Source organism: Martelella lutilitoris (genome assembly GCF_016598595.1).
In the GTDB taxonomy this organism is placed as follows: domain Bacteria; phylum Pseudomonadota; class Alphaproteobacteria; order Rhizobiales; family Rhizobiaceae; genus Martelella; species Martelella lutilitoris_A.
Genome location: NZ_CP066786.1, coordinates 4082437 through 4140107, shown reverse-complemented (window position 1 = coordinate 4140107; position 57671 = coordinate 4082437). Strand labels below are relative to the sequence as shown.

At 61.3% G+C, this 57671-nt stretch carries 49 protein-coding genes and 1 pseudogene (1 of these 50 running past the window's edge); 29 read left to right on the top strand and 21 right to left on the bottom strand.

Features of this window, described 5'->3' with window-relative positions; translation table 11 throughout:
• Window positions 1-125 (top strand): annotated as a pseudogene (locus JET14_RS19535) (SDR family oxidoreductase); its annotated part reaches 140 nt to the left of the window's first position; the annotation flags it as partial.
• A 407-nt stretch (window positions 126-532) separates the two neighbouring features.
• A complete protein-coding gene (locus JET14_RS19530; RefSeq protein WP_200335775.1) occupies window positions 533-2008 on the top strand; it encodes a protein adenylyltransferase SelO in 1476 nt (491 codons plus the stop codon).
• A 411-nt stretch (window positions 2009-2419) separates the two neighbouring features.
• Here the strand turns inward: JET14_RS19530 and JET14_RS19525 are convergent, their stop codons facing one another.
• The 3 genes from JET14_RS19525 to JET14_RS19515 form a co-directional block, all read right to left on the bottom strand.
• A complete protein-coding gene (locus JET14_RS19525) occupies window positions 2420-3220 on the bottom strand; it encodes an ATP-binding cassette domain-containing protein (protein ID WP_200335774.1) in 801 nt (266 codons plus the stop codon).
• On the bottom strand, window positions 3196-4269 hold the full coding sequence (locus tag JET14_RS19520; RefSeq protein ID WP_200335773.1) for an ABC transporter permease: 1074 nt from the start codon (window positions 4267-4269) through the stop codon (window positions 3196-3198). Before JET14_RS19520 ends, JET14_RS19525 begins: the two co-directional genes overlap by 25 nt.
• A gap of 118 nt (window positions 4270-4387) precedes the next feature.
• Window positions 4388-5422 carry a sugar ABC transporter substrate-binding protein gene (locus tag JET14_RS19515; protein ID WP_200335772.1) on the bottom strand — a complete coding sequence of 345 codons (1035 nt, stop codon included), beginning with the start codon at window positions 5420-5422 and terminating at the stop codon, window positions 4388-4390.
• A 289-nt stretch (window positions 5423-5711) separates the two neighbouring features.
• Here JET14_RS19515 and JET14_RS19510 point away from each other — a divergent pair, with 289 nt between their 5' ends.
• Window positions 5712-6827: an ROK family transcriptional regulator gene (locus JET14_RS19510; RefSeq protein ID WP_246750386.1), complete on the top strand. Its 1116-nt coding sequence runs from the start codon at window positions 5712-5714 to the stop codon at window positions 6825-6827.
• 98 nt (window positions 6828-6925) lie between these two features.
• On the opposite strand, the gene JET14_RS19505 is transcribed toward JET14_RS19510, so the two are convergent.
• The gene (locus tag JET14_RS19505; RefSeq protein WP_200335768.1) at window positions 6926-8026 is read right to left on the bottom strand and encodes a LacI family DNA-binding transcriptional regulator; all 1101 of its coding nucleotides are present in this window, start codon (window positions 8024-8026) and stop codon (window positions 6926-6928) included.
• A gap of 268 nt (window positions 8027-8294) precedes the next feature.
• On the opposite strand from JET14_RS19505, the gene JET14_RS19500 reads away from it, so the two are divergent.
• The 18 genes from JET14_RS19500 (at window position 8295) to JET14_RS19415 (ending at window position 30341) form a co-directional block, all read left to right on the top strand.
• On the top strand, window positions 8295-9587 hold the full coding sequence (locus JET14_RS19500) for a glycoside hydrolase family 88 protein (protein ID WP_200335766.1): 1293 nt from the start codon (window positions 8295-8297) through the stop codon (window positions 9585-9587).
• Window positions 9584-10618: a TRAP transporter substrate-binding protein DctP gene (gene dctP, locus JET14_RS19495; RefSeq protein WP_200335765.1), complete on the top strand. Its 1035-nt coding sequence runs from the start codon at window positions 9584-9586 to the stop codon at window positions 10616-10618. The genes JET14_RS19500 and dctP overlap by 4 nt, the downstream gene beginning before the upstream one ends.
• A gap of 214 nt (window positions 10619-10832) precedes the next feature.
• Window positions 10833-12752: a TRAP transporter large permease subunit gene (locus JET14_RS19490; protein WP_200335764.1), complete on the top strand. Its 1920-nt coding sequence runs from the start codon at window positions 10833-10835 to the stop codon at window positions 12750-12752.
• 82 nt (window positions 12753-12834) lie between these two features.
• Window positions 12835-14658: a DUF2264 domain-containing protein gene (locus tag JET14_RS19485; protein WP_200335763.1), complete on the top strand. Its 1824-nt coding sequence runs from the start codon at window positions 12835-12837 to the stop codon at window positions 14656-14658.
• 145 nt (window positions 14659-14803) lie between these two features.
• Entirely contained in the window at window positions 14804-15829 is a 1026-nt protein-coding gene (locus JET14_RS19480) for a substrate-binding domain-containing protein (protein WP_200335762.1), read from the top strand.
• Window positions 15830-15974: 145 nt separating this feature from the next.
• The gene (locus tag JET14_RS19475) at window positions 15975-17252 is read left to right on the top strand and encodes an ABC transporter substrate-binding protein (RefSeq protein ID WP_200335757.1); all 1278 of its coding nucleotides are present in this window, start codon (window positions 15975-15977) and stop codon (window positions 17250-17252) included.
• Window positions 17253-17348: 96 nt separating this feature from the next.
• Complete coding sequence (locus tag JET14_RS19470; protein ID WP_024709199.1) at window positions 17349-18329, top strand: carbohydrate ABC transporter permease; 981 nt, start codon at window positions 17349-17351, stop codon at window positions 18327-18329.
• Entirely contained in the window at window positions 18326-19159 is an 834-nt protein-coding gene (locus JET14_RS19465) for a carbohydrate ABC transporter permease (RefSeq protein WP_200335756.1), read from the top strand. Before JET14_RS19470 ends, JET14_RS19465 begins: the two co-directional genes overlap by 4 nt.
• A gap of 12 nt (window positions 19160-19171) precedes the next feature.
• Window positions 19172-20200, top strand: a complete 1029-nt coding sequence (locus JET14_RS19460) for an ABC transporter ATP-binding protein (protein WP_200335755.1) — start codon at window positions 19172-19174, stop codon at window positions 20198-20200.
• Between the two features lie 57 nt (window positions 20201-20257).
• A complete protein-coding gene (locus JET14_RS19455) occupies window positions 20258-21043 on the top strand; it encodes a ThuA domain-containing protein (protein ID WP_200335754.1) in 786 nt (261 codons plus the stop codon).
• Between the two features lie 256 nt (window positions 21044-21299).
• Complete coding sequence (locus JET14_RS19450; RefSeq protein WP_246750384.1) at window positions 21300-22400, top strand: Gfo/Idh/MocA family protein; 1101 nt, start codon at window positions 21300-21302, stop codon at window positions 22398-22400.
• 345 nt (window positions 22401-22745) lie between these two features.
• Entirely contained in the window at window positions 22746-23798 is a 1053-nt protein-coding gene (locus tag JET14_RS19445) for a LacI family DNA-binding transcriptional regulator (protein WP_200335753.1), read from the top strand.
• Window positions 23799-23809: 11 nt separating this feature from the next.
• Complete coding sequence (locus tag JET14_RS19440) at window positions 23810-24820, top strand: ABC transporter substrate-binding protein (RefSeq protein ID WP_432443092.1); 1011 nt, start codon at window positions 23810-23812, stop codon at window positions 24818-24820.
• 194 nt (window positions 24821-25014) lie between these two features.
• Window positions 25015-25842, top strand: coding sequence for an ABC transporter permease (locus JET14_RS19435; protein ID WP_200335751.1), 828 nt, complete (start codon window positions 25015-25017; stop codon window positions 25840-25842).
• The gene (locus JET14_RS19430; RefSeq protein WP_200335750.1) at window positions 25839-26618 is read left to right on the top strand and encodes an ABC transporter permease; all 780 of its coding nucleotides are present in this window, start codon (window positions 25839-25841) and stop codon (window positions 26616-26618) included. The genes JET14_RS19435 and JET14_RS19430 overlap by 4 nt, the downstream gene beginning before the upstream one ends.
• Entirely contained in the window at window positions 26611-27633 is a 1023-nt protein-coding gene (locus JET14_RS19425) for an ABC transporter ATP-binding protein (protein WP_200335749.1), read from the top strand. The genes JET14_RS19430 and JET14_RS19425 overlap by 8 nt, the downstream gene beginning before the upstream one ends.
• 9 nt (window positions 27634-27642) lie before the next feature.
• Window positions 27643-28578, top strand: a complete 936-nt coding sequence (locus JET14_RS19420; RefSeq protein WP_200335747.1) for a nucleoside hydrolase — start codon at window positions 27643-27645, stop codon at window positions 28576-28578.
• Window positions 28575-30341 (top strand): adenine deaminase, encoded by a 1767-nt coding sequence (locus JET14_RS19415; protein WP_200335745.1) that lies wholly within the window; start codon window positions 28575-28577, stop codon window positions 30339-30341. Before JET14_RS19420 ends, JET14_RS19415 begins: the two co-directional genes overlap by 4 nt.
• On the opposite strand, the gene JET14_RS19410 is transcribed toward JET14_RS19415, so the two are convergent.
• The 8 genes from JET14_RS19410 to JET14_RS19375 form a co-directional block, all read right to left on the bottom strand.
• Window positions 30338-31495 (bottom strand): M20 aminoacylase family protein, encoded by a 1158-nt coding sequence (locus JET14_RS19410; RefSeq protein ID WP_200338175.1) that lies wholly within the window; start codon window positions 31493-31495, stop codon window positions 30338-30340. The two genes, JET14_RS19415 and JET14_RS19410, sit on opposite strands and share 4 nt — an antisense overlap.
• 277 nt (window positions 31496-31772) lie before the next feature.
• Window positions 31773-32657, bottom strand: a complete 885-nt coding sequence (locus tag JET14_RS19405; protein ID WP_200335743.1) for an NAD(P)-dependent oxidoreductase — start codon at window positions 32655-32657, stop codon at window positions 31773-31775.
• A gap of 84 nt (window positions 32658-32741) precedes the next feature.
• On the bottom strand, window positions 32742-33380 hold the full coding sequence (locus tag JET14_RS19400; RefSeq protein ID WP_200335741.1) for a dihydroxyacetone kinase subunit L: 639 nt from the start codon (window positions 33378-33380) through the stop codon (window positions 32742-32744).
• A gap of 11 nt (window positions 33381-33391) precedes the next feature.
• The gene (locus tag JET14_RS19395) at window positions 33392-34390 is read right to left on the bottom strand and encodes a dihydroxyacetone kinase subunit DhaK (RefSeq protein ID WP_200335739.1); all 999 of its coding nucleotides are present in this window, start codon (window positions 34388-34390) and stop codon (window positions 33392-33394) included.
• Between the two features lie 28 nt (window positions 34391-34418).
• Window positions 34419-35456, bottom strand: a complete 1038-nt coding sequence (locus JET14_RS19390) for an ABC transporter permease (protein WP_200335737.1) — start codon at window positions 35454-35456, stop codon at window positions 34419-34421.
• On the bottom strand, window positions 35453-36997 hold the full coding sequence (locus JET14_RS19385; RefSeq protein ID WP_200335735.1) for a sugar ABC transporter ATP-binding protein: 1545 nt from the start codon (window positions 36995-36997) through the stop codon (window positions 35453-35455). Before JET14_RS19385 ends, JET14_RS19390 begins: the two co-directional genes overlap by 4 nt.
• Before the next feature lie 103 nt (window positions 36998-37100).
• On the bottom strand, window positions 37101-38075 hold the full coding sequence (locus tag JET14_RS19380) for a substrate-binding domain-containing protein (RefSeq protein WP_371260704.1): 975 nt from the start codon (window positions 38073-38075) through the stop codon (window positions 37101-37103).
• A 191-nt stretch (window positions 38076-38266) separates the two neighbouring features.
• On the bottom strand, window positions 38267-39253 hold the full coding sequence (locus JET14_RS19375) for an ABC transporter permease (protein WP_200335733.1): 987 nt from the start codon (window positions 39251-39253) through the stop codon (window positions 38267-38269).
• Between the two features lie 207 nt (window positions 39254-39460).
• Between JET14_RS19375 and JET14_RS19370 the strand changes: the two genes are divergently transcribed.
• Window positions 39461-40489 carry a LacI family DNA-binding transcriptional regulator gene (locus JET14_RS19370; protein WP_036238347.1) on the top strand — a complete coding sequence of 343 codons (1029 nt, stop codon included), beginning with the start codon at window positions 39461-39463 and terminating at the stop codon, window positions 40487-40489.
• A 381-nt stretch (window positions 40490-40870) separates the two neighbouring features.
• Here the strand turns inward: JET14_RS19370 and JET14_RS19365 are convergent, their stop codons facing one another.
• From JET14_RS19365 to JET14_RS19355, 3 genes are all read right to left on the bottom strand, one after another.
• Window positions 40871-41032, bottom strand: a complete 162-nt coding sequence (locus tag JET14_RS19365; RefSeq protein ID WP_200335731.1) for a hypothetical protein — start codon at window positions 41030-41032, stop codon at window positions 40871-40873.
• A gap of 141 nt (window positions 41033-41173) precedes the next feature.
• On the bottom strand, window positions 41174-41647 hold the full coding sequence (locus JET14_RS19360; RefSeq protein WP_200335723.1) for a hypothetical protein: 474 nt from the start codon (window positions 41645-41647) through the stop codon (window positions 41174-41176).
• Between the two features lie 172 nt (window positions 41648-41819).
• Entirely contained in the window at window positions 41820-43475 is a 1656-nt protein-coding gene (locus JET14_RS19355) for a glutaredoxin domain-containing protein (RefSeq protein ID WP_200335721.1), read from the bottom strand.
• A 105-nt stretch (window positions 43476-43580) separates the two neighbouring features.
• Between JET14_RS19355 and JET14_RS19350 the strand changes: the two genes are divergently transcribed.
• The 4 genes from JET14_RS19350 (at window position 43581) to JET14_RS19335 (ending at window position 47469) form a co-directional block, all read left to right on the top strand.
• Complete coding sequence (locus JET14_RS19350) at window positions 43581-44546, top strand: LysR family transcriptional regulator (RefSeq protein ID WP_200335720.1); 966 nt, start codon at window positions 43581-43583, stop codon at window positions 44544-44546.
• A 401-nt stretch (window positions 44547-44947) separates the two neighbouring features.
• Window positions 44948-45544: a TetR/AcrR family transcriptional regulator gene (locus tag JET14_RS19345; RefSeq protein ID WP_200335719.1), complete on the top strand. Its 597-nt coding sequence runs from the start codon at window positions 44948-44950 to the stop codon at window positions 45542-45544.
• Window positions 45545-45557: 13 nt separating this feature from the next.
• On the top strand, window positions 45558-46859 hold the full coding sequence (locus JET14_RS19340) for an alpha-amylase family glycosyl hydrolase (protein WP_200335718.1): 1302 nt from the start codon (window positions 45558-45560) through the stop codon (window positions 46857-46859).
• A 70-nt stretch (window positions 46860-46929) separates the two neighbouring features.
• Window positions 46930-47469 carry a hypothetical protein gene (locus tag JET14_RS19335; RefSeq protein ID WP_200335717.1) on the top strand — a complete coding sequence of 180 codons (540 nt, stop codon included), beginning with the start codon at window positions 46930-46932 and terminating at the stop codon, window positions 47467-47469.
• 21 nt (window positions 47470-47490) lie between these two features.
• On the opposite strand, the gene JET14_RS19330 is transcribed toward JET14_RS19335, so the two are convergent.
• On the bottom strand, window positions 47491-48678 hold the full coding sequence (locus tag JET14_RS19330; RefSeq protein ID WP_200335715.1) for a helix-turn-helix domain-containing protein: 1188 nt from the start codon (window positions 48676-48678) through the stop codon (window positions 47491-47493).
• 277 nt (window positions 48679-48955) lie between these two features.
• Here JET14_RS19330 and JET14_RS19325 point away from each other — a divergent pair, with 277 nt between their 5' ends.
• Both JET14_RS19325 and JET14_RS19320 read left to right on the top strand, forming a co-directional pair.
• On the top strand, window positions 48956-49516 hold the full coding sequence (locus tag JET14_RS19325; RefSeq protein ID WP_200335713.1) for a phosphatase PAP2 family protein: 561 nt from the start codon (window positions 48956-48958) through the stop codon (window positions 49514-49516).
• Window positions 49513-50034 (top strand): DUF6653 family protein, encoded by a 522-nt coding sequence (locus JET14_RS19320; RefSeq protein ID WP_200335704.1) that lies wholly within the window; start codon window positions 49513-49515, stop codon window positions 50032-50034. Before JET14_RS19325 ends, JET14_RS19320 begins: the two co-directional genes overlap by 4 nt.
• Window positions 50035-50120: 86 nt before the next feature.
• Here JET14_RS19320 and JET14_RS19315 read toward each other — a convergent pair whose 3' ends face one another.
• Window positions 50121-51443, bottom strand: a complete 1323-nt coding sequence (locus JET14_RS19315) for a TRAP transporter large permease (RefSeq protein WP_200335702.1) — start codon at window positions 51441-51443, stop codon at window positions 50121-50123.
• A 1-nt stretch (window position 51444) separates the two neighbouring features.
• Window positions 51445-51948, bottom strand: a complete 504-nt coding sequence (locus JET14_RS19310; protein WP_200335699.1) for a TRAP transporter small permease — start codon at window positions 51946-51948, stop codon at window positions 51445-51447.
• 176 nt (window positions 51949-52124) lie between these two features.
• Here JET14_RS19310 and JET14_RS19305 point away from each other — a divergent pair, with 176 nt between their 5' ends.
• Window positions 52125-53156, top strand: a complete 1032-nt coding sequence (locus JET14_RS19305) for a LacI family DNA-binding transcriptional regulator (RefSeq protein WP_200335698.1) — start codon at window positions 52125-52127, stop codon at window positions 53154-53156.
• Between the two features lie 59 nt (window positions 53157-53215).
• Here the strand turns inward: JET14_RS19305 and JET14_RS19300 are convergent, their stop codons facing one another.
• From JET14_RS19300 to JET14_RS19290, 3 genes are read right to left on the bottom strand one after another with little or no spacing between them, the layout of a single operon-like run.
• A complete protein-coding gene (locus JET14_RS19300) occupies window positions 53216-55711 on the bottom strand; it encodes a hypothetical protein (protein WP_246750383.1) in 2496 nt (831 codons plus the stop codon).
• Window positions 55711-56547, bottom strand: a complete 837-nt coding sequence (kduI, locus tag JET14_RS19295; RefSeq protein WP_200335696.1) for a 5-dehydro-4-deoxy-D-glucuronate isomerase — start codon at window positions 56545-56547, stop codon at window positions 55711-55713. The genes JET14_RS19300 and kduI overlap by 1 nt, the downstream gene beginning before the upstream one ends.
• Window positions 56547-57638, bottom strand: coding sequence for a glycoside hydrolase family 88/105 protein (locus tag JET14_RS19290; protein ID WP_200335695.1), 1092 nt, complete (start codon window positions 57636-57638; stop codon window positions 56547-56549). Before JET14_RS19290 ends, kduI begins: the two co-directional genes overlap by 1 nt.
• Window positions 57639-57671: the final 33 nt, after the last annotated feature.

The following is a 57671-nucleotide window of genomic DNA, read 5'->3' as shown; positions in this document are numbered from 1 at the left end:
GATGAAGCGGATAGCCCAGCCGGAAGAAATCGCGCAGGCCGCGTTGTTTTTTGGCGGGGCCTGCATCGAGCTTCGTGACAGGTTCCGCGCTATTCGCGGACGGCGGAAATTCGGCGGTGAAATAGGCGGTATCTTTCACCGCGGTCGTTTGGGCTGAACGGCTCGAACGACCGATCCGGGTAGAAAGCGGTTCCAAGCCCATGAAGCATGAATGGCCGCTCAGCTCATTATCTGAGTTCAAACCCGCCAGTCCGGAAAGCTCCCCCGTTTCTGCCGGTCCGGAAGGCCGCCCGTTTCGGTCGTTCAAGCGCGTTCTCGATTTCCCTGAAAGCTGCCGATCCGCGCAGGTCGCTGCAGTGTCTATCCTGTCCCGACCGGATGGAACTGCTACTTCCATGCCTATGTAAAATGTCAGACAGAGACGTTTCCGGTCAGGCATTGCTCTGGAAATCCGGCATCGGCAACGCCAACTATGTACAGAATGATCGAGAGCCAGCGGCCGAGCGGTACGACGGAAGCGACGCGCTAAAAGATGACGGTAGATTTCGACTTCGACAACAGCTACGCGCGTCTCGGCGCCGCCTTCCACCGGCCAACCGTGCCGTCGCCCGTCGCCGCGCCGCGTCTCCTGAAGCTGAACCGGCCACTCGCCGAGGAACTCGGGCTCGACGCAGATATGTTGGACAATGGTGAAGGGACTGAAGTCTTAGCCGGCAACCGGCTCCCAGCAGGCGCCGAGCCGCTCGCGGCCGCTTACGCCGGACATCAATTCGGAAACTTCGTGCCGCAACTCGGCGATGGGCGCGCCATCCTCCTCGGCGAGGCCGTCGACCGACAGGGTCGGCGTCGCGACATTCAACTGAAGGGGGCCGGCCCCACCATCTTCTCGCGCAGCGGCGACGGACGGGCAGCGCTCGGCCCGGTCCTGCGCGAGTATCTCGTCAGCGAGGCCATGGCCGCGCTCGGAATCCCAACCACGCGGGCGCTGGCCGCGGTCGCGACGGGAGAGCGGGTCTACCGGGAAACGGCCCTGCCGGGCGCGGTCCTGACACGGGTCGCCTCCAGCCATATCCGCGTCGGCACGTTTCAGTTCTTCGCGGCACGGGGCGACAACGAAGCGGTTCGAAAACTCGCCGACCATGTGATCGACAGGCATTACCCCGAGGCCGCAGGCGCTTCCAATCCCTACCGCGCTCTTCTCCAGGGCGTCTGCACCCGCCAGGCGGAACTCGTCGCGCGCTGGATGCAGATCGGCTTCGTGCACGGCGTCATGAACACCGACAATATGTCGATCGCCGGGGAAACGATCGACTACGGCCCGTGCGCCTTCCTCGACGCCTACGATCCCGCGACCGTCTTTTCCTCGATCGACCGGAACGGGCGTTACGCCTACGCCAACCAGGCCCGCATTGCGCACTGGAACCTCGCCCGTCTGGCAGAATGTCTGCTTCCGCATCTCGATCCGGACGAAAACAAAGCCATTGAAGCCGCGCAGGAGGTCCTCTCCGGCTTTGCGGACGCGTTCAACACCGCTTATGTCGACGGCTTTCGCGCGAAGATCGGTTTGCAGACACCGCAAAAGGAAGACGCCGCGTTGATCGAGGATCTTCTTGGTCGCATGGCACGGCAGAAGGCGGACTTCACCCTGACCTTCCGCAATCTCGGCAAAGCGGCGGAAAGCGAGCAGGCCGACGGGGCGGTGCGCGGTCTCTTTGCTGATCCAACCGCCTACGACGACTGGGCGGCGCGCTGGCGTCAGCGCCTCGAGGCCGAACCGGGAGAGCCGGGTGAACGTCGCGCTGCGATGGATGCGGTGAACCCGGCGATCATTCCGCGCAACCACCTCGTCGAGGAAGCGCTTGCCGCCGCGATGGCCGGCGACCTGGCACCCTTCGAACGCTTGAACGAAGCGCTGGCCACGCCCTTCGAGGATCAGGCGGCGTTCGCCGATTATGCCGGCCTTCCGCCGGTGCCCGAGACGGCCTACCGTACCTTCTGCGGCACGTAAACGCGTGGCCTGCGAGCGACGCAATCCTATTCGGCGGACCGGGGATCGGCTCTTTCAATGGAGCCACCGCATCTCGCTTCACATCGGGCGTCATCATTTCTTTGAAGCCACACCCTTCAGGGTCGCTTTGTCCAACATGGCCTCCGCGAGCAACCTCTCCAGCCGGGCATTCTCACCCTCGAACGCCTTGAGCTTGCGGGCTCAGGCCACCGAATATGATCATTGCGGCGAGCGGCATCATGCCGCCGACCGGACATCGGCTGGGGGCGGAATCTGTGCCGGGCAGGTCGGGACTTTCGCCGAAAGAGCTTCGCTTCGATAATGGAGAGCATTTCCGGCCCGCAAGGGATCACCGGAAATGACCTCTGGCTACACGCATGGCCGGACAACTGTGCCCGAGAGCCCATCAGGTCAGGAGGCTTCTGCCACTTCCGGCGGTTCCCTGGCGCCGGTCATGAAGGCGACGGCATCGGACATGGTGTGGTCCTTCGGGTTGATGACGCAGAGCCGCCGGCCGAGGCGATGGACATGGATGCGATCGGCCACCTCGAAGACATGCGGCATGTTGTGCGAGATCAGGATGATCGGAATACCGCGCGACCGGACGTCGAGGATCAGCTCCAGCACCCGGCGGGATTCCTTGACGCCGAGCGCGGCCGTCGGTTCGTCAAGAATGATGACCTTGGAGCCGAAAGCCGCAGCCCGCGCCACCGCCACGCCCTGTCTCTGTCCACCCGAAAGCGTTTCCACCGCCTGATTGATGTTCTGAATGGTCATCAGACCGAGATCGTTCAGCTTTTCGCGGGCGACCCGTTCCATCTCCGGGCGGTCGAGCTGGCGGAAGACCTTGCCCATGAAGCCGGATTTGCGCAATTCGCGCCCCATGAACATATTGTCGGCAATCGACAGCGCCGGCGACATGGCAAGTGTCTGGTAGACCGTCTCGATACCGGCTTCGCGGGCATCGTTCGGCGAGGTGAATTTGAGGCGTCGCCCATCCATGTGGATCTCGCCGGAGTCCGGAAGCACGGCGCCGGAGATCGCCTTGATCAGCGTCGACTTGCCTGCACCGTTGTCGCCGATCACCGCCAGGATTTCCCCCGGCATGAGGTCGAAATCGCAATGATCGAGCGCCGTCACCTTGCCGTAGCGCTTGACGAGGTTGCGTGCCTTCAGAAGCGGTTCGGTCATAGTGATACCTTTCTGATCCATTGATCGAGGGCCACGGCGGCGATGATCAGCAGGCCGATCAGGAGATAGGTCCACTGGGCGTCCGCCCCCATGAGCCTGAGGCCCAGCGTGAAGACGCCGACGATCAGCGCGCCGAACAGCGTGCCAAGAACCGAGCCGCGCCCGCCGAAGAGTGAAATGCCGCCGATCACCACGGCGGTGATGGATTCGATATTGCTCAGCTGGCCCGAAGTCGGCGAAACCGAGCCGATCCGCCCGATCAGGGCCCAGCCTGCGAAGGCGCAGATCAGGCCGGACAGGACATAGACCGAAATCAGCGTGCGCCTGACGTTGACGCCGGCGAGTTCCGCGGCTTCGGGATCGTCGCCGACGGCGTAGACATGGCGGCCCCAGGCCGTCTGACGCAGGACATAGGCAAGCACCATCACCAGCACGATCATGAAGATCACGCCATAGGTGAAGACCGCCCCGCCCAGTGAGATCTTGTTGCCGAAGAATTGCAGAAGCGGGGCGTTGGCCTCGATCTCCTGTGCCCTTATGGTCTCGTTGGCCGAATAGAGAAAATTCGTCGCCAGCGCGATCTGCCACATGCCGAGCGTGACGATGAAGGGCGGCAGCTTGACGCGGGCGACCAGGAACCCGTTGATGAACCCGACGGCTGCGCCGCAGGCAAGTCCGCAGACAATCGCCACGCTGGGCGGAAGACCGTAGCGAAATGTGAATTGTCCCATGATAACGGAACTCAGAACCATGATCGCGCCGACGGAAAGATCGATTCCCGCCGTCAGGATGACGAGACTTTGCGCCGCCGCGACAATGCCGATGATCTGGACCTGCTGCAGGATCAGTGTCAGCGCGAAAGGCGAGAAGAATTTCGAGCCCAGCAGTGCACCAAAGACCGCGATCGACAGCAAGAGCACGATCAGCGGCACCAGTGCCGGCGTCTTGTGCAGGGCATGCTGGATCTTGTCGATCAGCCACTCCGGTTCCTGCGCGAATTCAGCGACCTTCGCGGGGCTTTGCGCCAGCGAGGATTCGTAGTCATCCCGCCGTGCCGTCGGTTCCTGCATGTTTCTCACTCCCGAATGTCTCCAGGCACGCAAACCGGACGCTCCGGCCCGCCAGCCTGGCTATCGAAAAACGGGGAGGCCGGTTTGCGGCCTCTCCCAAGGGGTAGAAGAATAGGGATCAACCCCAGCAGAGCTTCATGCCCTCTTCGGCGGAGATCGACTCCACGCCGTCAACCGGGTGATCGGTCACCAGGGTGACGCCGGTATCGTAGAAATTCTTGCCCTCGGTCAGCATCGGCTTGGTTCCGTCGGCGGCAAACGCCGCGATCGCCTCAATGCCTTTCGAGGCCATCAGCAGCGGATATTGCTGCGACGTGGCGCCGATGACCCCGTCGGCGACGTTCTGGACACCGGGGCAACCGCCATCGACAGAGACGATCATGACGTCGTTTTCCCGGCCGATGGATTTCAGCGCCTGATAGGCACCGGCCGCAGCCGGCTCGTTGATCGTGTAGACGACGTTGATCATCGGGTCCTTGGCGAGCAGGTTTTCCATGGCGCGCTGTCCGCCCTCTTCATTGCCGGCCGTGACATCGTTGCCGACGATGCGCGGATCGGTCTCGTCTCCCCAGCGATTGGGGTCGCCCAGATCGATGCCGAAACCCTGCAGGAAGCCCTGGTCGCGCATGACATCGACGGAGGGCTGGCTGACGCCGAGATCGAGCATGGCGATCCGGGCATTGGCGGCCTCGTCGCCGAGCCTTGCGGCAGCCCAGGCGCCGATCAGTTCACCGGCCTTGAAATTGTCGGTGGCGAACGTCGCGTCGGCAGCGTCGATCGGTTCCAGCGAGGTATCGAGCGCGATGACGAGGATGCCGGCATTGCGGGCCTGCTCGACCGAGGGGACAATCGCCGAACTGTCGGACGGCGTGATCAGTATGCCCTTGGCACCGTCGGCAATGCAGGTTTCGACAGCCTGAACCTGGGTTTCATGGTCTCCGTCGATCTTGCCCGCAAAGGTTTTCAGGTCGATTCCGAGTTCCTTGGCCTTGGCGACAGCGCCCTCCTTCATCTTGACGAAGAAGGGATTGGTATCCGTCTTGGTGATCAGGCAGGCCGAGGTGTCGGCTGCCTGCGCGTTCCCGGCAAGAACCGCGACGCCCAGCGCGGTCGCGCAGCAAAGGGCTTTCGCACGCGAAGTGTTGAATAGCATGAAATGTCTCCTCCGTTGACCGTCAGGCTCTCCCAAGCCTGCGTGTGCTGCGGCAAGCGCCGCGATGTCCATAGGAAGCACGATGGAGATGCCCTTTGTCAAGATATTAAATCACTCCGATTTATTTATTGCGTTCAATTTACAATCCGCAGAATATATTGCACCAAGGGCGGAGGATGGAGCTTGAAACGTGACGACGCATTTATCCGGAGACGGTCAGGGAAATAAGAACCTGACGACTTCAAGAGGATCGAACCAATCGGGTGTGCGCGCCCATAATGAACGGCTGGTGTTGTCCACGATCCGCCGCAACGGCCCGCTGGCCAAGGCCGAGATTGCGCGCAGGACCGGGCTTTCGATCCAGACAAGCGCCGTAATCGTGCGTTCCCTGGAGCAGGAAGGCCTTTTGAAACGTGGCGAGCCGGTGCGCGGCCGAATCGGCCAACCATCGGTTCCGATGGGGCTGGCTCCAGATGGCGCCTTCTTCTTCGGCCTCAAAATCGGACGCCGATCGGCCGATATCGTCCTGCTCAATTTCATCGGCGATGTTCTGGACAGCGCCCATCTCGTCTACGACTATCCGCGTCTCGACGATATGATGGCTTTCGTCCTGCCGGCGATTGCCGGAATGCGGGCCACCGTCCCGCAGGAGCGTCTGGCCGGCCTCGGCATTGCCATACCGTTCCGCATCTGGGACTGGGCGCGTATCGCCGGCGCCCCGGCCGGCCGGATGGATGAGTGGCGTACCCGCGACATCCGCGCGGAGCTGGAGGCCAGTCTCGGGTTGCCGGTCTACCTGCAAAATGACGCCTCGGCGGCCTGTGGCGCGGAACTGGCCTTCGGCAAGGGACAGCGCCCGCAAGATTTCCTGCATTTCTTCATCGGCTATTTCATTGGCGGCGGTCTGGTGCTCGACAACCGGCTATACACCGGTCGTTCCGGCAATGCGGCAGCCTTAGGCTCCCTGCCGATCGCGCAGGCGGATGGCTCGTATCGTCAACTGGCGGACACGGCTTCGCTCTGCCTGCTGGAGCGGGCGATGGCCTTGGCCGGGCAATCTAGTGAATGCCTTTGGGGGCCGCCGGATGACTGGGTGGTCGAAGCCAGCCTGCTGGAGCCGTGGCTGGACGAGACCTGCAGGAGCCTGGCCGTTGCTATCATAGCCTCCTGCTGCGTCGTCGATGTCGGAACCGTGCTGATCGATGGCTGGCTGCCGGGCAATGTCCGGGCCGAAATCGTCGCGAGAACGGCGGCGATCCTCGATCGCACCGACGCCCCCGGCATCGAGAAACCCGAAATTGCCGAAGGCACGATCGGGCCGAACGGACGCTCTCTCGGTGCCGCCAGCCTGCCTCTTTCCGACCGTTATCTCGTCGACCTCAACGCCGTGCTGGTTGCGGGATAGGCAGCCCCATCTGCCGCGCGCCGGACAGCGCTTGGCGGATGATGACGAAATGCGCTGGACCAGCGCAACTTCGGTCGCTCCTGCTGTGGCTCGGACGTTCAGCCCTTCCGTGCTGGCGCGGTCGACTGCCTATTGAGCAGCTCGACGCCGATGCTGATCCTTTTTGCCGGGCTGTCGGGGAAGGACGCTCTCTCGGCGAGAAGCTTGACGGCTGCGATCCCCAGTTCCCGCCGGTCGATGCCGACCGTCGTCAGGGACGGCATGGCGTGCGCACCGATCGGCAGGCCGTCGAAGCCGACGACCGATATGTCGTCGGGAACGGAAAGCCCCATGTCCCTGATCGCCTGGATTGCGCTCATTGCGACGACGTCCGATACACAGAACAGCGCCGTCGGGCGCCGCTCCATGCCGGCAAGATGTTTGGCGACTGCGGGACCCGCATTCATGCTGATCATGTCGGTCGAACCCAGGTCGAGAATATGGCGCGTATGATCGAATGTGATGCCCGCGCTCTCCAGCGCATCCCGGAAGCCGATTTCGCGCTGGGCGATCGAGACCCGATAGACATGCGTGACGTGAAGAATTTCGGTGTGTCCGAGTTCGAGCAGGTGGCGGGTCGCCGCCCAGCCGCCGAAATAATAATCGGGCGCAACGCTCGGGAAATTCATCGACTGATCGATCCCGTTGACCAGGACGCCCGGTATTCCGCCCTGCTGCATCTCTTCCAGCAGCCGCGGTTCGTCAATGCCCATCAAAATGGCGGCTTTCGGAAGCGCTTTCCACGAGCGTTCTCCGCGCTTGGAAAGCGCTTCGTCGAGGATGGAAACTTCAACCGTCACGCCTTGCGCGGTGGCCTCGGAAACGATCCCGTCGATGATATCGCCATAAAACGCATCATTGCCGACCATCCTCCCATAGGTGAACAGCGTGACCGTCGAGGGCAGCGTCCGGGGCGGCTGGTTTTCATATTCCAGATAGCCGATCGCCTGCGCCGCGCGCAAAACGGCGTCGCGGTTTCGCCGGCTGACGCCCCGCCGATTGTTGAGGGCCTTGGAGGCTGTTGCGAGCGAAACGCCGGCGGCGGCGGCGACATCCGTCAGCTTTGCGGAGGAGCGGGCGGGTCTGGTGTCTGTGGCATCCTGCCTGTCTTCCGCGTTTGGATTCTTGCCTGGATGCGCCGGTTCCATTGTTTCACTCATCGGTTTTCTTCCCTTCGATTTCGAGAAATACACGAAAGCGCGTCGACCACAAGCGTGTGGAAAATCAAAGCGTAATATAGAAAAAATAGAAAATAAAGAAAAATAGGAAAATTATGGTTGACTGAGAAAATAGTCGGGACCAATATGCCCGCCAACGATTGGTCGTCGTCCTGTCTGCCTCTGGCATTCAAAACGGCGACTGATTTCAAAGGTGGAGCAGCCTTCGGGCGGGCGGAGATATGCCAAAGCGTCCCGGGTTCAGGAGATCATGGCATCGCCGCGCGACGTGGTGGGTCGCCGTAGTACGTTGTCTAGGAAAGTTTGCCCAATGAACGATATGTTTCCTGTTCACGACGAGGGACGGATCATTCCGCCGATCGCGGCAGAAACCCAGCAGGATCTCGAGGCGGTCAAGGCCGATATTCTCGGCAGTATTGAGCGGAATGCCCCCCGGATCGGGTCGCGCAATCCGATGATTGGCGCCGGCGCGGACGATCACCGCTGGCTCTATCCCGAAATCGGCTACTTCTGGACGGATTCATTCTGGATCGGCGAGCTCTGGCTCGCGCACATGCTGACAGGCGATCAGCGCTACAAGAACATGGCGCGGATGCGCAACCTGCATCTCGAGCGCATTCTCAACACGCCGCTGTGGCTGAGCCATGACCTCGGCTTTCTGTTCTCTCTCTCCGCCGTTGCCGACTACAAGCTCACCGGCAACCAGCAGGCGCGCACGCTCGCCCTGCGGGCGGCTGATGCCCTGAAGGGCCGCTTCAACTGGGCCGGCGACTACCTGGTGGCATGGACGGCAAGCCGGGAGAATATGGAACACGCGGCCAAGGTTCAGGGAAAGGTCATCATCGATTCCATCCAGAACCTTTCGCTGCTGCTCTGGGCCTATCAGGAAACCTGCATCGCCTCCTATCGCGATGCGGCCCTCCGGCATGCGGAAACCCTTAAGAAGCACATCGTGCGCAGCGACTACAGCACCTTCCACACCTTCGATTTCGATACCTCCACCGCCATGCCGATCGGCGGCAATACGGCGCAGGGTTATGCGGACGCTTCGTGCTGGAGCCGCGGCCAGGCCTGGGGCATTCACGGTTTCGCGCAACTGGCCGAAACCACCGGCAATCTCGAATTTCTCGAACTGAGCGCCAAGCTGGCCGACTATGCCCTTGAGAAGATGGGCGACGATTACGTCCCTGACTGGGATTATCTGCTTCCGGCCGGCGAAGAGCGGATCAAGGACAGTTCCGCCGGCGCCGTCACATCATCGGGGCTGTTCATTCTGGCCGACGTGCTTTGTCGGATCGGCGATCAAAAGCGCGGCCAGCATTACCGGACCGCCGCCCTGAAAATGCTGTTTGCGCTACGTGAACGGCATGACCTGACGGGCGACCCTGATGCGGAAGGCCTGCTCTCCGCCGGCGCGTCGCACGTGCACGGCGCGAAGGCGCAAGGGCGCCCCAACCTGGCGAACGCCATGCTTCCATACGGAGATTACTACTATTTCGAGGCCGTTCTGAGGGGCCTTGGATATCGCCAGTTTTTCTGGTGACCACAGCGAAGACGAGTATACCAACAACAAATCGGGAGAGAGAAATGAAATTTCGATCACTTATGATCGCAGTGACCTGCATTGCGGGGCTTATGGCTACCGGAGCCGAGGCCAAAACCTACAAGTTCGCGACCAACACCACAGCCGATGTCGGACCTGGCGCTCTGATCGGCGAATTCGTCGAAGCCGTTGACGAAAGAACGGATGGCCGGGTCAAGATCAAGGTCTTTGCGAACGGCGTTCTGGGCAGCCAGGAAGACTATCTTCAGCAGATCCAGAAAGGCGTCGTCGATCTCGGGCTCGTCAACAGCGCCACGCTGGAGAACATCATTCCCGAATTTTCGGTCGTGAACCTGCCTTACGTGTTCCGTACGCTTGACGAATACGGCAAGGTGATGAGCAATCCCGAAATTCAGGATATGCTTTTCGAATCGGCAGAAAGCCACAATTTCGTTCCGCTGGGCTTTTTCTCCAACGGCTTCCGTAGCCTCACCCTGACCAAGCCGGTCAACACGATGGCGGACCTGAAGGGCATGAAGATCCGAACTCTCTCCAGTCAGACCTATGTCGACATGTACACGGCATTCGGTGCGGTTCCGACGCCGATGGCATTCGGCGATGTCTTCCCCGCGCTGCAGCAGGGTGTGATCGACGGCGCTGGCGGCTCCCTGAGCGGCCTTTACGACCTCAACTACGGTCAAGCCGCCAAGTACGCCGCTCTCACGGAGCATACCCGCCTGACCGACTTCGTCGTCGTTAGCGACAAGTTCCGCGAAAGTCTGAGCCCGGAAGACATGGCGATCGTTCAGGAAGAGTTGATGAAGGTCAGCCTCAAGTCGCTTGAATTCATCGACAGCCAGTTCGCCCGCAGCGCAGAGCTCGGAGCTGAAAAATTCGGCGTTACCATTGTCGAGATCGACAAGGCGCCGTTCATGGAAGCTGTCCAGCCGATGTATCAGGAAGCTGCTGAGGATCCGAAGAAGCGCGCATTGCTCGAAGCGATTTTTGCGATCGAAGGCCGTCAGCTCTGATCCTGCTTTCGACTGGATGTACGGTCGTCGGGCCAGAGCCTGATACGCGGCAGTCCTTGTCTTGCCGCCCGGGCTTTGGCTTCCCTTTCTGGCGCTTCCGGTCTTGAAGCATGCAGGGCTTCCCCCAATGCCCTCGCGACCCGTATTTGCTCTTCGGATCGCGGCTGAAAATCGACCGCAACACGCTTTGCGGTATGTTCCGGGAACTGGTCCTATGCAGCAAACCAACGAACTTCCGAACTCTACCCTTACCCATACGCTTGGTCGCGCCTATGCGCTTTTCGGGAAGCTGCTCGGCGCGGTCCTGATGGCCTTGACCCTGGCCATGAGTGCGATGATCACCTATCAGGTTGTCGCGCGATATGTTTTCAATGCGCCAAGCACCCTGACGGAAGGTCTGCTGCGCTATTCCCTGATCTGGCTCGGGCTTCTGGGGGCTGGCTACTGCTTCATGAGCGGCCAGCACCTGAACCTGCCGCTGGTTCTGGAAATGTTGCCAAAGCGGCGCGCGGGCTTTCTCAAGACGGTCAATGCCTGGCTATGCCTGCTTTTCGGCCTCATTCTTTCCTGGTCGGGCTACAACGCGATCTTCGAGAATTCGCGGATGATGGCGCCGATCATCAATATCTCCATCGGCACGCTTCAAAGCGTTCTTCTGATTTCCGGCGTCATGACCGTCGTCTCGCAATGCGTCGAGCTGCTTCGGTTGCGCCGCGCTGGCGAGGCCTCGATTTCCGCGATCGCAATGTCTGCCGTCGTCATTCTGTTCGTCTTCGCGCTGATCTGGTGGTTCTCCGGCACGTCTGTCTACGAATACCTCGTCTATGAACGGCTTGAACTGTTTTCGGTTGTCGTGCTTTTCGGCGTGTTCTTCGTTCTTCTTGCGATCGGGACGCCCATTGCCGTCGGACTGGCGATCTCGGGCATGCTGACGATCAGTCTCCAGCTCGATCCGGCAACCGTGTTTACGACGAGCGGCGAGAAGCTGTTCAACAGCCTGGACAATTTCGGCTTTCTGGCGCTGCCCTGCTTCGTGCTGGCGGGCAATATCATGACGCAGGCCGGTATCGCCCGGCGCCTGATCGACCTCGCCATGCTGATCGGCCGGCGCATTCCGGGCAACCTCTGGCATTCCAACGTCATCGCCAACATGCTGTTCGGCTGCCTTTCCGGCTCCGGCATCGCGGCAGCGACGGCGATTGGCAGCATGATCGCGCCCGTGGCGGAAGAGAAGAAATACGATATGCCGTTCACGACCGCCGTCAATGCGGCCTCGGCACCTGCCGGCATGCTGATCCCTCCATCGGGACCGTTCATCATCTATTCGCTGATCAGCGGCGGGTCCGCATCGATCGTGGCGCTTTTCCTTGCCGGCTACGTTCCGGGCATCATCATGGGCCTGTCTGTCATGGTCGTGGCCTATATCTACGCCCGCCGCAACAAATACCCGACCGACAAGTCGCCCTACAGGGTCTCCGAGGTCATGGTGACGGTGTGGAAGGCGCTGCCGAGCCTTACCCTCGTTCTGGTCGTGATCGGCGGTATCGTCGGCGGTGTTTTCACGGCGGTGGAGGGGGGCGGCATCGCCGTCTTCTACAGTCTCCTGCTCGCCATCGTCTATCGCAGCCTGACCTGGAAGCAGCTGATCCGGGCGACCTACCAGACCGCGATCACCGCCGGAGTGATCCTGCTGCTGATCGCGGCATCCGGGCTGATGAGCTGGAGCATGACGTTTGCCAGCATTCCCGACAGCATCGGCACGTTCCTGACGAGCATCAGCGACAGCAAGTATGCCATCCTTCTCCTGATCAATATCAGCCTGTTGGTCGGTGGCGTCTTCATGGATATGTCGGCGGCCCTGCTGATCTTCACCCCGATCCTCTATCCCGTGGTCACGGCCATGGGCGTCGATCCGGTGCATTTCGGCGTGGTGATGATCTACAACCTGTGCATGGGCGTCGTGACCCCGCCGGTTGGCACGGTTCTGTTCGTGTCCTGCGGCATTACCGGCCAGCCCATCACCCGCGTGGTCCGGCCGCTGCTGCCGATCTTTTTCGTACAGATCGCCGGCCTGCTGCTGATCACATACATCCCCGAACTCAGTCTGTTCCTGCCGCGGCTGTTCGGGATGTAGACGCAAGGGCCGACGATCGGGTTCAATCATCAAGGCCCCCTTCAAGGGGGCTTTCGGACCATCAGTCAGGAATACCAGGCAAATGGCGTATTATTCAAAGTTCTCTGAAAACCCGATGCGGACGCGCACCGATTTCCAGACCCTTGTCAGGGATCTCATCGCACCGGTCGCCGGCTATATCGAGCGTCAGGGCGCGCGTGTCGATTTTGACGAAGGGGCCGCCGTCTACCCGATGGCTTCCAGTTCGCTCGAGGGCGTTGCACGTCCACTTTGGGGCCTCATTCCACTGACGGTCGGTGCCGGCGATGATTGCGGCTGGTGGACCCTGATGCGCCGCGTGATTTCCGAAGGCACGGACCCGGAGCACCCCGACTACTGGGGCCCGACGCAGAGCCCGTCGCAGCACAGCGTGGAAATGGCCGCAATCGGCGTCATGCTGATGGCCGCGCCGGAAGCCGCCTTTTTTCCGTTTTCCGATCGGGAAAAGGACAATCTGCTGCGCTGGCTCGAAGAGATCCAGCATGTCGTTCTCGTCGACAACAACTGGCTGTTCTTTGCCGTCCTCGTCCAGGAAGGCCTGCGCAAGATCGGGCGCGCTGATCTCATCGACCAGGAACTGCAGGACAGATACATCCAGCGTGTCAGCGAGTGGTATCTGGGCGATGGCTGGTATGGCGACGGCCCGACATTGCCCATCGATCACTACGGCGCCTTCGCCATTCATTTCTATGCGCTGCTCTACGTCCATTTTGCCAGGGATCCGAAACCGGCGCTGGTCAAGGCCTTTCGCGAGCGGGCCTCGGCCTTCCTGGTGCCGTTCTCCTACTGGTTTGCCGAAACCGGCGAAGGCCTGATGGTCGGTCGGTCGCTCACCTACCGGTTCGCCATGGCGGCCTTCTGGGGCATGGCGGCCGTCTGCGAGCTGGACGGGATGAGCCCCGGTCAGATCAAGGGCATCTGGGCCCGCCAGCTGCGCAGCTGGCGCGACAAGCCGATCTTCACGGCCGACGGGCTGATGACCCGCGGCTATTATTATCCGAACCTCATCATGTGCGAGGACTACAATTCTCCCACCTCGCCCTATTGGGCGATGAAGGCGTTCATGCCGCTGGCACTGTCGGAGAATTCGGCATTCTGGCAGGCGGAGGAGGAGCCTCTGCCGTGCCTGCAGAAAGTGTACCCGATGCCGGCGAACAATACGATCGCGCAGCGGATCGAAGGCCACAGCGTGGTTCACTACGGCGCGCCTGTGCGTGCCGACGTGCAGCCGGACAAATACAACAAGTTCGCCTATTCCACAAATTTCGGCATGGAGATCAACGCCCTGCAATATGCCGAGGAATTCCGCTTCGGCGACAATATCCTCGCCTTCAGCTTCGATCGTGGGATCAACTGGCAGATGCGGCGCAGCAACAGTTTCAGCCGGCTCGACGGCCGCACGCTGTCGCTTGGCTGGAGCACCGGCGAGCAGGTCGTGGAAACGACCATCGAGGTCGCCGATGACGGCAGCTTTACACGCCGCCATGTGTTCGAACTCGCACGACCGGCCTTCGTCGCCGAAAGCGGCTTTGCCGTGGACCAGTGGTATGAGGAGGCGGAGGTTCTGGCGCCGGAGGCGGGCGCGGCCGAAGCCCGCCTGCTGATGCAGGATCGCGATCGCGTTGATATCATGAAGGCAGAAGCCGTCATCGCCGTCCGCGGCGCGAACGGTCTGTCGGCGATTCGCAGTCTCGACGCCTATCCGAAATTTGCCGGCGCAGCCCGCAGGACGCATACCAATCTGAGCGCGCCAAGAACTGTTACGCCGTTCCTGCTGGCGCGCTTGCCGGCAGGGCAGCACACGCTCACGCACGAGTTCCTTGTCTCCTCACGCCGCGACACCGATATTGCCGACCTGCTGGACTAGCGATCACAGGCAGGACGCAGTCGCGCCCGATGTGCGTCCATGATGCCCGAAACGTTTCGGGTCTTAGGCCTTGCCGGCCCTGCCGCCGGTTGGCAAGATAGGTGCGGAAACGGCGCCGGACAATTGATTTGCGCCTCGGGACAAAATGACCACTTTGAAAGACCTCAGTCATGCCCTCGGGCTTTCGGTAACCCAGGTCAGCCGGGCGCTGAACGGCCACAGCGATGTGAGTGCGGCCACCCGGGAACGCGTGGTGGACGCGGCCAAGAGATTGAATTATATGCCCAACGTCTCGGCGCGTCGGCTGGTTTCCGGCCGCTCCGGCACGGTTGGTCTGGTCTTCCGAAATCGTTCGGAAGTGCCGCCCGATACGCTCTTTGTGGAAACGACATGTGGGCTTTCGGAGTTCTTTGCAGAGCACGATCTTCAGTTCATGCTGCATGTCGGCCGGCTGGCGGATGACGAGATCAAGGTCTACCGGCGGCTGGTCGACAGCCGTACGCTCGACGGCTTCGTGATCCTCAATCCGGCTGTCGACGACCGTCGCATCGCCTTCCTGCGCGAGCGGGAAGTGCCCTTCGTGGTTCATGGCCGCGCCGCGCCCGATAGCGCCCATCCCTATTTCGATATCGATAATGAAGAGGTTGCTCATCGTCTCACGCGCCATCTCATCGAGCGAGGCCACCGTCGCATTGCCTTCATCAATGGTCTCCGCTCGCTGACATTCGTCGAGGCCCGTCAGAGAGGCTATGCCCGCGCGCTCGCCGAGGCGGGGATCGTCTATGATGAGACGCTGCACGTCGCGGTCGAGATGACGGAAAGCGCGGGCCTGGTCGAAAGCGTGCGGCTTGTCGCCCACACGACCGAGCGCCCGACGGCGGTGATCTGCGGTAACACACGGATTGCAAAGGGTGTTTACCACGCGGTCGAGGCCACGGGATTGTCGATCCCCGAGGATGTCTCCGTGGTCGCCCATGACGACCTGCTGTTCGAGTTCGACTCCGAGCGCTTCAACCCGCCGCTCACCGTCACCGCCAGTGCCTTGTCGGAAAGCTGGAAGCCGATGGCAACCTTTCTCGCCCGGGCCATCGATGGCGGCTATCCGCTTGCCCAGATGCAGGAAATCGGCCGCACCGTGTTCATCGAGCGCGCTTCCGTCGCTGCCGCGTAAGGCCGCCGTCCGCGGCCCTTCGATTTTGTCCCGTTGACAGAACGCATTTGCGGGCATACCTTCCCGAAACGTTTCGGATTTTCGTTAAATCAAGAAACGGTGTTCGCCGATATGGGAGTGTCGGCTGTCTTCAAGGGAGGAAATCATGGTCAAGCGACTGAACAGACTGGCATATCTAGCCGCAGGTGGAGCGCTTTTCGCAAGCCTTGCGGTCCCCGCTTTCGCCGTCGAGGTCACCATCGTTTCGGGTGACACGGGCACGGCTGTGCAGAACTTCAGGGAACTGGTGAAGCCGTGGGAGGAAAAGACCGGCAACACCGCCAAGATCGTGCCGATGCCGTCGTCGACCACGGATCAGTTCGGTCAGTACCGCCTCTGGCTTGCCGCCGGCAATGCCGATGTCGATCTCTACCAGACCGACGTCATCTGGGCGCCGCAGCTTGCCGATCATTTCGTCGATTTGAGCGATGCCGCCAAGGATGTCATCGACGACTATTTCCCCTCGATCATCGAATCGCAAACCGTTGACGGCAAGCTCGTGGCGATGCCGATCTTCACCGATGCGCCGGCGCTCTACTACCGCAAGGACCTGCTCGAGAAATACGGCAAGGAGCCGCCGAAAACCTGGCCGGAACTCGCCGAGACCGCCAAGGAAATCCAGGACGGCGAGCGTGCCGACGGCAATGCCGACATGTGGGGCTATGTCTGGCAGGGCAACGCTTATGAAGGCCTGACCTGCGACGCGCTCGAATGGGTGAAGTCCTATGGCGGCGGTCAGATCGTCGAGACGGACGGCTCCATCTCGATCAACAATCCCGAAGCCGCGGCCGCTGTCGAAGAGGCAGCCTCCTGGGTCGGCACGATCTCGCCGGAAGGCGTGCTCGCCTACATGGAAGAGGAGGCCCGCGGCGTCTGGCAGACGGGCAATGCCGTGTTCATGCGTAACTGGCCCTATGCCTATGCGCTGGGCAATGACGATTCGAGCCCGATCAAGGGCCAGTTCGACGTGACGACGCTGCCGGCGGGGCCCGATGGCGGTTCGCCCGCGGCAACGCTTGGCGGCTGGAATGTCGCGGTGTCGAAATACAGCAAGAACCAGGAGGCTGCGATCTCGCTTGCCATGTATCTGGCCGGCCCCGAGGCGCAGAAGGAGCGCGCCCTGAAGCAGACCAACCTGCCGACGCTGGTTGCGCTCTACGACGACGCCGAGATTGCCGAGAAGCAGCCCATCATTCCGCGCTGGAAAGAGGTGTTCCTGAACGCCGTTCCGCGCCCGTCCGCGCCTACCAAGGGCAAGTATAACGAGGTCTCCTCGCTGTTCTGGTCGGCCGTCCACAACACGCTGGCCGGCGACGGCACTGCCGCTGAAAACCTCGAAATCCTCGAGATCGATCTTGAGGATCTGAAGGGCAGCGGCTGGTAACGCTCCTTTGTTGGTCGGGGCGGCATTTGCCTGCCGCCCCATCTTCCATCGGCCGCGCCGGAAATGGCTGCGGCAGTAACCGACAGGAAACGGGCCATGACCGAAACCTCGTCCGCGCTTCCCCCCGCCACAGGCGGCGGGCGCGAGCGAAGCCTTGAGGATCAGCGCCGCCGCGCCGCCTTCTGGTTTCTCGTGCCGATGCTGGTGATGCTGTTCTGCGTCGCCGCCTGGCCGCTTTTGCGGTCCATCTATTTCTCCTTCACCGATACCACGCTCGACAATCTCTATGGCGGCACTTGGATCGGCTTCGACAACTATCTCTATCGCCGCGAGCTTTCCTCCGGCCGGGTCATCTGGCGGGGCACGCTTGCCGATGCCGCCTGGTGGAATGCGGTGTGGAACACGGTGCGCTTTTCGGTCATCTCGGTGTCGATCGAAACCGTGCTCGGCCTCATGGTGGCGCTGGTGCTCAATGCCCGCTTCGTCGGGCGCGGCATCGTGCGCGCCGCGATCCTGATTCCCTGGGCGATCCCGACCATCGTTTCGGCCAGGATGTGGGGCCTGATGTTCAACGACCAGTTCGGCATCATCAACGACATGCTGCTGAAACTCGGCCTCATCGACCACAAGATCGCCTGGACCGCCAATATCGATACCGCGATGATCGCGGTTCTGATCGTCGATATCTGGAAGACGACGCCGTTCATGGCGCTGCTCTGCCTTGCCGGCCTGCAGATGATCCCGCGTGACATCTACGAGGCGGCGAAGGTCGATGGCGTCAATCCGGTGAAGGTGTTCTTCCGGGTGACGCTGCCGCTGGTCCGCCCGGCGCTGATGGTGGCGGTGATTTTCCGCATGCTCGACGCGCTCAGGATCTTCGACCTGATCTATGTGCTGACGCCGAATTCGGCGGCCACCAAGACGATGTCGATCATCAGTCGCGAGAACATGATCGACTTCAACAAGTTCGCCTATGGCTCGGCGCAGTCGACGCTGCTGTTCACCATCATCGCGCTGTTCGTCATCCTCTATATCTGGCTCGGCCGTGTCGATCTCGGCGGGAAGGATGCGCGATGACTGCCACCGACATCCTCAAGAAGGTCGCCTTCTACTTCGCCGTTCTCTTGATCGTCGTTGTTGCGGTGTTCCCGTTCTATTACGCGATCCTGACGAGCCTCGAGACCGGTACGGCGCTGTTCCGGGTCAATTACCTGCCGGAGGTCATCGACTTCGCCAACTATGTCTCGGTGCTGACGGCGCGCAACTTTCCGCGGTCGGTGCTGAACTCGGTGTTCATCGCCTCCGTCACGGTGCTCGGCGCGCTTTTTCTCGCCGTCACCGCGTCCTATGCGCTGGCCCGCGTCCGGTTTCGCGGCAGGGCGCTGCTGCTCATGACCATCCTGGCGGTCTCGATGTTTCCGCAGATTGCGGTGCTTGCCGGCCTGTTCGAGCTGGTCCGCTTCCTCGGCATCTTCAACACGCCGTGGGCGATGATCCTCTCCTACACGATCTTCACCCTGCCGTTCACCGTCTGGGTGCTGACCACCTTCATGCGCGATCTGCCGCTTGAAATCGAGGAGGCGGCGATCGTCGACGGCGCCACGCCATGGATCATCATCACCCAAGTGTTCCTGCCGCTTCTGTGGCCGGCGCTGGTGACGACCGGACTTCTCGCCTTCATCGCGGCCTGGAACGAGTTCCTGTTCGCGCTCACCTTCACCGCATCCGAGACCCAGCGCACGGTGCCGGTCGCGATCGCGCTTCTGTCCGGCGCATCGCAGTTTGAAACCCCGTGGGGCACCATCATGGCCGCGTCCGTCCTCGTCACGGTGCCGCTGGTGCTGCTCGTTCTCATCTTCCAGCGCAAGATCGTCTCCGGCCTCACTGCCGGTGGGGTCAAGGGCTGACGGGAGGCAAAAATGGCTCAGATTGAACTGAAAAAACTCCGCAAATCCTTCGGCGTCATCGAGGTCATCAAGGGTATCGACCTTGAGATCCAGAAGGGCGAATTCATGGTCTTCGTCGGCCCGTCCGGCTGCGGCAAGTCGACGCTCCTGCGGCTGATCTGCGGGCTCGAAAGCATTAGCGGAGGCGAGCTGCTGTTCGACGGCCAAAGGATGAATAACGTCATCCCGTCGAAACGCGGCATCGCAATGGTGTTCCAGTCCTATGCGCTCTACCCGCACATGACCGTGTACAAGAACATGTCTTTCGGCATGAAGCTTGCCGGTGCGTCCTCCGGCGAGATGGATCAGCGCGTGAGAAAAGCGGCCGAAATGCTGCAGATCGAGCATCTGCTCAACCGGCTGCCGCGCCAGCTTTCCGGCGGCCAGCGCCAGCGCGTGGCGATCGGCCGGGCGATCGTGCGCGATCCGCGCGTGTTCCTGTTCGATGAACCGCTGTCGAATCTCGATGCGGCGCTGCGTGTCGCGACCCGTCTCGAAATCGCCCGGCTGCATCATGAAATGGACAACGTCACCATGGTCTATGTGACGCATGACCAGGTGGAAGCGATGACACTGGCGGACCGGATCTGCGTGCTGCGCGACGGCCGGGTGGAGCAGGTGGGCACGCCCTCCGAACTCTACGAAAAGCCCGCCAATCTTTTTGTCGCCGGCTTCATCGGTTCGCCGAAGATGAACTTTCTCAGTGGCGCCTTTGCCGAAAAATTCGATTGCGCCACACTCGGCATCAGGCCGGAGCATATCGATATCGTCGGCGCCGGCAACGGGCTGTGGCAGGGCAAGGTCATCCACACGGAGGATCTCGGCTCCGACCACCATCTGTTCGTCGATATCGGGGCCGAGGAGCCGCTGACGGTGCGCCAGGGCGGCAAGCTCGACACCGTGATTGGCTCCGCGGTGTCACTGGCGCCGTCTGACCCCGGCTTCATCCATCGCTTCGACAAGGACGGTTTGCCGCTTCCGGAAATCGTGACGGCGACTTGAGCATTCGGAAATCGAGGGCCGGGTTCGCCGGCGCCTCCAGCATGAAGGAAGAAAACGATGACGATCAGAACCCTCGTCTGGGGTGAAAACGTACATGAGCAGACCAACAAGACGGTCGCGAAACTCTATCCCGACGGCATGCATGCCTGCATCGCCGGCGCGCTGAACAAGGATGCCGGCATAACCGCCGAAACCGCGGTGCTGCAGGATGCCGAGCACGGGCTGACGGCCGAGCGGCTCGCCAACACCGATGTGCTGATCTGGTGGGGCCATGCGGCCCATGGCGATGTCGACGACACGGTCGTCGAGCGCGTCTGCGAGGCGGTCTGGGGCGGCATGGGCATGATCTTCCTGCATTCCGCCCACTTCTCCAAGCCATTCAAGCGACTGATGGGCGCGCCCTGCAACCTCACCTGGCGCGAGGCGGGCGAGCGCGAGCGGCTGTGGGTGACCTCCCGCAACCACCCGATCGCAGCCGGCATCGACAATTATTTCGAGCTCGAGAACGAGGAAATGTACGGCGAGCCCTTCGGCGTGCCGGAGCCTCTGGAGACCGTGTTCGTCAGCTGGTTCCAGGGCGGCGAGGTGTTCCGCTCCGGCCTCACCTACAAGCGCGGCGCGGGCAATGTCTTCTACTTCCGCCCCGGCCACGAGACCTACCCGACCTATCACAACGAAAACGTTCTGAAGGTGATCGCCAACGCCGTGCACTGGGCCCACAACCCGCTCGCCCGCGTTGCGGATCCGACCGATGCGCCGAACGTCCCCGTCGACAAGGCCCCGGAAAAGATCGAGGAACGCGGCGAGAAGCTGCACGCGGCCGGCGAGGCCGGGTTCCGGTAAGGGCGGTTTTGCAAACGGAGATCGCCCCTTGCTCCAACCGGTCTCCCCCCTTGAGGGGGAGATGTCGCGAAAGCGACAGAGAGGGGGGTAAAGGGTGCAAGCCCTAAAAGCCGCAATCGCGTGCTCTTTGAGAGGGGGCGCCCACCTCTGCCCCTGCCGGGGCATCTCCCCCTCAAAGGAGGGAGATTGATGGGAGCAAGGTCCTCAAACACCAGAAAAACACCGGGCGATACGCCCAATTCGGGAGACCGATGAGATGAAGAAGACGAAGAAACCGGTGCGCGTGCTGATCGTCGGCACGGGCGGCATGGCGCGGGTGCATGCGCAGTCGTTCAATGAGATGGAAGGCGTTGAGGTTGTCGGCGGCGTCGATACGCGGCCGGACATACTGAAGACTTTCTGCGACAAGCATGGCATTCCCGGCCGTTATGCCTCGCTTGCCGAGGCGCTGGAACAATGCGACTTCGATGCCGCCTCCAACGTCACGCCGGACGGCATTCACTATGCCACCACCATACCGCTCATCGACGCCGGCAAGCATGTGCTCTGTGAAAAGCCGCTGAGCACGTCCTACGAATTCGCGGCCGAGATGGCGGCGAAGGCGAAGGACGCGGGCGTGGTCAACATGATCAACCTTTCCTACCGCAATGTCGCGGCGCTTCAGAAGGCCGCGGAACTGGTGGCCGAGGGCGCCATCGGCACGGTGCGCCATTTCGAGGCCTCCTACCTGCAGAGCTGGCTCACCCAGGCCGCATGGGGCGACTGGCGCACGGAGCCCGGCTGGCTGTGGCGGCTTTCGACCGAACACGGCTCCAAGGGCGTGCTCGGCGATGTCGGCATCCACATCATCGATTTTGCCACCTACATCGCCGGCGTCGCGCCGGAATCCGTATCCTGCCGCACGGCGGTGTTCGGAAAGGCGGAGGGCGGCAGGATCGGCGAATACACGCTCGACGCCAATGACAGTTTCGTCATGCATCTGAAGCTCGCCAACGAGGCGATCGGCACGATTTCCGCCACCCGCTTCGCCTCCGGCCACCACAACGACCTGAGGCTGCGCATCTACGGAGATCTCGGCGGGTTGCAGGTTCTGTTCGAGCAGGAACAGAGCATTCTGCGTGGTTGCATCGGTCCGGAAGCAATGCTGGAGGAGACCTGGACGGACATCGAGTGCCCGAAGGTTCCGACAATCTACGACCGCTTCATCGCCGCAATCCGTGGCGAGGAAGCGGCCGAGCCGACCTTCGAACGCGGTGCGGAACTCCAGCAGGTTCTCGACCTTGCTGGCCGCTCGCAGGACATGGATTGCCGTTCTCTGACGCTGGAACCGGTGGAAGAAACAATCGCCGCCGTTTGACAAACATACCCGCCAGCCGTCGCTGGCGGGTATGTTTTCGGGCAGTCTTGGTCTCAGAAAGAACAAGCGCAGCGCGCGGGCGGAATGGATGATATGGCGGTTGAACGCGGCCGCTGTCGCGTCGACTGGGTCGGGCTTTGAAGGAAACCTCCCGACTGATTGGATGGTGCCTTGATACCTCACCCTTCAGACAGGAGTTCCAGGTGGCTGATCGAGAAAAACCTTCGCCATGAGCCGGTTGTCAGCGACTTGGCGCGTTTTGACGCATGAGAGTATCGACAAGACTCGACATTGCGTTCGTTTTTCGACATGCTTGCTTAATCGTTTAATCAAGTCATGTTCTGAATGCAGCAACGCGCGCCCAAACTAACCGAGATCGCGGAACGGCTGGATATTTCCGCCGCGACTGTCTCCAATGCGCTGTCCGGCAAGGGGCGGGTTTCGGCGGATCTTGCAAAACGGATACGGCAAACGGCGGACGAGCTGGGCTATGTGCCAAGTTTATCGGCGCGCGCGCTGCGCACCGGGCAGACCGGTGTCATCGGTCTGGTTCTGCCCGATATCGGCAATCCGCTGTTCCCGCAGATCGCACAGGCGATTGAAAACGCGGCCACAGATGCAGGACTCGGCGTTCTGATTGCGGATTCACGCGGCAGCATCCAGGCGCAGACGGAAGCGATCCGGCATTTGAAGGATCATGGCGTGGACGGCATGATCGTGGTGCCGCGGCGCGGCACGCGCGTCAGCGATATCGGGTGTCCGGTGGCGATGATCGATTCTCCCTCGACCCCTGGCAACACGGTTTCTGCCGATCACTGGGGCGGTGGTTTTCTTCTAGGCGAGCATTTGGCCGCCCTTGGTCACCGGAAAATCCTGCTGATCGGCAATCATCGCAATTCCATTGTTCAAAACGACAGGCTTGGAGGCGTACGCGCAGCCCTTGCCGCCGCCACGACAAAGACGATCTGGCTCGACAGCCCGTCGATGGCGGAAGGAAATGAGTTCGACGCGACGCGCTGGTACGCGGAAGGCTACACCGCCTTCGTGACCGTCTCCGACCTGCAGGCGCTGAAGGTGCTCACCCACCTGCAAAATGCCGGGATCGGCGTTCCGGCCATGGCGTCGGTCTCCGGCTTTGACGATCTGATGTTTGCAAGCGTCGTCACCCCGGCGCTGACCACCGTGCGGATGGATATGCCCGCGGTTGCCGAAATCGCGATTGCCGCGCTCAAACAGGTCATCGAAACAAGAGCCGAAGCCGACGGCCAGACCGTGAAGGCTGCCCGCGATCGCGTTCCCATGACCCTTGTCGTCCGCCGTTCAACCGGACCGGCGCAACAAGAAGAAGGCAAGAAGCCTGCTTTTACAAAAACCTCGGAAGGAGAACTTGACCGATGAAGAAACTGATGATGACCGCCACGGCCGTGGCTCTGGCGCTTTCGGCCGGAACCGCCTCAGCCGCCGACAAGACGTTGACCATTTCCGTCTATGCTTTCGCGCAGGACGCCTTCAAGGAGATCGTCTACGATCCCTTCGAAGAAATCTGCGGCTGCGACATTGTTGTTGAAACCGGCAACAGCGTTGAACGTCTGGCCAAGATGGAGGCCAACAAGCAGAGCCCCGTCGTCGATATGGCCGTCATGTCGATGGCCGATGCGCTTTCGGCCGCGCGCGCGGGGCTGATCGCCGATATCGATTATGCGAAGCTGTCTAGCTACGACAAGCTTTACGATATCGCCAAGGATCCGAATGGCGATGGCAAGAGCGTCGGCTACACCTTCTACGCCACATCGATCGCCTACCGCTCCGACAAGGTTTCGATCGACAGCTGGGAGGACCTGTTGAGCCCGGAACTGGCTGGCCGCGTCGCGTTTCCCAATGTCACCACCAATCAGGGCCCGCCTTCGCTTTACATGCTCGGCAAGGCCATCGGTAATGACGATTACAATCTGACGGCGCCGATCGATGCGGTTGCCGAGCATCGCGACGATTTCGTCACTTTCTACGTTCGCTCCTCGCAGCTGGCGCAGTTGATGCAGCAGGAAGAAATCTGGGCAGCACCCATCGGTCGTTTCGCCTGGGGCGGGTTCACCGATATGGGCCTTCCCATTGAATGGGCAACGGCGAAGGAAGGCCAGACCGGTGGCCTGAACGTGATGGTCATGACCAAGGACAGCGGCCACGAAGATCTGGCGATGCAGTTCATGGATTTCTGGCTGTCGACGGATGTTCAGACCAAGCTGGCCGAGGCGCTGGTGGACAGCCCGGCCAACAAGGAGGTCGTGGTTTCCGACGCGGTTGCCGATAATCTGACCTATGGCGCGGAAACGGCTGACAACCTCTATCTTCTGCCCTCCGAAGTGCTGCTGGATAACCGCGATATGTGGCTTGAGCAGTGGAATGAAAAAGTCGGCCAGTAAGACCGGCTGAAACCGGCAGACCTTGTCCCATCCGGGTCTGTTTTATGCACGGCGGCGATTGAGCCGCCGTGCTGTTCTAGAGCGTTTCCAGGAACAGTGGACACCGGTTTTCCGTCCGGAAACGCGTAAAAAAAGATAGAGCGCTTTCGCGATTCGGAGAAACGCGGAAGCGCGCTAAAAGAGAAAGTTACCTCATGTTTCAAAGCCGCGTTGAGGCCATGGCGCTTGTCCTGCCGGCCGCCCTTTTCGCCGGAGTGGTGTTTCTGGTTCCGGTCGCGGTGCTTTTGGCGCAGGGCGTGCATATCGACGGCCAGTGGACGCTTTCGGCCTATGTCGATTTCTTCTCGAAATCGCTGAACCGCGCCGTCTTTTTCCGAACGCTGAGACTGGCCGCTCTGGTGACCGTCATTGCCGCCGTGATCGGCTATGCCGCGGCTTACGCCACGGTCAGCCTGCCGGAAAAAAGCAAGGGCCGGATGATCGGGCTGATCGTGCTGCCGCTGATGATTTCGCCGGTGGCGCGCACCTATGCCTGGATCGTGCTTCTAGGGCGCACCGGCATCATCAACAAGGCGCTGGTCAGCCTCGGGCTTTCGGACGAGCCGATCCGCTTTCTCTTTACCGAGACGGCCGTCGCCATCGGCCTGTTGCAGCTTTTCCTGCCGCTGATGATCATTGCGCTGATTTCCGCGCTGGAAAACATGCCGCGCGATGCCGTGCCCGCCGCGCGGGTTCTGGGCGCCAACTGGTTTCAGGTGTTCTGGAAGGTGATCCTGCCGCTCACCCGCGAGGGGCTGATCATCGGCGGAACGCTGGTTTTCACCGGCTCCATGACCGCCTATATCACGCCGGCCATTCTCGGTGGCTCCAAGGTGCTGATGCTGGAAACGCTGCTTTATCAGCGCGTCACCGTCGCCAATGATCTGGTCTCGGCCAGTGTGATTGCCTTCATCCTGATGGCCATGGCCTTTTCCGCCAACTTCCTGCTCAAGAAAATCGCATCCGCACGAGGTGGCAAATGAGATCGAAATTCTTCATCTTCCTGCCGCTGGCGCTGACGCTCGTCTTTCTGATCGGCCCGTTCATCGTCATTGTCATGGCGGGTCTTTCCTCCGGCAACAATCTTGCCTTTCCGCCGCCGGGCCTTTCACTGAAATGGGTGATCAAGGTTTTCTCCATCGAAAGCTTCCGCGACAGTTTTGCCATGTCGATGTTTCTGGCAATCTTCGGCACACTGGCCGCGTTGATCCTCGGCATTCCGGCGTCCTATGCCATGTCGCGCTACAAGGTGCCGGGCGCGGAAACCGTGCGGCTGATCGTCTCTTCGCCGATCATCGTGCCCGGCATCATCGTCGGTCTGGCGCTGCTGCGCTATTTCGTCGTGCCGTTGTCATTGTCGATCACGCTAGCCCTGTTCGTCGCCCATACGGCGCTGATCCTGCCCTATGCGGTGCGGGTCGTTTCGGCGAGCCTCAACAATCTGCGCTCCGATATCGAAGAGGCCGCGATCCTGCTGGGCGCGAGCCGGGCAGGGGCGTTTTTCCGCGTGGTGCTGCCCAATATCCGGGGCGGCGTGCTTTCGGCTTTCATTCTCGGTTTCGTGACGAGTTTCAATCAGGTTCCGGTATCGCTGTTTCTGTCGGGGCCGGGCGTGCGCACGCTGCCCATCGATATGATCGGCTATATGGAAACCACCTACGACCCATCCGTCGCCGCACTCGCCGCGCTTCTTGCTTTCCTCTCGATCGGCATTGTGTTTGTCGCCGAGCGTTTTCTGGGCTTTACCCGCTATGTCTGACCATACTCTGCTTTCCCTGAACAACCTGTCGCTCTCCTACGGCAAGAACACCGTCGTCGAGCGGCTCAACCTTGAAATCGCCAAAGGTGAGCTGATCGCCCTTCTCGGGCCTTCGGGTTGCGGCAAGACCACGACCATGCGCGCCATTGCCGGTCTGATGGCGCCGTCGGGCGGCAAGATCGTTCTGGATGGCCGCGATGTCACCCGTGTTCCGCCGAACAGGCGCGAGGTTGGGCTGATGTTTCAGTCCTATGCGCTTTTTCCCCATCTTTCGGTATTTGAGAATGTGGCCTTCGGGTTGAAACTGAAGGGAATGCGCGGTTCGGACCTTTCTGCCCGCGTGAGTGAAGGCTTGAGCGCTGTCGGTCTTGGGGATTATGCCGACCGCCGGCCCGCCGATCTTTCCGGCGGTCAGCAGCAGCGCGTCGCCCTTGCCCGCTCGCTGGTGATGGATCCGAAAGTGCTGTTGCTGGATGAACCGCTTTCAAACCTCGATGCGCGTCTCAGACTTGAAATGCGCACCGAGCTTCAGCGGGTGCAAAAGGCCAACGACCTGACGATGGTTTTCGTCACCCACGACCAGTCCGAAGCCCTGTCTCTGGCCGACCGGATCGTGGTGATGAAAGATGGCGCTATCGAACAGCTCGGAACGCCGGAGGATATCTATAACCGTCCCGAATCCGCCTTCGTTGCCGATTTCGTCGGCTTTGAAAACATTTTCACGGTTGAAGCGGGTAAGCTCAAAGGCAAGGGCGAAGCCTTCTCACTTCCCGAGCCGCTTCCTGCGGATGCAAAAGGTCTGGCATGGCGGCCGCGTTTCGTGCGCCTTGGCGAAGGGACCTTCATTGGCACGGTGATCGGCGCGGCCTTTGTCGGTCAGATGCGTGAATATGTGCTGGAAACGCCGCTTGGTCAGATCAAGGTCGATGTGGATGCCAGCGCACCGGCGCATAGCCTGGGCCAGCAACTCGCCTTCGATCTTCGGGTCGAAGACGCCGTTGTCCTGAAACGATAGGCGGCGATCATGGGCGTCTGGATCGACACGGATATGGGGTTTGACGACATCGCCGCCATCCTCACCGTTCGGGCAAGCGGCGAGAAGATCGACGGCCTGTCGCTGACCTTCGGCAACACGACACTGGCGAAGGTCTGCAGCAATGCCGCAGCCGCAGCCGAGGTTTTCGACTGGACCTTCCCGATCCATGCCGGGGCTGACCGGGCGGTGATGGGGGCGGTTGAAACCGCAGCCTCGATCCTCAGCGATGCCGGCATGCCGACGGCGGGCCTCAGCCTGCCGGAAGCGGCACTTCCGCCATCCGATCCGGCCTTTGTTGCCCTTTGCAACTGGCTTTCGAAGGATGACGGGCCGAAGCGCATTCTGGCTCTTGGGCCTTTGACCAATATCGCAGCCCTTTGTCTGGCGCGCCCCGACCTTGCCAGCCGGATCAGCGAGATTGTCTGGATGGGCGGCGGCGTCACCAGCGGCAACCACACCGCTTCCGCCGAGTTCAACGCATTGGCTGACCCGGAAGCGGCCTCAATCGTGCTTTCGCGTGACATCCCCTTTATCATGGCCGACCTCGATTTTTGCCGCAAGGTTACGATCAATGCGGACGACGTGGCGGCGCTGCGCGCTGAAAACGGCAGGAACGCACCGCTTCTGGCCGATCTGACGGAAGGTTTTCTCAATATAGCCGCAAAGCGGGGTCGCACCGAAATGGCGTTTTTTGATCCTGCGGCGGCAGTGGCTTTTTGTCACTCATCGCTTGTTTCCTTGCAGCCGGTGAATCTGGCCTTTGAAACGGCCGGACACATCACACGCGGGCGCAGTGTTGTCGAAACCCGTGCTTACAAACTCGCCCCGGAGGCGGATTTTAACGCCTCAATCATCACCGAGGTTGATGCCGATGCCGCGCATGACACGATCATGGGCGCATTGCTGGCGGAGGCACGGCGATGAAAAGCATTGACGAGCCCGCCATGCGTGCCGCAGCGGTTGAAGCCGCCCGTGGTGAGCGGCCATTCGATCTCATAATTTCCGGCGGCACGCTCGTGGATGTTGCTACCGGGGAGCTGAGACCGGCCGATGTCGGCCTTTCCGGCGGGCTGATTGCGGCGGTTATGCCGCCCGGAGCGCGCAGCGAAGCTGAGATAACCATTGATGCAGGCGGGGCCTTCGTCTCGCCGGGGCTGGTCGACATGCACATGCATGTCGAAAGCTCGATGGTGACGCCTGCGACCTATGCCAAAGCCGTTTTGCCGCGCGGCGTGACGACCATTGTCTGGGATCCGCATGAACTGGCCAACGTCGCCGGCGTTCCTGCCGTCGATTGGGCCATTGAGGCCGCCCGTGACCTGCCGCTGGAGGCGATCATTCTGGCGCCCTCCTGTGTGCCGTCGGCGCCGGGACTGGAACGCGCTGGCGCGGATTTCGGGCCGGAAACGATCGCCGACATTCTGGCCCGGCCGGAAATCGGCGGCATCGCCGAAGTCATGAACATGGAAGGCGTTATTTCCGGCAGTCCGCGTATGAGCGCCATCGTTAATGCCGGACTTCATGCACAAAAGCCCGTTTTCGGTCATGCGCGCGGGCTTTCCGGCGACAGGCTTGCCGCCTTCATGAGTGCCGGGGTTTCATCCGATCATGAGCTGACATCGGGCGATGACCTTCTGGAGAAACTGCGCGCCGGGGTGACAATCGAACTTCGCGGTTCGCATCCTTATCTGTTCGATGACTTTGTCGTGGCTTTGAAAAGCCTGCCCGTTTGGCCGCAGACGCTGACGCTGTGCACCGACGATGTCTTTCCGGATGATCTGTTGACCGGCGGCGGCATGGTTGCGCTTATCCGGGCGCTGGTCGCGCGCGGTTTGCCTCCCGTTCAGGCCGTGCAGGCGGCCACGCTGAATGCGGCGCGGCGTCTGAACCGAACCGATATCGGGCTCATCGCGGCCGGTCGGCGCGCCAATATCGCGATCTTCGAGGATCTTGAGGCGTTTGCGGCCCGCTATGTGATTGTGGATGGCAAGGTCATTGCCTCTGACGGGTGCCTCAATGCTGCCGTTTCCGAGCATCCTTCGGACATGCTTAAGGGCTCCATGAAGGTTGAGCCGCTTTCATCGGATGATTTCAGGGTGAAGGCCAAGGGGACGCGCGTCGAGGTCGCCACCATCGACCAGCCGCGGTTTACCCGCTGGGGCAAGGCGGAGGCGGATGTGCGGAACGGATTTGTATGTCCGCCAGACGGTGCAACGCTGATCAGCGTCATCCACCGTCACGGTCAAGCAGCAGCGAAGCCGAAAACCGGGTTTCTGCGTGGATGGGGAAAATGGCGTGGCGCATTCGCGACCACGGTTTCGCACGACAGCCATAACCTGACAATCTTCGGGCGGAACCCCGAGGATATGGCGGTGGCGGCCAAAGCGCTGATCGAGAGCGGCGGCGGCATGGTCGTGGTGGCCGATGGCAAGGTGAAAGCATTGCTAGCCCTGCCGCTGCTGGGCCTGATCTCGGATGCACCGCTTGAAGATGTCGCCCGTGATTTCGAGGCTGTGCGCAATGCTGCCGGAACAATCGTTGACTGGGAGCCGCCCTATCTCACCTTCAAGGCGCTGGTCGGCGCAACGCTTGCCTGCAATGCCGGTCCGCATCAGACCGACATGGGCATCACCGATGTTGAAGCCGGAACCGTGCTGGAAAGCCCGGTCTTGCGTCAGCTCGTCTAAGCGGCTTTGATTGGCAGTTCGGTCTCTGTCAGCCGCACCCAGTAGGCCGCGCCGTAGCCGATGGCGTCATCGTTGAAGTCATAGGCCGTGTTGTGGTGTAGCGCGCCGTCCACGGCCGGGCCATTGCCAAGCCAGACATAGCAGCCCGGCACTTCATTTCCGAAAAAGGCGAAGTCGTCGCCGGCCGTCGATGGCGGAAAGGCCGTGCGTACCTTCTCACCGAAGACGGTCTGTGCAGCCTGCAGCGCCGTTTGCGTCGGCTCCGTCGCATTGACGACCGGCGGAATGCGGCGAATGAACCGATATTCGGCCTCAATGCCGAAAGAGGCAGCCATGCCATGCGCAAGCCGGCCTATTTCCTCTTCCAGCTGGTCGCGGGTTTCGGGCGAATAGGCGCGCGCGGTTCCGCCGATCTCAACGATATCCGGAATGACGTTGAGCGCATTCGGATCGCCTGCCTTCACCGAGCAGGCCGAGACAACCGCGGGCTGAAGCGGATCGACCACCCGCCCGACAATCGTCTGCAGCGCGGCGATGAAATGGCCGGAAGCCGTCACCGGATCGCGTCCGAGATGCGGCTTTGCGCCATGTGTGCCGGTGCCCTTGAACGTGACGCGCCAGCTGTCGGATGAGGCAAGCTGCGGCCCCTCGACCACGGCCATCTCATCGATATCGAGCCCCGGCATATTGTGCAGTCCGTAAACCGCATCGCAGGGAAACAGCTCAAACAGCCCGCCCTCGACCATCTTCTTCGCGCCGCCGCGGCCTTCTTCGGCGGGCTGAAAGATGAAATGAACCGTGCCGGAAAAGTCCTTCGTCCGCGCCAGATAGCGCGCCGCCGCCAGCAGCATTACCGTGTGTCCGTCATGGCCGCAGGCATGCATCTTGCCAGGAACCGTGCTTTTATAGGGCCGGTCCGCCGTTTCCGGCATGGCAAGTGCATCCATGTCCGCCCTCAGCCCGATCGCTCGGTTGCCGTCGCCTGCCTTCAGCGTGCCGACAACCCCAGTGCCGCCCAGCCCGCGATGGACCGCAATGCCGTCTTCGCCGAGCAGCCTGGCGACGATCTCGCTGGTCCTGTGCTCCTCAAAGCCAAGCTCGGGATGGGCATGCAGATCCTGACGCAACGACCGCCAGAAGGCATGATCACTCATGATCTCGGAAAGAACCGATGTCGCGCGTTTATCCTGTGCAGTCATCCTCTTAAAAGCCTTTCGGAGTGTTTCTCTAAATTCCGTAACGAGACTTGTACGGCTTAAAGCGCTTTTTAAGCGGTATCAACGCGAATAGCGAGGTCCTGCAGTACGGTCACTTCTCGCGAAACCTGTCACTTGATGGTTCACGATACGCAGTCGTGGCGCGACGAAGTTTAGCAAGGTTCTGACGCGGGTGGGTATGGCTTCGCCCAAGCTTGGTGTCGCAAAGGCACGGTTAATCGCTGCTTTTTTGCAGCCCGGAGAGTTCGAACAGCATTTCGTGAATGGCGGATGCATTGAGGTCGCCGAGGCCCTTGTTGTTGGCCGCGGCATAGAGCTCGCCGATCAGGGTCGTTACCGGTACCGGAACATCCTGACTGCAGGCAAAGGCCCGAACCAGGCGGGTGTCCTTAAGCATGTGGCGCAGATAAAAGCTTGGCGCATAATCGCCGGCAAGAGTTGCTCGTCCGACATTGCGGATCAGAAGAGAACTGTAGTCCGTCACGTCGAAGACGCCCATGACGGCATCGCCATTAAGCCCGGCCTTGCGGGCGAGCGACAGGGCTTCTCCGAGCGACTCCATTTGGGCCGCCACCAGCAGATTGCCGACGAGCTTCATCATCGCGCCGCTGCCGGGCGGTCCCATATGGTGAACGGTCGCCGCGAGCGGTTCCAGGACCGGGGCCAGACGATCAAACGCGTTTCGGTCGCCGCCACAGACGAAATCGAGCTTTCCGGCCCAGGCTTCACCCTTGCTTCCGAAAACCGGCGTATCAAGGTAGGCGGCATTGCGTTCAGCTATCGCAGTTGCAATCGATCGCGTCAGTTCGGGATCTGTAGTGGTTGCATCTGCGACCATGGTGCCCCCGGCAATATTGGCGACGATGCCGTCGTCGCCAAAATAAACGGCTTTCTGGGCGTCCGGTCCCGTCAGGCAGACCATGACGAACTCGCAACCCGTTATGGCCTCCGCGATGGTGCTCTTTCGCACTGCGCCAGCAAGCGTCTCGGGCAGATCGAAGGTGGTGCGGTTCCAGACCCTGATCTCGTGGCTGGCTTTGAGGAGATTGTGGACCATCCCCTGGCCCATGGTTCCGAGCCCGATATAGGCAATTTTCATCGCGTCCTCCTTCAAAACGGGGTGTCTGTCCGGACGCGGCGATTGGAGCCCGGGTTCAATGGCGGGTCGAAGCTTGCGGTATTTTCAGCCTGCGTGGACTGTTGCCGTCATCGACTGGATGATGAACAGGCCGACAGTCGCGCCGGCATCCTGCAGGCCCTTCGACTTCTCCTGGAAGGCGGCGGCCTTGCCGTGCTGCGCGACCATGGTCTTGGTGTTTTCCAGAGCATCGCTCGCGGCCTCGACGGCTTTGGTCATCGCTTGTGGCAGGGCTAAATCCTGCGCGGCTGAGGTTTCAAGGCTCGAGGCGATGGGCTCCAGCACATCGAGCACCGTCTTGTCGCCCACCTTGGCCTTGCCGCGCTGGGCGACGCCGTCGCTGTAGGCGCGCCAGAAGGCGGCCATTTCCGCAGTGCCGATGGCGTCCACGCCGTCCAGCGCCTTGCTGGCGCGCAGAAAGCCGGTGGCCATCAATGTCCCCATTGTCGAAGGTGCCGCCTTGGCCATCGCCATGCCGGCGTCCTTCAGATAGGTGGCGATGGCGGGTTCGGTTTCGGCGGCGACGGCTTCATGGGCGGCGGCGAAGGCTTTGCTCATCGTCAGCCCCAGATCGCTGTCGCCCACCTTGCCGTCGAGCGCGATCAGAAAGTCGCGCTTGTTCGCAAAGAAGGCGGCGAGGCCGGCAAAGACGTCGACCATGTGTTCGGTGTTGATCTGATCCATGATAACCTCCGTCAGCCCTTGAGGCGGGTAAAAAACGGTGTATTGGCAGCGGCGCCGATCAGCCGGTCGAGCTCGTCGTCGAGCTTCGTCAGTGAGATCGAGGCCCCCGCCATTTCCATAGCGGTTGCATATTCGCCGATGAAGACGTGCTTTGCCGTTATGTTGCGTTCGGACAGGCGCTGCGCGACACGACGGTAGAGGATGTAGAGCTCCTCGCGGGGGGTGCCGCCAAGACCGTTGACCAGAACGGCGACATTGCCGCTTTCATAAAGGTTCTCGGCAAACAGACGCTCCATCAGCGCGTCGACCACGTCGTCGGCGGGTTCGAGGTCGCGGCGGCTGATGCCTGGTTCGCCGTGAATGCCCATCCCGATTTCCATTTCGGTTTCGCCGATCTCGAATGTCGGGTGGCCGATTTCCGGCACGATGCAGCTTGAGAGCGCGACGCCCATCGTACGGGTGTTGAGGCGAGCCTTTTCGGCAATGCGGGTGACCTCGTCGAGGTCGAGGCCTTCTGCCGCCGCGGCGCCCGCGGCCTTGTAGACGAAGAAAATGCCGGCAACGCCGCGCCGCTTGTGCTCTTCCCCGATCACGGAGGATGCCGCGTCGTCATTGCCGACGACCGAGGTCACGCGGATGTCTTCGAATTCCGCAAGTTCCGCCGCCATGTCGAAATTGATGATATCGCCGGTGTAATTGCCGTAGATATAAAGAACGCCGGCGCCCTGATCGATATATTTCGTGACCTCGAGCATCTGCTCGGCGCTCGGGGACTGGAATATGCCGCCGACCGCGCATCCGTCCAGCATGCCATCGCCCACATATCCGAGGAAGAGCGGCAGGTGACCGGATCCGCCGCCGGTGGCGATGCCGACCTTGCCCGGCTTCGGCGTTGCCGTCACCAGGCAGTGCTTGTCGTTTGCGGCATAGGTCACGGCAGGATGAGCAAGGTAGATCCCCTCCAGCATTTCCTCGACGACATTTTCCGGTTTGTTGATGAATTTTTTCATGGGACTACGCTTTCCTGAGAAATAGGCATTACGATTTTCGCTGTTGCGCCATGAAGAACGCAGCGGCGAGAAGAATGAAGAAGCCGATGACGAAACGCTGCCAGGTGCTGGGGATGCCGACCATGACGAGCACATTGTTCAAGACGGTGACCAGCAACACGCCGAGGATCGTTCCGAGCACCGTGCCGGTGCCGCCCGTGATGCGGGCGCCACCGAGCACGACCGCGGCGATCACGCTGATTTCGCTGCCGACCAGGTCGAAAGGATTGGCCAGGCGATTGCTGGACACATGAATGATCCCCGCCAGGCCAGCCAGCGCGCCGGCATAGCCGAACAGAAAGAGCTGCACGGTTTTAAGATTGTAGCCCAGCCTCTCGGCAATAGCGCTGTTGCCGCCGATCGCGAAAATTGCGCGGCCCATCAGGGTCCTGTTGAGGATCCACCAGGTGAGAACGGCGGCTGCGGGCAGGGCGAGGAAATAGATCGGGAGGGTGATGACCGCGCCGTTGGCGTTGGTGAACTGGAGCAGCGGCGCCCGACCGAACTCGATCATCTGCGGCGGCAGGTCCATGATCCAGACCGTGCCGATGAAGGCGAGCAGGATGCCGCGAAACAGGTATTGCGTTCCGATCGTGATGATCAGCGAGGGGACCCGCAGGTGATAGGCCAGTATCCCGTTCACGAAACCGAGCAGCATGCCGCCGATGGTGGCGATGAACACGATGAGCGGCATTGGCATGCCGGGAAAATGGTTCACGGTGAAGAGCGTGACCGAATACATGGAAAGGGCGGCAATCGCGGTAAAGGACACATCGATGCCGCCGGCCGCGAGAATGACGAACACGCCGAGCGCGAACAGTCCCATTACGACGCTGGCGCGTCCGATATCGATCAGTGACGATGCCTGAAGAAAGTTCGGATTGATCACGGAGACGATCGCGCAGATCGCCACCAGCAGCGTGAGCGTGATCAGTTCGGGATGGTTCTTCAGGAAGTGACGGAAGCTGAAGCCGCCCTCTGCAACCTTCTGCTGCGCTTTGTTGCGTTCGATTTCAACGGATGTCATCGCGCCACCTCCAGTTCGGGTGCCGTCATCGTGCGGTAGAGAATATCTTCGTCGGTGGCTTCGGCGGCGTAACTCTTGACCACCTTGCCGCCGAACATGACGAGGATGCGGTCGCAGTTCTGCAGGAGTTCCGGCAGATCATCGCTGACCACAATCAAGCCCATGCCTGCCTCTGCCAGGGACTGGATGGCGCGGTAAATCGTGTCTTTCGATCCGACATCGACGCCCACTGTCGGTCCGTGCAGGACCAGGAGCTTCGGCAGGATCGAAAGCCAGCGCCCGATGAGAACCCTCTGCTGGTTTCCTCCGGACAGTGAGCCGACGGGCATGTCGATATCACTCGTGTTCAGTCGCATCTGCCTGGAAAGGTCCTCGGCAAGCGCGCGTCCTTTCTGGTTGTCGATCACGCCAAACCTGTTTGCAAGCCGCGCGACCACGAGAGCGATCTCGTTGTCGAGAATGGACTTCTCCAGAAACAATCCTTCATCGAGCCGGTCCTCGGGGACATAGCCGATGCCATGGCGGATGGAGTCGGACGGGCGGCGTATATGAAGCTCTTCGCCGTCAAGCCTCAGCGTCCCGCCCGTTGCCGGATGCACGCCGGAGATTGCCATGGCCAGCTCGTTGCGCCCAGAATCGGCCAGCCCGGTAATGCCGAGAATCTCGCCCTTTCTAAGTGACAGATTGACATTCTCGAAGCCTCTGCCCGAAAGGCGATCGGTGGACAGAAGTTCATCCGGCTGCGGTTTTGCCGATCGGTAACGGATCGCTTCGATCTCGCGCCCGGTCATCAGCTCGGAAATTTGCGATTTCGTAAAATTCTCCAGCGGCCCCTGGGCGACGGATTCACCGTCGCGGAATATGATGGCCTGACCGCCGATCCGGTAACATTCATCGAGTTTGTGGGTCACAAACAGGACGGCGATATTGTCGTTTCGCAGTCTGTTGACCACGGTGATCAACTTTTCGACCTCGCGTCGCGTCAGCGATGTCGTCGGTTCGTCCATGATCACCAGCTTGGCGTTTGTGGCAATGGCGCGGGCGATCGCGACCAGTTGCCTTTGCGCCAGCGGCAAGTCCGAAACGACGGTTGACAGGAAGGCGCGGGTGGTCGGTAATTCGACGGCCTCGAGGGCGCGCATTGCGGTTTCCCGCAGCCGCGAACGATCGAAAAGGCGTGCCAGCCGGCCGCCGCCCATCACGAGCTGCTCGCTGAGGGCGACATTTTCCGCCACGCTCAGATTGGGAATGAGGGACAGGTCCTGATAGACCGTTTCGATGCCGGCGCTGAGAGACCGGATTGGCGTGAGCATATTGTGCTTCTCGCCATCCAGGATGATCGCGCCTTCACTCGGCGCGATCGCGCCGGACATGACCTTGATAACCGTGCTCTTGCCGCAGCCGTTCTCGCCGAGAAGATGATAGGCTTCGCCAAGACGGATCGTCATGTCGACGCCGCGCAGGGCATGAACGCCGCCGTAGCGCTTGTGAATGCCGCGCAGCTCCAGAAAAGGCTCTTCTGACGAGGATGATCCTGACACGCTCGCGCTCCTTCTTCAATTGATCATGATGCCTGCAGTCGGCCAGGCTTCGCTGGGCCGGGGCGTTCGAAAAGCGCCCCGGCCTGCTCGGGAGGTCAACAGATCAGAAGTAGACGTCCTTGTATGTGTCCTTGTCGGCAAGGACCATGCCATTGCCGATGGCGAGAAGGCCGTCGCCGGCGCCCTTGGTGACGGTGATGCTGTGATAGCCGTCGACGCCGAGATCCATGCCGTCAACGATTTCTTCGCCGGCCAGCAGCTTCTGAGCGGCGGCATTCATTGCCATGCCCGCCTTCATCGGGTCCCAGAAGCCGATCGCCGTGATGGCGCCGGATTCCAGATAGGGAGCGGATGGCGCGGGCAGGCCGGTGCCGACGAGGCATACCTTGCCGGCAAGGCCGGCTTCCTCGATGGCGCGACCGACGCCGAGAACGTCGTTGCCGGCGGAGGTCTGGAAACCCTTGATGTCAGGATATTTGCGCAGAATTTCCTTGGCTTTCTCGTAGGTGCCATTGGCGTCGTCGAAGGATTCGTTGTTCGGATCGACAAGCTCCATGCCGGGGTATTTCTTGGCGTTTTCCTCGCCGGCGCCCACCCACTGCATGTGGGTGCGGCTGCCCAGCGAGCCGACAAAGGTCGTCCATTTGCCTTCGCCGCCCATGCATTCGGCAAGGCGTTCATTGAGCGCGGTGCCATAGCTGTCGTTGTCGAAGGCCTCGATGTCGACCATGGTATTGCGCTGGTTGTCGGCCTCGTGGGTGACGACGATAACGCCGCGGTCCATGGCCCGCTTCAGCGTGCCTTCGATGACGACCGGGTCCATCGGCACGACGGCCAGGGCGTCGACGCCCTTGGCGATCAGGTCCTGAATGATCTGGAGCTGCTGCGCCGCGTCGGCGGTGGCCGGGCCGTAGCCTTCGGCGACGACTTCCGGGTGCTCGGACTGATATTCCTCAACACCCGTATTCATGCGATCAAACCACGGAATCCCGCTGATCTTGAACACGGTGGCGATAACGGGTTTGTCGTCCTGTGCAGCTGCCATGCCGGTTGCGCCCGCGAGCGCGGTTGCAGCCATAAGGGTTGCGACGGCGACTGTTTTGAAATGCTTTCTCATTCTTTCCTCCAATTTTCCCTCCGTTTCCATGACCGTCCACGCGAGGGAATGCGAACGGCCGGAGCGGCTCAACAGTGAGTGTGCAGCGATGCTCCTGAAACCTGCATCGTTTGATCAGGGGCGGCACGATTTGCGCCCCGAACCCGTTTCGACTAGCGGCGACCTCCCGGGAACAGATAGCTGACCAGGTCGTGGCGGCCGACGATCAGGAAGGCGAGCAGCAACGCGCCCCAGGCAAAATCCCGGACGAAGTTCGAAAAACCGCCGAAATTCAGAAGGCTCGACATGAGCTGCAACGCGATCGCCGACAGCACGACGCAGATGATGCGTCCATACCCGCCCTGAGGGCGGACCCCCGCCATGACTGCCACGAGAATGGCGATCAGCAGATACGACGTACCGTAGTCCCATTTTACATTGACATTGCGTGCGGCGATGATGACCCCGGCAATACCGGCGAGCAGACCGCTCAGCGTGTAGGTCGTCGTGATCACCGCGCGCTTGGGAAAGCCGGCAAAGGTGGCGGCCTTCAGGTTCGAGCCGCCCAGCATCAGCCACTTGCCATAAGGGGTATAGCGTACGACAAGTCCGATCGCCGTTGCGACGGCGATGAAGATGACGAAACCGATTGGCACGGCAAAGATGAAACCATTGCCGATATTGTAAAGCGGATCCGGGCTGCCGACGGTCACCGCACGCCCTCCCGAGACGATCACGGCCAGGCCGGTGAAGGCCATTTGCGTTCCGAGCGTGCAAAGGATCGGCGTAATGCCGACAAACGAGATCAGGAGCCCGTTGATCAACCCGCCAAGGCAGCCGACGACAACGGCGATCAGCGCAAATGTCGCGGTGAACATCACCGGCTGATCATAGGGATCGAGAAAGCTCGTCACGACGATTGCCGAAGCCACGCCGGCGAGATTGGCAAGCGAGATACCCGACAGGTCGATGCCGCCATTGCCCGCGCACATGGCAAGCGCCACGCCGATCGCCAGCAGGCCGATCTCGGGGACCTGTGTCGCCATCGATTGCAGATTGAAAAGCGAGAGAAAGGTGCCGCCCGAAATCAGGGCGCCGATTGCCAACAGCGCCAGGTTCATGACCGCGAGCACGAGCAACTGACCATCCAGCCGACGCATTAGCACCTCCCGTTTACTAAATCGCCATAACTTTACTAAACGCTAGCAGACGAATGAGGTGCCATCAAGAGCTAAATTTGGGAAAAAGCCGCAATTTGGTCTTCTCAAAGGCATGGAATACGCCTAGTTTCCAACTAAAATTCACTAAACAAAATGCGCGAAGACAAGACGGTTGCAACCTGAGCGCCAACCAGCAATTTTGAGAATATGAAAACCAAGACCATTCCCACGATTCGCGACATAGCAGCTGCCTCAGGGGTGTCAGCCGCGACGGTATCTCTTGTGCTCAACGGCAAGGGGGAGATTTCCGAAGCGACGCGGGTGCGGGTTCTCGAAGCCGTATCGCGCCTTAAATACGTACCGCGCGCTTCCCGAAGCCGTTCCAGCGAGGTCAAGGAGACATTGCGGTTCCTGAAAATCGCCAAACACGGCCAGACGGTGAACCGCGACCACAGCCATTTCATTTCCGATTATATCGACGGCATGTCGCAGGAGGCGCTGCGCAGAGGCTATGCGCTCGAGGTTGCCAGCCACGATGGCGAGACCATTGCCTCGATTGCGGAAGCCGTGGCCGGGGCCGCCGGCGTCAGCGGCGTTATCGCTCTTGGAACGGAACTGAGCGAAGAGGACATCCGCTTGCTGCAAAGCGTCGGGGCACCGATCGTGTTTATCGATACCTTTTACGACGTCGTTGAGGCGAATTTCGTCAACATGAACAATATCGACGCCGTCTACAAGGTGCTGGAGCGCTTCAAGTCGCGCGGCTTTTCACGGGTCGGTTTTGTCGCAAGCCATGTTGGAACGACCAACTTCAAACTGCGGCATGACGCCTATTTCCGCAACATGGAGCGGCTAGGTCTTGCGGTTGATCCTTCGCTGATCATTTCCGTTGAATCGACCTTTACGGGCGCCCATCGCGGTGCGTCTGATTATTTGGCGTCCGGCGGCAAGCTGGCGGAATGCTATTTTTGCACCAATGATATCATGGCGCTCGGCTTTGCCCGGGCTTTGCGGGAGAACGGTATCGGTATTCCTCAGGATGTTTCGCTGATCGGTTTCGACAATCTGCCGATGAGTGCCACCAGCGATCCGCCGTTGACGACGATTGACGTATCCAAGCGCAAGATCGGCTTTCATGCCGTTGCCTTGCTTGATGACATCATCAACGGTGCTGCCGACCTTCCGTGTGTGAAGATGCTGGTCGGCGCCGACCTTGTCGCCCGCTCCAGCGGCTAGGCCGGCTTCCGGAGCGGGCGCCTCCGCGCCGGGCAAGGGGGCAAGTCCCGCTGTGCCCGCATGTCCGGAAACGCCCGAGAAAATTCACAGGCGGCGGCAATCCGCCCCCGAACACCGGAGAGATTGCGCCGTATGCCATCCGTGCCGCGCGCCACAGGGAAACTGTGGGGGAAAGCTGCTGACTTCATACTGGGCGATCTCCCTGCATTCTTTTGGGGGGCGGTGCATTCGACCTCGTCGCGGGCCGGGCATAATATCCGGAAGGCTTCGATGGGCATGTCGCCGTTGCGGAAGTGGTCGGGTCCGGGCAGCGGCTCGGGGGCGTTCAGTCGCCGAGCCGCCTGGAGCACCGGAGCAGGCTCGAGGCGCATGGTCACAGCTTCACTCGTTCACGTTTCCGGGCAGGCTCAGATCGTCCGAAGCGAGGTCGAAGACGTTGGCGACGCACAGAAGCGGTGCGTGAATACTCTCATTGACCCGAAGTCCGACGGTCACGCCGTCATAGGACGCAGCTTCAACGACGCCGATATCGCCGAACGGCACGCGCACCTCGGGCGGAGCGCAAAGATAGGCAATGAGGAGAAATGGCGGCGTTCAGCGCCTGGGGCTGCGCAAAGTTGGTCGTTTTCCGGCAAGGACGACGTTTCGGGCGGGATTGGCACCGCAAGCGCTGGACTTGTGTGATTACGCCTGAACGAGTGCGACCTGCAGCAAGACAGTGAGTGCCGCGGAGAACAACCCGACATGATGGAGCGCGGCCAGCTTGCTCAGGCCCTCGCGTACGATCTCGATCTCGCCGTCGGACGGGTAGTCCTTGACCGCCTCGATGCGGCCGAAGAGCTGACTCAGCATGTAGCCCAGGCAAAGCGCCAGCACGATCAGCACCGTGAACGGCGCCCAGGCGAAATCGCGCTGCCACGCCTGTACTGCGAGCAGCACTGTTCCCGTACCCATCGTGGCCATCATGGTCGGGGGCAAGAGCCGGATCAGGCGGTTGAGTGCCGCGTGGACCGACCGCGCAGTCTCGTCCGACACGTTCGGCGTCATCGGATTGCGCATGACCGCCCAGACCGGCTTCTCGATATAGGACAGCGTCAGGAATATTCCGCATGCGAAGGCGAAGCAGACCGTGACAAGCGACGAGATCAAAGAGGTCATGGAAAGAGTCCTTTTCGGGTTAACGCTGCGTCCGGAGCGATTTCAGACGCAGTGGCTACCGGGTCATCGTCCGCTACTGCGTAAAAGCTCTGGCGGTCCGGTTCCGGCATTTGTCCTTGAGGTTGCCGCAGTCGAATGTCGGAAACCCCCGGACATCCGGCAATCCATTCCGTCAGGTCGCCGCCCCGTGGCGCTCCTCGGGGAGAGGATAACGCAGGGCGAGCGTGTCCGCGGTCAATTCGTGCTGCTCCAGAAAGTCTCGGACCTCGGCTTCGATCTTCGGCCTGGCAATAGCCGAGAACCGCTGAACGAGGCCCGCAACGCCGCAGACGGTGAAAAGGTGAATGAGCTCGACCGGCGTCCAGTGGACGATCGCGGGCTGAATGCAACGCCTGGGCGTGGTGATCGGCGCCTGGCCTGAAAGCCAGGCCACCGTCAATGCGGCACGCTCTTTTTCGGTGAAGAGCGCCTGCCCCTCGGGGCGCGACTTTGCCGCATCGAAACAATGACGGGCACGCTCGACCGCGCGTTGATCGCTCCCGGCCGCCCTGCAGGCAAGCAGCCCCTCCACTGCGGCGAGATAGTCATGGCCTCTGGCAATGGCCGAGACGCGCGCCATCAGATGCTTGAGTTCGGATGGCACCGGCGAATGGGGCCGGTCCTGCATCATCTCGACATAAAAGACCGCGTGGCGGGCGCGCAGGTGCTCCGGCCAGAGGTGCATCCAGTCCGGCAGGAGCCCCAATTCCCGCCTGGCATATGCCTCCGCACCGCCCGCCTCCCCGACAATCGCCTCGTATTTCGCGACCATCGCTTCCACAGAGGGTCCGCCCTGGGGCAGGTCGTGGTCGAGATTGGTCGCTGTGCGAGCCTCGCTCACACCGTGACGACCGGCCTCGATGCCCGCGCTCTGCTCGGACTGTCGCGCCCAGTGGGCTTCGATGTCGACACCGGTAAGATCGTTGAAGGTGTTGAGGAAACCGAACGCCGAGGCGATCATTGCCGTGCCGGTGATATTAGCCTCGACGTCTTCGTGCGAGATGCGCTTCCGTGAGGCGTTGGCCCGAACCCGCGCCAGCAGTTCGTCGCTAACCGTGTTGGTCGTCGACGCTGCGGCGAGATCGGCAAGCGCCGCTTCGAATGGGCCGATCGGAGAACCTTCCGGCGCCTGTCCCTGTCGGGCGGCTTCGATCAGTTTCGGGATGCCGAGCGATTTCTCGCCCGCCGCCGACGTCATGTGGACCTGGCAATAGTTGCATCCCGACGCCTCGGACGTGGAAAAGCCGGTTGCCATCATCACCGGTTCGCCCAGGATTTTCTGCCCCATCCCGATGGCGCCGACATTATGGGCATAGACGAAGAGCTTATAACTCTCCGGCCAATGATGCTGGAAGTAAAAACAGTTCGGCCAGAAACCGAAAAAATCCTTATAGAAACGCAGAATGGCCCACTGCTCGGGATCATCCGAACGCGTTCCGTCGCTTTCGGGAATATAGTCTTTGAGCACGATATCCTCCGCGCCATGCGCGATGGTTTCGTCAGAGAGGTGATCCGTGTCGATCGCGGCGGTCGCTGCGGCAACGAGCGGCACAAGTCGTCCGGCGGCGTTAAGCGCGACAAGATCCTGCGAACCGTTGATATGCATCTCGCCGGCGAAGGCCTGCGGCACTGTCGATACACCGGACAGGTAGACGCTGAGATTGGCGGTCCGCGGCGAGGCGCTCACGTCATGCTCGCCAAATCCGAGGCCGGCGCGTGACAGCGTCTCCTTGGCCGCGACGCAGAACCGGCAATCGGGTTTGGTGAAGAGTTGCAGCTTCTCGGCCATATCGGGCTCCGTTCGTTTGTTCGGGTTGAACATATATTGGCACTGGACATTCAGCGCGAAAACCGATCATTTTTGAACAAAACGTTCGGAAAACGGAACGGTGACATGAATAATTTTGACCTGAACGATCTTCATGGATTCGGCCTGATCGCGAGCGCTGGCGGATTAAGCCCCGCCTCGCGCCGGTTCGGGGTGCCCAAGGCAACCCTGTCTCGCGCACTGCAACGGCTGGAGAACGCCGCGGGCGCTCCTCTCTTCGATCGTATCGGCCGGGGCTTGCGCATGACTCCGCTCGGCGAGAGCCTCCTGCCTGCCGCCGAGGATGCGCTATCGCTCCTTTCGACGGCGGAGGAAGCCGTGCGCCTCGGTCAGGGGGAGCCGAGCGGACGCTTGCGCATCGCAGGCAGCGCCCTTTCGGGCCAGAAACTGCTGGCGCCGGTGCTTGCCAGGCTGACGGAACAGTATCCGGCGGTAAAGGCCAGCCTGCGTGTCACGAGCGGCGGACCGGATCCGGTTGCCGAGGAACTGGATGTCGTGATCCGCGTCGGGCGGCCGAACGAGCCTTATCTTGTGGCGAAGAAAATTGTTGCCTCGCCGCTCGCGCTCTACACCTTCCGCACGCGCGGCGCTGAGGTTGATCTTTCCGATCCGAGTGCTGTAGAGGGCCTTGGCCGGATCGACATCGCCATTGATGAGTTTCCCCACGAATGGAGAATGACCGGCTCGAAGGGTGAGGTCGTATACCTCACGAGCGAGCCGTTGATGACTGTGAGTGAACCGACTGTCGCTCTCGGCATCCTGAGCGCCGGCTCCGGGGTCGCGCTTCTGCCGATGTTGTACGCTGAGCCATTGGCTCGCGCCGGCGCCCTTGTCCGGGCGCTGCCGGATTTCATCGGGCCGCAAATGGAACTCTTTGCAGCGCTGCCGCCAAAAAGGTCGAACGTACCGGCGGTCCGGGCCTTTCTGGATCTGCTTGTTTCTCACGTGATGGAAATCAAGGACGTCGCCAGCGCCTACGACTTCACGACGGAACGAATCTCGATGGCTTCAAAAACCACAAGAATATCTTGAACAGGTCCTGTCTCGACCGGATACCCTGCCGGAACCGATGGGTCACGGGGACGGGTTCGGGGTCGCCGAACGCGTCAGGACGTTGCGTGAAGCCTAGGACAAGTCGCGACCCAACGGTGATCGCTGGCCGCTTGATTTACGGCTTCGTGGGGTTGATTGCCTCCAGGCCGGATGTTCCGATACCGCATGCCCGGTCGGTCAACTGACAAAGACAGAAAACGCCGGATGCTGCCTCACATCACGTTCTGCGCAAATATGCGCCGCCGCGTCCCGCTTTGCATCGAACGTTACCATTCTTTTGAAGCCAAACACCGTTCTCAGGGGAAGAGCATATCTTGACCAAGTGTATACCGAACGGTATATGTCAAGACATGATACATGCGACCCCCACGAGAGCCATATTGCTCGAACATGCCCTTCGTCTCTTTTCCGCCTATGGCTATGAAGGCGTTGGCGTTCAACAGATCTGCAATGATGCCGGCGTGGGGAAGCCCACGCTCTATCATTATTTCGGGTCCAAGCTCGGCCTTCTCGAAACCTTGCTGAAGGAGCGTCTGGCCCCCTTGCATGAGGCGCTGGAGCGTGCCTGTATGGTTGCGCCGTTCGACCGTGCGCTCACTGCGCTCGCGGAAACGACATTCGGTTTCGCCCGTGAGGAGCCCTCGCTCTACCGCTTTTACCTGACGCTCTGGTTCGCCCCGGTGGAAAGCGAGGCGCGGCAGGCGGCCGAGCAGCACCACCAGCGCCATTTCGAGGTGTTCGACGCCTGTTTCCGTGCCCATGAGCAAGCCTCCGGTGGCGGGTTGACAGGGCGGCACAGGCTTCTGGCGGCCTCCTTTCTCGGCCTGGTCAACAATCATATCGGCATCGCGCTCAACAGCTTCGCGACGCTCAACGCGCGCTCGGCGGCAGACACGGTCAAAATGTTCCTGAACGGCGCCCTGCCGCCCGCTTCTTCCGACGGAGAACAATCATACAATGTACCATTCAGTACATAAGCAGGGGCGACCGATGTCCTCATGGATTGAGCACGCCGTTTTCTGGCACCTTTATCCACTCGGCTTCACCGGGGCGCCAATCCGCCCTGATGCCGATACGCCGCTTAAGCACAGGCTTGACCATCTGCTGAAATGGCTCGATTACGCCGTCGAACTCGGCGCTTCCGTCCTGTTGCTGGGCCCCATCTTCGCCTCAGCGACCCATGGCTACGACACCACCGACCATTTCCGGATCGATCCACGGCTCGGCGATGACGACGATTTCGACAGGTTGATCGTTGAGGCGCGCGCACGTGGCCTGCGGGTCGTGCTCGATGGTGTGTTCAATCATGTCGGGCGCAGCCACCCCTTTGTCCGCGATGTGCTGGAGCGCGGCGCGTCGTCGTCGAAAGCGTCATGGTTTCGTTTCATGCCGGAAGGCGAACTTGCCACATTCGAGGGGCACCACGGTCTCGTGGCGCTCAACGGGGAAAATCCGGCGGTCGAGGATTATGTCCGCACGGTGATGCTCCACTGGTTCGACCGCGGGGCTTCCGGCTGGCGGCTCGATGCGGCTTACGTGATGGCGCCGGAATTCTGGGCGCGTGTGCTGCCGGGCGTTCGCGACCGCCACCCCGACGCCTTCATCTTCGCCGAGATGATCCATGGCGACTATGCCGGATTCGTCCAAATGAGCGGCGTCGATTCCGTGACCCAGTACGAACTCTGGAAAGCCATCTGGAGCGCGCTCAACGACCGCAATTTCTTCGAGTTGAGCTGGGCGCTCGACCGGCATAACGGCTTTCTCGATCATTTCATTCCGCAGACTTTTGTCGGTAATCACGACGTCACGCGGCTGGCGAGTTGCCTTGAGGACGCCGGCACGCTGGAACAGGCGCTCGCCGTGCTGTTTACGGTCGGCGGCATTCCCTCGGTCTATGCCGGCGACGAGCAGGCCTTCCATGGCATCAAGACGGAAGGCGAGGGCGGCGACGACGCGGTTCGCCCGGCCTTTCCCGAAAGTCCGCAGGATCTCTGGTCGGATGGCTGGTCCGTCTACCGCCGCCATCAGGAACTGATCGGGGTGAGGCGCCGCCACTCCTGGCTTGTCAGGGCGCGCACGAAGGTCCTGCGGCTGGAGAACACCCGGCTCCTCCTCGAACTGGCGCATGACGGGCGGCGGCTTTTCCTGGCTCTCAATCTCGACGGACCGGCGTCCTTTGCCGTGCCGGAGGCAAAAACGGTGCTTGCGGGGCGGGATGCGCATCTCTCCGGCGCCGGATCGCTGCATCTGGGGGCAAAGGGCTGGGCCATTCTGTCGACAGCGCAGTGTTGACCTCATCGGCCCAAACGCGCTGTTTGATGCCAAAGACACCGTAGCGCGGAAACCAATGAAGGCAGACACCATGAAACGCATCAGTATGACGGCCTGGGCAGCCCTGGCGATTGCGGCCTGTCTTTACGCAACCATGACGCTCTGGACGTTGCCGGCGATCAGCCGGGCCGCTGGCGGCCTCCCGCCTTTCGATATGCGGCCGGGCGGCTATACGTTCGGCGAAGCGAAAGCCTTCCTGTCGGCGCTGTCGGAGAACGGGCGGGCGCTTTATCTCGGTCCGCAGCAGCATCTCGATCTTGTCTTTCCGGCAGCGCTTGCGCTTGGGCTTGGTCTTGCGCTCTATCGGCTTGTGCCCTTCACCCGGTTCTGGAAACTTTGCTTTGCCGCAATACCGGTGATCGGGATGGTGTTCGACTATCTGGAAAACGCCGCCGTCAGGGCCATGCTTTTCGCCGGGCCGGCAATCCTCCAGCCCGAACAGGTCGAGACCGCCAGCCGGTTGACGATGGCCAAGTCCGTCTTCGACAGCGCCGGTTACGGGCTCGTCCTCGTTTTCCTGGTTCTCTGGGCTGTGCAACGCCGGCGCGGCGTTTCCGCTTCCCGCGATTGAAGAAAAGGCAGGCCGACAGTTTTAGCCCGAGGTGCCGCTCGGGTCTGCGCCGTCGTCCGTTCTCTGCGATTTGCGGAAGGCCGCAGGCGTTTGTCCGGTCATGCGCCGGAACGAGGTGTAGAAAGCGGACTTGGAGTTAAAGCCCACATCATAGGCGATCTCGAGAACCGTTTGCGTTTCGGAAACCAGAAGCCTCTTGGCCGCGCCGATGCGGTGGCCGTTGACAAATGCGTAGAAGGACTGGCCAAGCGTTTCGCTCAGCGTCTGCGAAATATAATTGGGCGCAACGCCGATATGCTGAGACAAAGACCAGAGCGAGAGATTGGCGTCCCGGTAGAGCCGTTCGTCCGTCATGACGGCGGTGAGCTTCTCCGCGATCCGCTGCTGCATCTCGCGTGACAGCGCGCTTCTTTCATATTTGCCGCTTTCGCCTGTCCTTGCCTGGGCTGCGTCCGGCGGCACAAGGCCCGGTCGCTGGCGTAGCCCCCAGACGCCCAGAACCATGACAATCAACAGCGACCACAGGCGGTCGATGGCGACCGGAACAACAGTCCAGCCCAGGGGGTCGAGAAGGGCGGCGTCGACGAGGTTGAGCAGGGCGTAGATGGCCACCATGCCCATCAGCCAGTTGATCCAGTAGAGCTCCAGCCGCTCGGTGCTGGCATAGAGATCGCAGAGCCGCTTGCGGTAGCCCGTCAGCCTCCGGTACATCAGCACGACATAAACCAGCCAAAGCGCAAAAGTTGCCGGCCCGAGCAATCGCCAGATGACGACAAAAACGGAAAGCGCCACCGGCAGCGGCGTTCCGGTTTCGGCGGCGGAAAACAGGCCGTTGCGCGTTGCAACCGGCAGCAGGGCCATGGCGAGCCCGGCGACGGCGGCAAGGGCGGGCAGGATGAAATGCCGGATCGACGGTCTGCGGGGCGGCCCTTCCCGCGTCAGCGCCAGAACATAGAAATAAAAGAGCGGCGCCAGCAATGTGCTTGCCGGCGCGAACAGCCCCCACACCAGCGAGGAATAGACATGTCCCGCAAGCGTGTTCTCGTCGAAACGTAAGGGCAGGGGCGAGATGATGAAGACCAGCAGGAACAGGCATCCGAGCAGCCGGGAGCTTGTGTGAAACCGCGTCTGGCCAAAGGCCAGCACGGCCGAATAGAGCGCGATGACCGGCAGCGCCGTATCGGCAATGGTTTCGAACTGGTCGATCAAGGGTGGTGTCGGCGTTTGTTTCGGTCTTTGAGAGATCTTTCTAGCGCATCGGCCCCAAAATCGGAATCGATTTTCGGAAAGCACGATGCGTAGATTCAATAGGTTAGAGCGTCCTTTGTGCGTCCGAAAGGACAACCTCCTGAAAGCCCACATCTAGCGGAGCCAGCCGATAACCGCAAATTCCGGCTTCTCCGGTGTCCTCGCCTGCCGGACAGGACGACGCGACGGCGTCTGCGTCCTAGCGCATCCGTGATTGAAACAGTCACGGATTGGACATTTGAAGCAAGGCCTACTCCATTACAGAAACATCCTCGTCATCGCCGTTCTGGCGCTGTCGCTTTGCCTCTCGCAGAAAACGGTCGAAAGCTACGGCGACAACCTGCAGATCGGGCTTCCGGTCGCCGCCTTCGGTTGCCGGATCGCGACCGGGGGCGGCGGAGACTATGCCGCGCGCTTTCTGGCGATGCTCGGCACGGTGCACCTCGCGAAATGGGGGCTTGGCGGCGCCCGGATCAATATCCGCCCCTCGGGGAGCCTTCACGGGTTCCCTTCCGGCCATATGGCGGCGGCAAGCTTCGGCGCAAGCAGCCTCATCAATGCCTGCATCGAAAAATCGCCGGTGACGAAAACAGTGGTCATACTGGCGGCGTTCTTTGTCGGCGGCTCGCGCATCGAATCGGATTCGCATAACCTCTGGCAGGTTCTTGCCGGGGCGCTCTGGGCGCTCTTGTTCGAGCGCGGCTTCAGAAAGGCCACTGGACGGCTTCGACGACTGGCGCGCAAACGAAAGGACGACAGGATGGCTGCGGGTACAAGCAGGGAGAGCATCGGCCGATGAAACTTGCCGAATATGCGGAAAAGCTGATGGGAATGGATGGCAGCACCTGGCAGCGCCACGCCAATCCGTGGAGCGGCTGGAGCCGGCTGACAGTGCTGCCGGCGATCGCGCTTGCCGCCTGGAGCCGGGTTCTGATCGGCCCCTGGGCCATCCTGCCCGCCATCGCGGCCCTTGCCTGGGTCTGGCTGAACCCCAGGATTTTCCCGCCGCCCAAACGCAAGGATAGCTGGATGACGCGCGGGATTTTCGGCGAACGGGTCTGGCTCAAGCGCGGAAGCGTGGCCATTCCCGCCGGTCATGAGCGCGCCGGGACAATCCTGAACGCGCTCTCGGCCGTCTCCGGGCTCATCTTCATCGCCGGCCTGATCTGGCTCGATTTATGGGCCACGCTTTCCGGCATGGCGCTGACCATGCTGCTCAAGCTCTGGTTCCTCGACCGCATGGCTTGGCTTTACAGCGATATGGAGAAGGTCAACGCCGAGTATGCCGCCTGGTCGCACAGCGAGCGGACGACCTGAATTGCGCGCGGTTTCGCCTTCTGGAAAAGAGAAGCCGCGGCGCAGAACGCCGCGGCCTATTGTGTCATCCCGGCAGGGGGCAACCCTTACATTAGCCCGAGAAGGCGCGGCAGGCCTGTGGTGAGGGCCGGAATATAGGTGATCATCAGCAGCGCGATCATCAGCGTTATGAAGAACGGCAACAGAGGTTTGGCCACCTTTTCGATACTCACGCCGCCGATGCTGCATCCGACGAAAAGCACCGAGCCCACCGGCGGCGTCATTGAGCCGATGCCGAGGTTGAAGATCATCATCAGGCCGAACTGTACCGGGTCCATGCCGACTTCCCGCGCGATCGGCAGGAAGATCGGGGTGAAGATCAGCACTGCCGGCGTCAGGTCCATGAAGAAGCCGATGATCAGCAGGCAGATATTCATGATCAGCAGGATCACGATCGGGTTTTCGAAGGTCAAAAGCGCCTCGGCGATCGCGTCCGGAATGCCGGTGATCGTCATCACATAGGACATCACGCCGGAGGCGGCGATCAGGAACAGGATGACGGCGCTGGTGACCATGGAGCTCTTCAGGACGTCGACATATTCCCGCCACGTGGCAAGCCGGTAGATCAGCGACAGAACGAAGGAGTAGAGAACGGCGACGGCTGCACCCTCGGTTGCCGTAAAGGCGCCGATGACGATGCCGCCGATCACGACCACGACCATCAGCAGCGGCGGCAGGGCCTGCCAGACGATCTTCGCCGCTTCGCCGAGGCCGGGGATTTCCGACACCGGAAACTTCCGGCGCTTGGCGATGATGCCGGCGACGATCATCACCGAAAGACCCATGAGCAGGCCGGGCACATAGCCGCCGATAAAGAGAGCCGAGATTGAGGTGCCGCCGGAGACCAGCGAGAACAGGATCAGCGGGCCGCTCGGCGGGATCAGGATGCCGGAGGGCGCCGAGGCAATGTTGACGGCGGCCGAAAATGTCGGGTCATAGCCCTCTTTCTTCTGCAATGGCGCCATGGTTCCGCCGACGGCGGCGGCCGCAGCGATCGCCGAGCCCGAGATCGAACCGAACAGCATGTTGGCGATCACATTGGTGTGCGCAAGCGAGCCCGGCAGGCGTCCGCCGATCAGCTTGGCGAGGTTCACCAGCCGGATGGCGATGCCGCCCTTGTTCATGATGTTGCCGGCAAGAATGAAGAAGGGGATTGCCAGCAGCGTGAACGAATCGACGCCTGCAAACATCTTCTGGGTGGCGACAAAGAAGGCGACGCTTGGCGGCAGGAAGAACAGGCCGGTCAGAATGGAGGACACGGCGATCGCCACGGAAATGGCAATGCCCTGGGCCAGCATCAGGAAGAACAGGCCGAAGAGCAGGACGGACGCGAAAACCGTCTCGTCCACATAGTCGAAGATAAAGTCCATGTCAGAGGCTCCCGACCGGCTTGAGGGCTGCCCGGTTGCTGTCGCGGATGAGAATGATCATGTTCAGCGATTGAAGGATAAAGATCAGCACGGCGGCGATCGGCATGATCAGGTAGACCTCGCCGATGGGAATGCGCATGATCGGCGAAAACTGCGTCATCGAGGATGTGACGGCCTTTATGCCGCCGAGAAACAGGATGAACGCCGAAAACACCAGAACGACGGTGTCGTTGATCAGCATCAGGATCAGCTTCTTGCGCCCGCTGAGCGCCTCGATGACAAAGACAAGCGACAGGTGCTGGCGGGTGCCGAAGGCATATGCCGATCCGAGAAAGGCCATCCAGATCATCATGAAGCGGAGAAGTTCTTCGGTGTAGAGCGCCGGAGACGCAAGCACATAGCGGGTGAAAACCTGCCATAGCATCAGTCCGGCCATGATCGCGAGCATGGCAGAGGTCAGGTAAAGCAGGGCGCTCTCCAGAGCATGTTTTGTTTTGTCTATCATGGATGTCCTCCATGTCCTCCACGACGGAGGCGGAGCGGCGTCGTTCGGGACTGTTCTTCTGGTGCGGCCGCAAAGGTGTCCTCCCCGCACGGTCGCTTTGATGATATCATGCATCATGAAAAAAGATTGCGCCATATGAAAGAATATTTCATACTGTGTCAAACGGAGGATTGCAGATGAAAAAGGAAAGCAGACGTCTACGGCTGAGCGACCTGGCGCGTTATTGCGGCGTCTCGCCATCCACCGCGTCGCGGGCGTTGTCGGGAACGCCGGGGGTCAGGCCGGAGCTGAGGGAGAAAATCCTTCAGGCCGCCAAGTCCCAGAACTATCACGTGCCCATGTCGATTGCCGGCATGAAGGTCGTTGTCGCGGCCAGCGCCAGCGCCATGATCGACTATCAGCGCAACCAGTTCACGGCATTCGTACTGGAGGGCATGCGCGAACGCGCCGAGGTTCTCGGCCTGTCTTTGTCGACGAAGGCGATTTCGAACGCGGACGATGAGCGCCGCATGCTGGACGAGGCTGCCGATGATCCCGAAATCGCCGGTGTGCTGATGCTGACCATCGATGAGGATGAGATGCTGGTGCCGGCGCGCGCGTTCCGCAAGCCCGTTCTGCTGGTCAATGGCGACGACCCGCTGATGCGGCTGTCGAGCATCGCGCCGCACAATCGCGCGGCCGCAGCCCTTGCCACGCGCTACCTGAAATCGCTCGGTCATTCCCGCATCCTGTTTCTCGCCCGCCCCGGCCGGCGCACCATCCTGCGGCGTCTTGAAGGCTGGCGCGACGAGATCGAGACGATCGAGGGCGTCCACTGGCGCGATCTCGTGGTCGATGCGACCGACTGGACGCCGGAGGCTGCGATCGAGGCGATGCGCCGCCATGTCGGAGAAAAGGGCAACGCCTTCACGGCGGTTCTCGCGGCCGGCGACAGCCTTGCGGCCGGCGCCATTTTCGGTTTGCGCGAACTCGGCCTGTCTGTTCCAGACGATGTTTCGGTGATGGGGATAGACGGCCTGCCGCAAAGCGACTTCCTCGATCCGCCGCTGACCACGGTTCAGATCCCGATGCAGGAGATGGGAGCGGCGGCGCTGGACATGATGCGCGACCTTCTTGACAACGAACCCTTCCTGTCGCGCCGCACGGAACTGTCCTGTTCGCTGACCGAACGCGGGTCGACGGCGCGTGCGAAGGATGGCGAGGGCTGAGGCCAGAAGAGCGCGCCGGCGGATGCTGAGAGCGCCGCCGCCGGCATTTTTCGAACCGCCTAGTCGAAGCGGCGGATCGCGCCCTCGATCGTCCAGTCGGCGGGGTTAAGGCTGCGCCCCTCCGCCGCAATCGTGCCATCCGGTCCGAAGGCGACCGCGCCATAATCCGGATCGTCGACGGTGATGGTCCCGTCTTCGGCAAGGGCGTAGGTCAGGGCTTCGAAACGCTGACAGAAGCCGGCAAGCCCGCCTTCGACCTCTCCGCTGTCGGCCAGCCGGAACAGCCAGGCGGTCTTGCGCCCGTTCTGGCGGATTTCCATGCCCGCTGTCGGGCCGGTCGTCACCGGCAGGAGCGGCGTCGTGCCGGTTGCCATGACAAGGCCATGCCCGGAGCGCGCGCAGGCAAAGTGCGTGCCGTCCATGGTTTCGTCAAAAGCCCGTGCGGGGAACCAGATGTGGCTGAAATCCGGTTGTCCCTCATGGGTTTCGAACAGAACCACGGCCAGATTGCGGTACTGGTGAACACGCGGCAGCGCGCCGCAACCGCCCCAGTAGGAGGGCCTGCCGAAACCGCAATGGATCACCTCGCCGGGATGGTTCACCCAGATCTGCGCATCGGGATTGCGGCCGATCCGCAGTTGCAGCACGGTTTCCTGATAGCCCCATTCGCCCCAGCGATAGCGGGCAAGCGACCCCATAGCCGTTTCCGCGGTCTTGTAGTGGTAGAGATGGGCAAACCGGTTTTCGCCTTGCGAGAACGTCCATTCCTGGCCGCCCGCGCCGGACATGCAGGCAGTGTCGCCATTGCCTTCCGGGATGACGAGGTCGAAATCGCGCAGGCAGAGCAGGAATTGCGGAAGCGTCTGGAAGGTGCGGCCGAAATATCCGCGTGACCACAGCACCCGCGCGATCGCGGAAAGCTCGCTCGTGCGCGCGGCCATCAGCGTGTGCTCGTAGGAGCGGCCCTGGGCGGCGGTCAGCGTGCCGTGATGGGCGGAGGCGGCAACCACAGAGATCAGCCGCAGGATCGCCTTGCCGGCGCGGGCGCGGATATCCTCGTCATGGGCAAGGGCGTAGAGCGTCGTCAGGCCCTTGAGGTCGATCGGGAAATAGGGAACCGAGTTGAATTCGGCCATTTCCCATTTTTCGAAATGGTCGAACCAGTCCCTCAGCCGTGCCGCGCCACGTGCGGATTGTTCGGCCCCCGTCACATTGGCGCGAACGAACGTCTTGTCCGCATGAAAATGCCCGGCCAGATAGGCGGCGGTGTGGAACAGCAGCGCGTGGTTTTCCGAATAATACCACTGCACGTCATTGCCGGGCTCATCCAGCCAGTAGCGGAAGTTGAGTGTAGCCGCGTCGATCCGCGCCCGGATCTCTTCCGACAGAAGATCGCCATAGCGGATCCGCCCGAACAGCAGCGGTACGAGGTGGAAATCGGCGCAGTCGTGGCAGTTCTCGATCTTCGGCAGCGAAACGGAAATCATCGCTTCGGTGCGGGCATCGCCCTGGCCAAGCCCGAGCCGCGCCAGCGCCGAAATCGCATCCGCATAACCATTCTCGGCGACATGGCGGAGCGCTTCGTCGATGCGGGCGTCGAGGCTTTCGGGCGGCTCGCCCTGGTCCTCGCAGCGTGCGATCTCGACTGTGAACGGCCGCGAAAGCGTCAGGCCGCCGGCGCTGAGGCGCACGTCGAAATGGCGAAAATCGCTGTGGAACGACGACACGTCGCCGACGACCAGTCGCGCGGAACCGGCGGGCAGGCGGGTCGTAAATGTGTCGTGCTCTTCGGCGAGAAAATCGCCCGCGACCATGATTTCGACATCGAGGTCGCGGCTGACGGTCTGCGGGCAATGAAAGGCGACAGTTCCCGAGGAATAGGCCGGCTGCTCGAAATGCATGGTGTCCAGCATGTTTTCGATCTCGTCGGCAGGTCCGCTTTCGCAAGGCACATCGAGAGAGACAGCGGCCTCCGGCCCGTCGCAATAGTCGAGTTCGAAGAAATAGCGGGCGTCGCGTTCGGCGAGATCATCGAAGAACACGGCAATCTCGTTCAGGCCGGCCTTCAGTTCGACCTCGAACGCCTGCTCGGTTTCGAAATTGCGCTGGTAGACGCTCATGAAACCTGCCTCTTCGCCGTTGACGAAGAGGATGGCGCCGCCGCAGCAGCTGAGCTTGAGCCTCGCCGTTCCTGCCGCCTTCGCCTCGATCCGGGTTTCCGCCCATGCGGAGACCGTGGTGGCCCGGAACCAGAAACCGGACAGGTCGACGCGCGGCGAGCCGAACGGCGTCCAGATGCGGCTTGGTTCCTGTTTTTCGACGATCACGGGCCGTTTGCCGCGCCGCTCGCTGACGAACTGCGTGCGGCAGGGATATTCGTGCGGGATGAAGTTCTTTTCCTTGGTAAGGAAGAACTGCGCATCCATATGGCCCGACATGGTGGTGTCGGGCACGTTGTATTCCGCTTCGGCGATCGCCGATATGTGCCAGTAGCAGACCGGCGAACCGTTGGTCAGGGGCCGGCGCATCGCGCCGTCTTGTGCATTTTGGGCCATCACAGCAGATCTTTCACGGCAACGGGCGTCACATCGTTATAGGCCTTGTTTTCCCCTGTCATGCCCCAGACGAAGCAATAGGGGCCGGTCCCTGCGCCCATGTGGATCGACCAGGCCGGCGACAGGATGGCCTGGCGGTCGGCGACCACGATATTGCGCACCTGCTTCGGTTCGCCCATGAAATGCATGACCCGGTCCTCGGGCGCCATGTTGAAATAGACATAGGCTTCCATGCGGCGTTCGTGGACATGCGGCGGCTCGGTGTTCCAGATGCTGCCAGGCGCAGGCTCGGTAATGCCCATCAAAAGCAGGCAGCTCGGCGAGACTTCCGGGTGGATATACATGCGCAGCGTGCGCTTGTTGGCATGCGCCTCGTCGCCCATGGTAATGGGTTTGGAATCGGCCTTGCGGATGAGCGCCGACGGCACGGCATAGCCGGCGGGCACCGAGTTCATATAGAATGCCGCCGGCGCGGCGGCGCTCTCGGAGGCGAGCCGGACGGATTTGGTATCGCGACCGACATAGACGATATCGCGATGCTCGACCGTGTAGACCGTCTCGTCGACCGTCACGGTTCCCGTGCCGCCGAGATTGACGATGCCCATCTCGCGCGCATCGAAGAAGCCGGGCGTGCCGACAGCGGCGCCGTCGGCGATTTCGGCTTCGCCGTCCACCGCCAGAAAGCCGCCGATGATCATCCGGTCGACATGGGTGTAGACCATCTGCAGCTTGTCGGCGACGAACAGGTTGTCGATGAGGAATTCCTCCCGCAGGCGTTCGTTGCTGTAGCCGCGAACGTCTTTCGGGGAAACGGAATAGCGTGTGTCTTCAAACATTATTCTTCCTCCGCTTTGGCAATGTTGAGGGCTTCGACCAAGAGCAGCAGGGCCATGGATTGGCCATAGCCGGTCGGCTGGATCGGAATGTCCTTGTAGAACTGGAGATCGTGGCCCATGCGGGTGCCATAGGACACATTGTCGACGATGCCGTCCTCGCCGATATTGTCGAGCGTGACGGCGAGCGCCTTCAGGCCCGCATCGCGCCAGCTTTCCGGGCCGATGCCGAGTCGCGCGCCTTTCAAAAGTGCATAGCCGATGGCGGCGGTGGCGGAGATTTCCTCATAGGAAGACGGATCGTCCACCAGCGTGTGCCACGCACCGCTTGCCGCCTGATAGCCGATCAGCGTTTCAAGCTGCGCCTTCACCACTTCCGTCAGGTAGCGCTTGGTGGCCTCATCGAGTTCGGCAAGCTCGAGAAGGTCGAGAACGCCGGCGGAAATCCAGGAATTGCCACGTGCCCAGCGGGCGCGGGCGAAATTGTGGTTGCCGTCAAAGGTCCAGCCGTGGAACCAGAGCCCGGTTTCCGGCTCGGCCAGATAATGCGTGTGCACCAGGAACTGGAAGGCCGCCTCGCTCACGAGGTCGCGGCGTCCCGCGCCTTCGCCATAGCTCGCCAGAAACAGCGCCACCATGAACAGCGTGTCGTCCCACAGTTCGTCGTCATTGATCTTGTCCGACACATTGTGCTGGAAACCGCCGCAGCGCGTGCGCGGCATTTCGGTAAGGATCTTGTCCGCCCAGTCCTTCATCGGGGCTTCCCAGCGTGGATCGCGGGTTTTGCGCCACAGCAGGGACAGGGCGAGAAGCGGCGCGGTGGTGTTGACGTTCTGCGGCGGCAACCCCTTCTCGATATGGGCGGTATACCAATCCTCGAGCAGGGTCTTTACCGCCGCATCACCCGTCTTCAGCCACATCTGGGCGAGACCGTAGAGGCCGACGCCCTGCGGCCATTCCCAGGCGTTGAAGCTGACATAGTCGCCGGCGGTCCCGTCGAGATTCGGTTCGTTGAACTTACCTTCGTCGCGCAGCGACTTCAGGCCATCAACCAGCAGCTCGATCTTGTGTTTCAGTTGCTTAGTGGAAAGCACGGGTTTTCCTCCGATGCAGGATCATGATGGCAG

Excerpts from the sequence above, each read along its gene's own strand:
- JET14_RS19530 (WP_200335775.1), top strand. The coding sequence starts at position 533 with ATGACGGTAGATTTCGACTTCGACAACAGCTACGCGCGTCTCGGCGCC.
- JET14_RS19525 (WP_200335774.1), bottom strand. The coding sequence starts at position 3,220 with ATGGATCAGAAAGGTATCACTATGACCGAACCGCTTCTGAAGGCACGC.
- JET14_RS19520 (WP_200335773.1), bottom strand. The coding sequence starts at position 4,269 with ATGCAGGAACCGACGGCACGGCGGGATGACTACGAATCCTCGCTGGCG.
- JET14_RS19515 (WP_200335772.1), bottom strand. The coding sequence starts at position 5,422 with ATGCTATTCAACACTTCGCGTGCGAAAGCCCTTTGCTGCGCGACCGCG.
- JET14_RS19505 (WP_200335768.1), bottom strand. The coding sequence starts at position 8,026 with ATGAGTGAAACAATGGAACCGGCGCATCCAGGCAAGAATCCAAACGCG.
- JET14_RS19500 (WP_200335766.1), top strand. The coding sequence starts at position 8,295 with ATGGCATCGCCGCGCGACGTGGTGGGTCGCCGTAGTACGTTGTCTAGG.
- JET14_RS19490 (WP_200335764.1), top strand. The coding sequence starts at position 10,833 with ATGCAGCAAACCAACGAACTTCCGAACTCTACCCTTACCCATACGCTT.
- JET14_RS19485 (WP_200335763.1), top strand. The coding sequence starts at position 12,835 with ATGGCGTATTATTCAAAGTTCTCTGAAAACCCGATGCGGACGCGCACC.
- JET14_RS19480 (WP_200335762.1), top strand. The coding sequence starts at position 14,804 with ATGACCACTTTGAAAGACCTCAGTCATGCCCTCGGGCTTTCGGTAACC.
- JET14_RS19475 (WP_200335757.1), top strand. The coding sequence starts at position 15,975 with ATGGTCAAGCGACTGAACAGACTGGCATATCTAGCCGCAGGTGGAGCG.
- JET14_RS19470 (WP_024709199.1), top strand. The coding sequence starts at position 17,349 with ATGACCGAAACCTCGTCCGCGCTTCCCCCCGCCACAGGCGGCGGGCGC.
- JET14_RS19465 (WP_200335756.1), top strand. The coding sequence starts at position 18,326 with ATGACTGCCACCGACATCCTCAAGAAGGTCGCCTTCTACTTCGCCGTT.
- JET14_RS19460 (WP_200335755.1), top strand. The coding sequence starts at position 19,172 with ATGGCTCAGATTGAACTGAAAAAACTCCGCAAATCCTTCGGCGTCATC.
- JET14_RS19455 (WP_200335754.1), top strand. The coding sequence starts at position 20,258 with ATGACGATCAGAACCCTCGTCTGGGGTGAAAACGTACATGAGCAGACC.
- JET14_RS19450 (WP_246750384.1), top strand. The coding sequence starts at position 21,300 with ATGAAGAAGACGAAGAAACCGGTGCGCGTGCTGATCGTCGGCACGGGC.
- JET14_RS19445 (WP_200335753.1), top strand. The coding sequence starts at position 22,746 with ATGCAGCAACGCGCGCCCAAACTAACCGAGATCGCGGAACGGCTGGAT.
- JET14_RS19440 (WP_432443092.1), top strand. The coding sequence starts at position 23,810 with ATGACCGCCACGGCCGTGGCTCTGGCGCTTTCGGCCGGAACCGCCTCA.
- JET14_RS19435 (WP_200335751.1), top strand. The coding sequence starts at position 25,015 with ATGTTTCAAAGCCGCGTTGAGGCCATGGCGCTTGTCCTGCCGGCCGCC.
- JET14_RS19430 (WP_200335750.1), top strand. The coding sequence starts at position 25,839 with ATGAGATCGAAATTCTTCATCTTCCTGCCGCTGGCGCTGACGCTCGTC.
- JET14_RS19425 (WP_200335749.1), top strand. The coding sequence starts at position 26,611 with ATGTCTGACCATACTCTGCTTTCCCTGAACAACCTGTCGCTCTCCTAC.
- JET14_RS19420 (WP_200335747.1), top strand. The coding sequence starts at position 27,643 with ATGGGCGTCTGGATCGACACGGATATGGGGTTTGACGACATCGCCGCC.
- JET14_RS19415 (WP_200335745.1), top strand. The coding sequence starts at position 28,575 with ATGAAAAGCATTGACGAGCCCGCCATGCGTGCCGCAGCGGTTGAAGCC.
- JET14_RS19410 (WP_200338175.1), bottom strand. The coding sequence starts at position 31,495 with ATGAGTGATCATGCCTTCTGGCGGTCGTTGCGTCAGGATCTGCATGCC.
- JET14_RS19405 (WP_200335743.1), bottom strand. The coding sequence starts at position 32,657 with ATGAAAATTGCCTATATCGGGCTCGGAACCATGGGCCAGGGGATGGTC.
- JET14_RS19400 (WP_200335741.1), bottom strand. The coding sequence starts at position 33,380 with ATGGATCAGATCAACACCGAACACATGGTCGACGTCTTTGCCGGCCTC.
- JET14_RS19395 (WP_200335739.1), bottom strand. The coding sequence starts at position 34,390 with ATGAAAAAATTCATCAACAAACCGGAAAATGTCGTCGAGGAAATGCTG.
- JET14_RS19390 (WP_200335737.1), bottom strand. The coding sequence starts at position 35,456 with ATGACATCCGTTGAAATCGAACGCAACAAAGCGCAGCAGAAGGTTGCA.
- JET14_RS19380 (WP_371260704.1), bottom strand. The coding sequence starts at position 38,075 with ATGGCTGCAACCGCGCTCGCGGGCGCAACCGGCATGGCAGCTGCACAG.
- JET14_RS19375 (WP_200335733.1), bottom strand. The coding sequence starts at position 39,253 with ATGCGTCGGCTGGATGGTCAGTTGCTCGTGCTCGCGGTCATGAACCTG.
- JET14_RS19370 (WP_036238347.1), top strand. The coding sequence starts at position 39,461 with ATGAAAACCAAGACCATTCCCACGATTCGCGACATAGCAGCTGCCTCA.
- JET14_RS19360 (WP_200335723.1), bottom strand. The coding sequence starts at position 41,647 with ATGACCTCTTTGATCTCGTCGCTTGTCACGGTCTGCTTCGCCTTCGCA.
- JET14_RS19355 (WP_200335721.1), bottom strand. The coding sequence starts at position 43,475 with ATGGCCGAGAAGCTGCAACTCTTCACCAAACCCGATTGCCGGTTCTGC.
- JET14_RS19350 (WP_200335720.1), top strand. The coding sequence starts at position 43,581 with ATGAATAATTTTGACCTGAACGATCTTCATGGATTCGGCCTGATCGCG.
- JET14_RS19340 (WP_200335718.1), top strand. The coding sequence starts at position 45,558 with ATGTCCTCATGGATTGAGCACGCCGTTTTCTGGCACCTTTATCCACTC.
- JET14_RS19335 (WP_200335717.1), top strand. The coding sequence starts at position 46,930 with ATGAAACGCATCAGTATGACGGCCTGGGCAGCCCTGGCGATTGCGGCC.
- JET14_RS19320 (WP_200335704.1), top strand. The coding sequence starts at position 49,513 with ATGAAACTTGCCGAATATGCGGAAAAGCTGATGGGAATGGATGGCAGC.
- JET14_RS19315 (WP_200335702.1), bottom strand. The coding sequence starts at position 51,443 with ATGGACTTTATCTTCGACTATGTGGACGAGACGGTTTTCGCGTCCGTC.
- JET14_RS19310 (WP_200335699.1), bottom strand. The coding sequence starts at position 51,948 with ATGATAGACAAAACAAAACATGCTCTGGAGAGCGCCCTGCTTTACCTG.
- JET14_RS19305 (WP_200335698.1), top strand. The coding sequence starts at position 52,125 with ATGAAAAAGGAAAGCAGACGTCTACGGCTGAGCGACCTGGCGCGTTAT.
- JET14_RS19300 (WP_246750383.1), bottom strand. The coding sequence starts at position 55,711 with ATGGCCCAAAATGCACAAGACGGCGCGATGCGCCGGCCCCTGACCAAC.
- kduI (WP_200335696.1), bottom strand. The coding sequence starts at position 56,547 with ATGTTTGAAGACACACGCTATTCCGTTTCCCCGAAAGACGTTCGCGGC.